This is a genomic window from Microcoleus sp. S36a_B3 (assembly GCF_036700745.1).
Lineage (GTDB): Bacteria > Cyanobacteriota > Cyanobacteriia > Cyanobacteriales > Microcoleaceae > Microcoleus.
The window spans coordinates 115,344-173,014 of sequence record NZ_JAUBPN010000010.1 but is presented as its reverse complement, the minus strand read 5'-3'; the positions used below and the strand labels follow the sequence as shown (position 1 = coordinate 173,014).

General features: G+C 43.1%; 46 protein-coding genes, 1 tRNA gene and 2 pseudogenes (1 of these 49 only partly in view). 28 read left to right on the top strand and 21 right to left on the bottom strand.

Annotated elements, in window-relative coordinates; genetic code table 11:
• Positions 1 to 202, bottom strand: the 5' end (the start) of a protein-coding gene (locus QUA01_RS13705) for a glutamine synthetase III family protein (RefSeq protein ID WP_333089876.1). It extends 1,973 nt beyond the left edge of the window; 202 of the gene's 2,175 nt are visible here — the first part of the coding sequence; its start codon is at positions 200 to 202; its stop codon lies off the left edge, out of view.
• Between the two features lie 523 nt (positions 203 to 725).
• Between QUA01_RS13705 and QUA01_RS13700 the strand changes: the two genes are divergently transcribed.
• Entirely contained in the window at positions 726 to 869 is a 144-nt protein-coding gene (locus QUA01_RS13700; RefSeq protein WP_333089878.1) for a hypothetical protein, read from the top strand.
• Between the two features lie 181 nt (positions 870 to 1,050).
• Here QUA01_RS13700 and QUA01_RS13695 read toward each other — a convergent pair whose 3' ends face one another.
• On the bottom strand, positions 1,051 to 1,653 hold the full coding sequence (locus tag QUA01_RS13695; RefSeq protein ID WP_333089879.1) for a 2OG-Fe(II) oxygenase: 603 nt from the start codon (positions 1,651 to 1,653) through the stop codon (positions 1,051 to 1,053).
• 218 nt (positions 1,654 to 1,871) lie between these two features.
• On the opposite strand from QUA01_RS13695, the gene QUA01_RS13690 reads away from it, so the two are divergent.
• The 7 genes from QUA01_RS13690 to QUA01_RS13660 all read left to right on the top strand — a co-directional run bounded on the left by QUA01_RS13690 (position 1,872) and on the right by QUA01_RS13660 (position 11,987).
• Positions 1,872 to 2,909, top strand: a complete 1,038-nt coding sequence (locus QUA01_RS13690) for an ankyrin repeat domain-containing protein (RefSeq protein WP_333089882.1) — start codon at positions 1,872 to 1,874, stop codon at positions 2,907 to 2,909.
• A gap of 118 nt (positions 2,910 to 3,027) precedes the next feature.
• Positions 3,028 to 3,237, top strand: a complete 210-nt coding sequence (locus QUA01_RS13685; protein WP_333089885.1) for a hypothetical protein — start codon at positions 3,028 to 3,030, stop codon at positions 3,235 to 3,237.
• A gap of 290 nt (positions 3,238 to 3,527) precedes the next feature.
• A complete protein-coding gene (locus QUA01_RS13680; protein WP_333089886.1) occupies positions 3,528 to 5,390 on the top strand; it encodes an RNA-binding domain-containing protein in 1,863 nt (620 codons plus the stop codon).
• A gap of 233 nt (positions 5,391 to 5,623) precedes the next feature.
• Positions 5,624 to 7,963 carry a glycoside hydrolase family 31 protein gene (locus tag QUA01_RS13675; protein ID WP_333089888.1) on the top strand — a complete coding sequence of 780 codons (2,340 nt, stop codon included), beginning with the start codon at positions 5,624 to 5,626 and terminating at the stop codon, positions 7,961 to 7,963.
• Between the two features lie 297 nt (positions 7,964 to 8,260).
• The gene (locus QUA01_RS13670; RefSeq protein ID WP_333089891.1) at positions 8,261 to 9,409 is read left to right on the top strand and encodes an AAA family ATPase; all 1,149 of its coding nucleotides are present in this window, start codon (positions 8,261 to 8,263) and stop codon (positions 9,407 to 9,409) included.
• Positions 9,406 to 10,017: a hypothetical protein gene (locus QUA01_RS13665; protein ID WP_333089893.1), complete on the top strand. Its 612-nt coding sequence runs from the start codon at positions 9,406 to 9,408 to the stop codon at positions 10,015 to 10,017. Before QUA01_RS13670 ends, QUA01_RS13665 begins: the two co-directional genes overlap by 4 nt.
• Before the next feature lie 104 nt (positions 10,018 to 10,121).
• Positions 10,122 to 11,987 carry an ABC transporter ATP-binding protein gene (locus QUA01_RS13660; RefSeq protein ID WP_333089896.1) on the top strand — a complete coding sequence of 622 codons (1,866 nt, stop codon included), beginning with the start codon at positions 10,122 to 10,124 and terminating at the stop codon, positions 11,985 to 11,987.
• A 2-nt stretch (positions 11,988 to 11,989) separates the two neighbouring features.
• Here QUA01_RS13660 and QUA01_RS13655 read toward each other — a convergent pair whose 3' ends face one another.
• Entirely contained in the window at positions 11,990 to 12,190 is a 201-nt protein-coding gene (locus QUA01_RS13655; RefSeq protein ID WP_333089898.1) for a hypothetical protein, read from the bottom strand.
• Positions 12,191 to 12,258: 68 nt separating this feature from the next.
• On the opposite strand from QUA01_RS13655, the gene QUA01_RS13650 reads away from it, so the two are divergent.
• The gene (locus QUA01_RS13650; RefSeq protein WP_333089900.1) at positions 12,259 to 12,855 is read left to right on the top strand and encodes a Uma2 family endonuclease; all 597 of its coding nucleotides are present in this window, start codon (positions 12,259 to 12,261) and stop codon (positions 12,853 to 12,855) included.
• Positions 12,856 to 13,090: 235 nt separating this feature from the next.
• On the opposite strand, the gene QUA01_RS13645 is transcribed toward QUA01_RS13650, so the two are convergent.
• Positions 13,091 to 13,513, bottom strand: coding sequence for a hypothetical protein (locus tag QUA01_RS13645; protein WP_333089901.1), 423 nt, complete (start codon positions 13,511 to 13,513; stop codon positions 13,091 to 13,093).
• Positions 13,514 to 13,801: 288 nt separating this feature from the next.
• Here QUA01_RS13645 and gnd point away from each other — a divergent pair, with 288 nt between their 5' ends.
• The gene (gene gnd / locus QUA01_RS13640; protein WP_333089903.1) at positions 13,802 to 15,256 is read left to right on the top strand and encodes a decarboxylating NADP(+)-dependent phosphogluconate dehydrogenase; all 1,455 of its coding nucleotides are present in this window, start codon (positions 13,802 to 13,804) and stop codon (positions 15,254 to 15,256) included.
• A 101-nt stretch (positions 15,257 to 15,357) separates the two neighbouring features.
• Positions 15,358 to 15,828 (top strand): restriction endonuclease, encoded by a 471-nt coding sequence (locus tag QUA01_RS13635; RefSeq protein WP_333089906.1) that lies wholly within the window; start codon positions 15,358 to 15,360, stop codon positions 15,826 to 15,828.
• Between the two features lie 253 nt (positions 15,829 to 16,081).
• Here the strand turns inward: QUA01_RS13635 and QUA01_RS13630 are convergent, their stop codons facing one another.
• The gene (locus tag QUA01_RS13630; RefSeq protein WP_333089907.1) at positions 16,082 to 17,044 is read right to left on the bottom strand and encodes an NAD-dependent epimerase/dehydratase family protein; all 963 of its coding nucleotides are present in this window, start codon (positions 17,042 to 17,044) and stop codon (positions 16,082 to 16,084) included.
• A gap of 262 nt (positions 17,045 to 17,306) precedes the next feature.
• On the opposite strand from QUA01_RS13630, the gene arfB reads away from it, so the two are divergent.
• Positions 17,307 to 17,720: an alternative ribosome rescue aminoacyl-tRNA hydrolase ArfB gene (arfB, locus tag QUA01_RS13625; RefSeq protein WP_333089908.1), complete on the top strand. Its 414-nt coding sequence runs from the start codon at positions 17,307 to 17,309 to the stop codon at positions 17,718 to 17,720.
• 33 nt (positions 17,721 to 17,753) lie between these two features.
• Here the strand turns inward: arfB and QUA01_RS13620 are convergent, their stop codons facing one another.
• Together QUA01_RS13620 and QUA01_RS13615 are read right to left on the bottom strand one after the other, a co-directional pair.
• The gene (locus QUA01_RS13620) at positions 17,754 to 17,981 is read right to left on the bottom strand and encodes a helix-turn-helix transcriptional regulator (protein WP_333089909.1); all 228 of its coding nucleotides are present in this window, start codon (positions 17,979 to 17,981) and stop codon (positions 17,754 to 17,756) included.
• A 113-nt stretch (positions 17,982 to 18,094) separates the two neighbouring features.
• A complete protein-coding gene (locus QUA01_RS13615) occupies positions 18,095 to 18,376 on the bottom strand; it encodes a helix-turn-helix domain-containing protein (protein WP_194012524.1) in 282 nt (93 codons plus the stop codon).
• Between the two features lie 361 nt (positions 18,377 to 18,737).
• Here QUA01_RS13615 and QUA01_RS13610 point away from each other — a divergent pair, with 361 nt between their 5' ends.
• The 5 genes and pseudogenes from QUA01_RS13610 to QUA01_RS13590 all read left to right on the top strand — a co-directional run bounded on the left by QUA01_RS13610 (position 18,738) and on the right by QUA01_RS13590 (position 33,930).
• Positions 18,738 to 19,736, top strand: coding sequence for a hypothetical protein (locus QUA01_RS13610; protein ID WP_333089914.1), 999 nt, complete (start codon positions 18,738 to 18,740; stop codon positions 19,734 to 19,736).
• Positions 19,678 to 19,905: a hypothetical protein gene (locus QUA01_RS13605; protein WP_333089915.1), complete on the top strand. Its 228-nt coding sequence runs from the start codon at positions 19,678 to 19,680 to the stop codon at positions 19,903 to 19,905. The genes QUA01_RS13610 and QUA01_RS13605 overlap by 59 nt, the downstream gene beginning before the upstream one ends.
• A 338-nt stretch (positions 19,906 to 20,243) precedes the next feature.
• Positions 20,244 to 20,991 (top strand): annotated as a pseudogene (locus tag QUA01_RS13600) (IS1 family transposase).
• A 565-nt stretch (positions 20,992 to 21,556) separates the two neighbouring features.
• Positions 21,557 to 27,010: an ATP-binding sensor histidine kinase gene (locus tag QUA01_RS13595; RefSeq protein ID WP_333089916.1), complete on the top strand. Its 5,454-nt coding sequence runs from the start codon at positions 21,557 to 21,559 to the stop codon at positions 27,008 to 27,010.
• 266 nt (positions 27,011 to 27,276) lie between these two features.
• On the top strand, positions 27,277 to 33,930 hold the full coding sequence (locus tag QUA01_RS13590; protein ID WP_333089918.1) for an amino acid adenylation domain-containing protein: 6,654 nt from the start codon (positions 27,277 to 27,279) through the stop codon (positions 33,928 to 33,930).
• A 262-nt stretch (positions 33,931 to 34,192) separates the two neighbouring features.
• On the opposite strand, the gene QUA01_RS13585 is transcribed toward QUA01_RS13590, so the two are convergent.
• A complete protein-coding gene (locus tag QUA01_RS13585) occupies positions 34,193 to 34,564 on the bottom strand; it encodes a transposase (protein ID WP_333089920.1) in 372 nt (123 codons plus the stop codon).
• A 42-nt stretch (positions 34,565 to 34,606) separates the two neighbouring features.
• Complete coding sequence (locus QUA01_RS27420) at positions 34,607 to 34,765, bottom strand: winged helix-turn-helix domain-containing protein (RefSeq protein WP_442921545.1); 159 nt, start codon at positions 34,763 to 34,765, stop codon at positions 34,607 to 34,609.
• Positions 34,766 to 35,029: 264 nt separating this feature from the next.
• Between QUA01_RS27420 and QUA01_RS13580 the strand changes: the two are divergent.
• From QUA01_RS13580 to QUA01_RS13540, 9 genes and pseudogenes are all read left to right on the top strand, one after another.
• Positions 35,030 to 36,101, top strand: a pseudogene (locus QUA01_RS13580) (IS630 family transposase).
• A 93-nt stretch (positions 36,102 to 36,194) separates the two neighbouring features.
• Complete coding sequence (locus tag QUA01_RS13575) at positions 36,195 to 36,479, top strand: hypothetical protein (protein WP_333089921.1); 285 nt, start codon at positions 36,195 to 36,197, stop codon at positions 36,477 to 36,479.
• 146 nt (positions 36,480 to 36,625) lie between these two features.
• Entirely contained in the window at positions 36,626 to 37,180 is a 555-nt protein-coding gene (locus tag QUA01_RS13570; protein WP_194069665.1) for a bleomycin hydrolase, read from the top strand.
• 84 nt (positions 37,181 to 37,264) lie between these two features.
• The gene (locus tag QUA01_RS13565; RefSeq protein WP_194012005.1) at positions 37,265 to 37,759 is read left to right on the top strand and encodes a bleomycin hydrolase; all 495 of its coding nucleotides are present in this window, start codon (positions 37,265 to 37,267) and stop codon (positions 37,757 to 37,759) included.
• A 411-nt stretch (positions 37,760 to 38,170) separates the two neighbouring features.
• Positions 38,171 to 39,448: a HEAT repeat domain-containing protein gene (locus tag QUA01_RS13560; RefSeq protein WP_333089924.1), complete on the top strand. Its 1,278-nt coding sequence runs from the start codon at positions 38,171 to 38,173 to the stop codon at positions 39,446 to 39,448.
• 117 nt (positions 39,449 to 39,565) lie between these two features.
• The gene (locus tag QUA01_RS13555) at positions 39,566 to 40,177 is read left to right on the top strand and encodes a HEAT repeat domain-containing protein (protein ID WP_333089926.1); all 612 of its coding nucleotides are present in this window, start codon (positions 39,566 to 39,568) and stop codon (positions 40,175 to 40,177) included.
• Between the two features lie 288 nt (positions 40,178 to 40,465).
• Positions 40,466 to 41,338, top strand: coding sequence for an MBL fold metallo-hydrolase (locus tag QUA01_RS13550; RefSeq protein ID WP_333089927.1), 873 nt, complete (start codon positions 40,466 to 40,468; stop codon positions 41,336 to 41,338).
• Between the two features lie 135 nt (positions 41,339 to 41,473).
• Positions 41,474 to 41,698, top strand: coding sequence for a DUF433 domain-containing protein (locus QUA01_RS13545; RefSeq protein WP_333089928.1), 225 nt, complete (start codon positions 41,474 to 41,476; stop codon positions 41,696 to 41,698).
• 44 nt (positions 41,699 to 41,742) lie between these two features.
• Positions 41,743 to 42,033 carry a DUF5615 family PIN-like protein gene (locus QUA01_RS13540; RefSeq protein ID WP_333089929.1) on the top strand — a complete coding sequence of 97 codons (291 nt, stop codon included), beginning with the start codon at positions 41,743 to 41,745 and terminating at the stop codon, positions 42,031 to 42,033.
• Positions 42,034 to 42,077: 44 nt separating this feature from the next.
• Here the strand turns inward: QUA01_RS13540 and QUA01_RS13535 are convergent, their stop codons facing one another.
• From QUA01_RS13535 to gcvH, 5 genes are all read right to left on the bottom strand, one after another.
• Positions 42,078 to 43,766: a glycoside hydrolase family 44 protein gene (locus tag QUA01_RS13535; protein ID WP_333089930.1), complete on the bottom strand. Its 1,689-nt coding sequence runs from the start codon at positions 43,764 to 43,766 to the stop codon at positions 42,078 to 42,080.
• Positions 43,767 to 43,981: 215 nt separating this feature from the next.
• Positions 43,982 to 44,593, bottom strand: coding sequence for an RloB family protein (locus QUA01_RS13530; protein ID WP_333089932.1), 612 nt, complete (start codon positions 44,591 to 44,593; stop codon positions 43,982 to 43,984).
• Between the two features lie 5 nt (positions 44,594 to 44,598).
• On the bottom strand, positions 44,599 to 45,996 hold the full coding sequence (locus QUA01_RS13525; protein ID WP_333089934.1) for an AAA family ATPase: 1,398 nt from the start codon (positions 45,994 to 45,996) through the stop codon (positions 44,599 to 44,601).
• Between the two features lie 170 nt (positions 45,997 to 46,166).
• Positions 46,167 to 49,112: an aminomethyl-transferring glycine dehydrogenase gene (gcvP, locus tag QUA01_RS13520; RefSeq protein WP_333089935.1), complete on the bottom strand. Its 2,946-nt coding sequence runs from the start codon at positions 49,110 to 49,112 to the stop codon at positions 46,167 to 46,169.
• 198 nt (positions 49,113 to 49,310) lie between these two features.
• Positions 49,311 to 49,700, bottom strand: a complete 390-nt coding sequence (gene gcvH, locus QUA01_RS13515) for a glycine cleavage system protein GcvH (protein ID WP_333089936.1) — start codon at positions 49,698 to 49,700, stop codon at positions 49,311 to 49,313.
• A gap of 60 nt (positions 49,701 to 49,760) precedes the next feature.
• Here gcvH and QUA01_RS13510 point away from each other — a divergent pair, with 60 nt between their 5' ends.
• The gene (locus QUA01_RS13510) at positions 49,761 to 50,006 is read left to right on the top strand and encodes a hypothetical protein (protein ID WP_333089938.1); all 246 of its coding nucleotides are present in this window, start codon (positions 49,761 to 49,763) and stop codon (positions 50,004 to 50,006) included.
• Positions 50,007 to 50,175: 169 nt separating this feature from the next.
• Complete coding sequence (locus tag QUA01_RS13505) at positions 50,176 to 50,811, top strand: alpha/beta hydrolase (protein ID WP_333089939.1); 636 nt, start codon at positions 50,176 to 50,178, stop codon at positions 50,809 to 50,811.
• Positions 50,812 to 50,919: 108 nt separating this feature from the next.
• On the opposite strand, the gene gcvT is transcribed toward QUA01_RS13505, so the two are convergent.
• From gcvT to QUA01_RS13470, 7 genes are all read right to left on the bottom strand, one after another.
• The gene (gene gcvT / locus QUA01_RS13500) at positions 50,920 to 52,071 is read right to left on the bottom strand and encodes a glycine cleavage system aminomethyltransferase GcvT (protein ID WP_333089940.1); all 1,152 of its coding nucleotides are present in this window, start codon (positions 52,069 to 52,071) and stop codon (positions 50,920 to 50,922) included.
• 123 nt (positions 52,072 to 52,194) lie between these two features.
• Positions 52,195 to 52,267: transfer RNA gene (locus QUA01_RS13495), tRNA-Ala, on the bottom strand.
• A 147-nt stretch (positions 52,268 to 52,414) separates the two neighbouring features.
• Positions 52,415 to 52,618 carry a hypothetical protein gene (locus tag QUA01_RS13490; RefSeq protein ID WP_194070547.1) on the bottom strand — a complete coding sequence of 68 codons (204 nt, stop codon included), beginning with the start codon at positions 52,616 to 52,618 and terminating at the stop codon, positions 52,415 to 52,417.
• Positions 52,619 to 53,172: 554 nt separating this feature from the next.
• A complete protein-coding gene (locus tag QUA01_RS13485) occupies positions 53,173 to 53,496 on the bottom strand; it encodes a transposase (protein ID WP_333235281.1) in 324 nt (107 codons plus the stop codon).
• Between the two features lie 1,389 nt (positions 53,497 to 54,885).
• Positions 54,886 to 55,371, bottom strand: a complete 486-nt coding sequence (locus QUA01_RS13480; protein ID WP_333089949.1) for a glutathione peroxidase — start codon at positions 55,369 to 55,371, stop codon at positions 54,886 to 54,888.
• 159 nt (positions 55,372 to 55,530) lie between these two features.
• Positions 55,531 to 56,424, bottom strand: coding sequence for a DUF2382 domain-containing protein (locus QUA01_RS13475; RefSeq protein ID WP_333089951.1), 894 nt, complete (start codon positions 56,422 to 56,424; stop codon positions 55,531 to 55,533).
• Positions 56,425 to 56,689: 265 nt separating this feature from the next.
• A complete protein-coding gene (locus QUA01_RS13470) occupies positions 56,690 to 57,538 on the bottom strand; it encodes a DUF2382 domain-containing protein (RefSeq protein WP_333089953.1) in 849 nt (282 codons plus the stop codon).
• Positions 57,539 to 57,671: the final 133 nt, after the last annotated feature.

Sequence of the window (57,671 nt, the reverse complement as noted above, 5' to 3'; positions counted from 1 at the left end):
CGGAAGGATCGAGGGTTTGCCCGGTTTGAATGGTGTTTTTTACTGATTTGAAAATATTTTTGGGCAGTCTTGCTTGCATTTGGCTCAGACTAAAAACGTCTGTTGCCCACATATCTTCTAACCGCTTGGGAGGCTTGGGTGGGGTCAGTTGGCGGTTGACGATTTGAGAAATTGCTTGAACGCGCGATTGGTTTCCACTCATGGTTATTTTTATTGGGATTAGGGGAGCAGTAGTTGTGAAAAATAGTGGTTAGCGCAAGTCTAACCGTTGATGAATCTGTTAGATTTACTAACATTTTTAGTCAAGGCTAACTTTTTGGAGAATGCCTTTTTTGGCAGGATATGAAGAATTGGATGAGCGAGGCGCAATAACTTCGCTTTCTGTGTTGCTGAGAATCCAGTGTTCGATAGATGCGGTGGGATTTTAGTTCTTAGCAATAAAATAGATGACAAGAGGCTGTACTAACTTTAGTTAACATCATAGATGTGGTCGCTGCACAGATTTAGTAGCTCATTTTAACCCTGGTAAGCTCAAAAACTTTGTGCTAGTCAATTCCGATTAATTCTGGTCAAAACTACTTATGGTTTTTAACGGTTCAACGATAAATCGCAGCCCAGCAAACAACGCACTCGTTTATTGTTTTGGGGAATTATGGAGACTACACAACCTACACTTGGAGAGTGTAAGCAATCATTAACTTAATTAATGTAGCACAGGCTACAGAATGTTACTTTTTTTTGCGGAATGGTCGATCGCCCGATCGCGCGTAACCGCAAAAGTTGAGTTTGACAGGAGGCCCGCGACTGAAACGGCAGGCGATCGCAGCAGTTGTAGGGTGCGCCAGCAGTGGGTTATTCGGATTATTTAGAGTTCAAATTTGATAACCGCTATAGCTGATCTGATGTCGGTTGAATTGCGCGCGATCGAACTTTGTCGCGTCGTGCGGGCGGGTTTATAGATATTGTGGGTTTGAGTCATCAATTTTTGGTTAACCAGCCCCTACAATTATTGTGGCTAATTTACGGCAGGTATCAGCGATCGAATAAACCTTACTTACTTTTGGCTTTCGCGGCCCTTGACTCCACCGTAAATCCGGGAATATCTGACAATTCTGTGGCGCTCAAACTGTACTGTTCGCAAACCAAACTTAAACGAGTTCCGCTACTTTTAACGGCGTTGACAGAGTGAGTCAAATCTCCTTGAAAATAGATGAGCGAGTTGGCTTGCGGCTTAATCTGTCCGACTTGCTGTTTGTTGCGCCGCAGTATCAACTCTCCTCCTTGCAAGTTTGGCGGTACTTGTACGTACAAAACGCTGACGGCGGCGGGAGGTTCGACGGTTTTGCAGTACGATCGCAAAGAGCGATCGATATGCGGATCGACGCGGGAACCTTCACCCAGCAACAAAGGGTTGAGGTAAAAAGCGTTGCATTCAGGGTTTAATGCTCTGTCTAGATAGGGTTTGAAGAAGGGGAAGCGGCGCTCTACTTCGGCAATTTCGGAACGCTTAAACACCACGGAAAAGCCTTTTGTGCCAATGAAATCGCGGTTGAGGTTGTTGATTGCCAGATACGGGGATGCTAGAATTGAGCCTCGCAAGTCGTTGAGATAGTCGATCGAGAAAGCGTTAGGATGTTGGCTGTAATATTTCAAGGCGCTTAAAAATCATCAAATTTTAACGGAAACAGCGGATAGGAATGTAGCAATCGTTAATATTTCGGATTGTTTGGTTCCTCGCGCGGGATCTGTGGAAGTTAAAAATTATAGTCTATTCCAGGAGCGACTGTAAGATAATTATGCGTTTTTTTAGTTTTGGCTGTCTTGGTATTTTAGGCTTCTTAATTATCCTCTCGGTTGCGCCCCGAGAAATTATGAAATCGGGTATTCGCAGCGCTAGTTGGAGTCCAAACGGCCAATATGCGATCGCCATTGTCAGACATCCGATGCTGTTTGCTATGCCTGGTGGGGGCAGCGATGCGCCTTGCGATGTATTTTTGTTCGATGCGTCTGGAAGGGAGTTGAAGAGTAAAAGTTTTGAGATGGTGCAACTTGTGTCTGCGGGCTGGCAGGGCGATATCGTTGAGGTTGGGATGTTCGATCGGTGGGAATTGCCCAAAATAGATAATATCAACATTCTGCTGTTTAGTGCGGCTTACACGGGCAATTTGGCGGAAGTCGAAAAGCTGTTGCCAAAAAATGCGGATGTTCATTTCAAGACTTATTTAAACCAAACACTGTTACACGCGGCTGCTTTTGGCGGGAATCAGACTATTGTAAAGTTGTTTCTGCAAAAAGGATTGAATGTAAAGGCGATCGACAAAGCAGGAAAAACTGCCCTGCACATGGCGGCTGCTGGAGGGGGTAGCGGGGTGATAGACTTATTGATCGCCAGCGGTGCAGATATGGAGGCGATCGATCGCAATCAACGCACGGCACTCAACATCGCAGCAGAAAGCGGTAATTTTGCAGCAATGAAAGCCTTGATTAATCGAGGCGCTAATGTGAACGATGACAAAAATTTGTTTACTGTTATTAGCAGGTTTAAACCGGGAAAAAAGAAACTAGAGATGGTTGAATTAATCCTGAAAAATCAAGCCCAAATTCCTAAAGGCTTGCTGTATAGTGCGGTGTCTCGTGGAGATATTGAGACTGTGAAATTATTGATCGATCGCGGTGCTGATGTCAACGCTCCCGATCCTTACGACAATACTACTATATTGATGAGAATTGTTCAACCGAATACGGGTATTTCCCAGGAATTAAAACCTGAATTAGTGAAGTTGTTTCTTTCAAAGGGTGCGGATGTGAACGCTCGCAATAAAAATGGTGCAACGGCTTTAACCATTGCTGAAAAATCATCAACTTCGGAGATTGTTAAGTTACTCAGACAGCACGGCGCTAAAATTTAAGGGAGCGATCGCATAGTTTTTGGCAGTATTTTTCCTAAAATACGAATACTCTACCGCAATTGGCATACAGTTATAAATTGTCAGCGTATCACAAGCTCTGGTTGAATTAGGAGATCGAGTGGAATTTTGGCTCAAAGGCGATCGAGTAAGGGCGATCGTCTTTTTTGGTTCCGGTGAAGTTGTTTTCTTCAATCGCGGAGTTTTGGAAGCACAGATGTCAGATAAAGGGGAAGTTGTAACTGTTTTTACTGCTGGTGAACGCCGACAGTTTGAGGGGCTAGAAAGAAACGGAGTATCAACAAGAATTTTGCCAGTATTTGGGAGATAGCAGGTGAGGGATAAAAAAGCAACAATTTAGACGGGTAAAGCACGATTTCTTAAAGGCACAAGTGCTTGATGCAAGACACTAGGCTTGGCGTTGAGATATACCTCGCAACTATTGCTCTCGTTGTATCCAACCACAATCGCCCCTACTGTTGTGCCAATTTCTGGATACATTTATTAATGTAGGAATTGTGTATTAGCGTTGCGGTAGCCGTAGGTATTGTTGTTTTTCAGTTACATTGTCAATTTGTGTTACACTATAGTAATCATGTCAACCGTACAATAAAGTTAAGTATGTCTGGCGATACTGTTGTTACTGACTTGCTTGCTACTCTTATTGAGCGATTGCAAGGGAGTGAAACCCTAGAATTTGAGGTCAAATCAGCCCAAGGTGGTATACCTAAATGTATCTGGGATACAGTTAGTGCATTCGCCAATACCAATGGTGGGTGGATTTTATTGGGCGTTAAAGAAGATATAAACAAGAGGTTGGAGGTTGAAGGATTATCTAATCCCTCTAAAATGCTGGATGATTTCTACAATCAGTTGCGCAATAATCAAAAAATTAATTACCCCATTTGTAGCGCAAATGATGCACGTATTGAAACTTTAGATGGTAAAAAAATACTCGTGATCCGCGTACCAGAAGCACCACGTCAACAGCGTCCTATCTACATCAATGGCAACCCCTACAATGGCACCTATGTAAGACGTCACACTGGCGATCATCGCTGCATCAAGCCAGAAGTAGACCGGATGATGCGTGAAGCGTCGGATGTCGGTGCTGACTCCGCTATCTTACCCGGATTTAGCTTGGATGATATAGACCAAGATGCGTTGGCACGATATCGGCGATTAGATCAAACCCTTCATCTTAGCGAGCCACGTAATACCTATGATGATCTCCGCTTTCTGACAGCAATAGGTGGTTATGCTCGTGAGAGAGGAACTGGAAATGAGGGCTTGACTGTCGCAGGATTGCTCTTACTGGGAACGGACCAGGCTATTCGGGAGTGGCGATCTCGGCACATTATCGATTACAGAATGACATTAACTGAAGATGACCCCAATAAGCGTTGGGATGATCGCGTTCTGTGGGAAGGACATTTGTTTGGTGCTTTTGAAAATATCTATTCTCGCGTAACAACAGGTCTAGCTACTGCTTTTCAATTGCAGGGAGTAACACGAATTGAAGAAAGCTCTGTTCATGTTGTGATCCGTGAAGCACTTGTGAATCTTCTTGTGCATGCTGATTATTCCATAGCAGAAGCATCCCTTATTTTCCGCACACCTAGCGGTTTTCTCTTTCGGAACCCTGGAAGTTCTCGTATTTCTGAATTTGATCTTATTCATGGCGATCGTTCCGATCCACGTAATCCTGAATTAGTTCGTATGTTTCGTCTGATAGGATTAGCAGAAGAGGCGGGAACAGGCATCCCAAAAATTATCCGGGCATGGCGTGAATTAGGATTAGAAATGCCCAAAATTGATGCTGGAACAGAGCGATACGAATTCACATTAGAGCTTCGTCAGGCCCACTTGCTTTCTAGTAATGATCGTAGCTGGTTAAAGAGCTTGAATTCACACTGGAATGAAGCAGAACAATTAGCGTTAGTTCATGCTAAACACAAAGGCTATGTTGATAATGCCTCACTAACTCGATTAACTGGTCAGCACTCAGCAGACATATCTAAGGTACTAGTCGGTCTCCGTAACAAACAGTTCTTACAAATGATTGGCGGAGGTCGTTATGCTCGTTACGAGTTAGGTTCACTGGCGATATCTGCAACTCGTATGCCTACAAATACTGTTACGTCTCCCAGCAAGCAAGAAACCATTTCTGAAAATCTTTGGAATGAACTGATGCAGATAGGTACAGATATCCGAGCTCATTCTAAAATTAACCGCGTAACACTAGAAAAGATCATAGTACAACTGTGTGCATTAACTCCTCTTGGTGTCAATGACCTGGAAACTATTCTGAAACGTAAAAAGCACTATCTTCTCAGAATAATTCGCAGCTTGATTGTCTCAAATCGGATTAACTACAAATATCCTCATCAACCTAATCATCCACGCCAGAAGTATGTTGCAACCGAGATAGTGGGAGAAGATGTTAGCCCCCAGCAAATCGCTCTGGATTTAAAGTATAATTAAACAGCAATTTCAGCTTATTTACTAGCGTAAATCATCTGCAATACTTTTTAATAACGCAGTGCTGCGGACGCTTGAAAGCAACTGGTGGGGTTGCAAAGGTTACTTGCCGCCGCTAACCTTTGCCGTTACATTGATCGCACTTTCCTCTAAAATCTCCCCTTATTTCTGCCTTTTGCCAGATGACAACTCTTAACTGCTAGCAGCAAAATCGATAATATTTAGAGTCAGAGTGTATGCCACAATACTTCGGAAAACTCCAAACTACCGAACAGCCTTGGTCAATTATTGGCTCAGTAGAATCGATCGACAAAACGGAGCGCACAATTCACTTCAACTGTACCAATTCCGCTCTCAAAATCAGCGTACTCGCGCCGAACTTAATCCGAGTGCGAATGTCCCCGACGGGCGAATTTAAAGAACGATCGCACTACTCAGTAACTCTCCCCGACGAAGAGTGGGAAATTGTACCCTTTGAAGTGCGAGAAACCGACGAAAAAATAGAAATAGAAACAGCACAAATATTAGTTTCTGTCAAGCGATCGCCCGCTGCAATCGAATGTTTCGACAAATCGGGAAAACCCTTTGCTAGCGACTGCGATCGCAATATGGGATGGCGCGCGGGTGCAACCGCAGGCTGGAAGCGCATCGAAGCCGACGAACACTTCTACGGTTTCGGCCAGCGCACCGGCTTTCTCGACAAACTCTCCGAAGTCAAGACAAACTGGACAACCGACGCGCTAGACTACAATTCCCTCACCGACGAAATGTACCAGGCGATCGCATTTTACATCGCCCTGAGTCCCGATCGCGCCTACGGCATCTTTTTCAACACCACATTTTGGAGTCAGTTCGATATCGGCGCCGAAAAACCGGGAGTTTTGCGGATGGAAACCAGAGGCCAGGAACTCGACTACTACATCATTTACGGCCCGGAACCCGCCCAAATTCTCGCTACCTACACCCAGTTAACCGGTCGGATGCCGCTTCCGCCAAAATGGGCGCTCGGATACCACCAGTGCCGCTGGAGCTACGAATCCGAGGACGTTGTGCGGGAGTTGGCGCAGGAATTTCGCGATCGCAGCATTCCCTGCGATGTCATCCACCTCGACATCGACTATATGCGCGGCTACCGCGTTTTTACCTGGAGCCCGAAGCGTTTCCCCGATCCCGCTAAACTGATCGCAGACTTGAAAGCAGCCGGTTTTAAGGTGGTGACGATTGTCGATCCCGGTGTCAAGTACGAACCGGAAGCAGATTATGAAATATTCGATCGCGGTGTAGAAAACGACTATTTCGTCCGCACCGCAGAGGGAAAGCTTTTCCACGGCTACGTTTGGCCCGATAAATCGGTGTTTCCCGATTTCATGCGCCCAGACGTGCGCCAGTGGTGGGGCGAATTGCACAAAACCCTGACAGATATTGGGGTTTCGGGGATTTGGAACGACATGAACGAACCTGCGATCGCAGAACGTCCTTTTGGCGACGGCGGCGAACACATCAGCTTTCCCCTGGATGCGCCGCAGGGCCCCGATGACGATCGCGCTACTCACGCTGAAACGCACAATTTGTATGGGTTGATGATGGCGAAAGCTTGTGCGGAAGGGTTGCAAAAAGTGCGATCTAATGAGCGGTCTTTTGTGCTGACGCGATCGGGATTTGCGGGCGTACAGCGTTACTCTTCCGTGTGGATGGGCGACAATCAATCGCTGTGGGAGCACTTGGAAATGTCGCTACCGATGCTTTGCAATATGGGACTTTCCGGCGTAGCGTTTGTCGGTTGCGACATCGGCGGTTTTGCGGGGAATGCAACCGCCGAAATGTTCGCGCGGTGGATGCAGGTGGGGATGCTGTATCCCTTGATGCGCGGTCATTCGGCGATGAGTACGGCGCAGCACGAACCGTGGGTTTTTGGCGATCGCACTGAGAAGATTTGCCGCGAATACATCAATTTGCGCTATCAGTTGTTGCCTTACATTTACACGTTGTTTTGGGAGGCTGCAACGACGGGCACGCCGATTTTGCGACCGCTACTGTATCACTTTCCGCGCGATCGGGCAACTTATCACCTTTACGATCAAGTATTACTCGGCCCGTCGCTGATGGCTGCACCCGTTTACCGCCCGGGAGTTGAGCATCGCGCCGTGTATTTGCCGGAGGGGACTTGGTACGATTGGTGGACGGGCGAATGCTATCAGGGCCCGATGCACATTTTGGCTGATGCGCCTTTGGAGAGAATGCCGCTTTACGTGCGGGGCGGGGGGATAATTGCGATCGCGCCCGTGCAGCAATTTGTCAGCGAACAACAGCTTGATTCATTGAAAATGCGAATTTGGCCCGGAACTGGTGAATGGACGCTTTATGAGGACGACGGACAGAGTTTTGAACACGAACAAGGTGTCTGGGCTACGACTAATTACCAGGTGTATTTTGAGGGTGAAAAAGTGATAGTTGAAATTGCGGCGCGGGAGGGAGAATTTGCGATTTCGGAACGTGAAGTTACTGTGGAAGTTGTTGGCGTTGGGGAACAGCAATTTAGGGATGATGGTGCGGCGCGGCGTTTGACATTTGGATAATTTTGGCATAAAGCGGTTTATGCTATGGTGGGATTGATTCAGGGCGATCGCTCGATCTGGTAGAGTTTGAGATGGAAAGGGCGATCGTAACTTTAAAATATTACAACCCACATTCCGCACGTCAACTTGTAGTATACCCAATAATACGATAATTCTGAGTTATTTGACGTTTTGTTTGCGTACAAATATTTAGTTTTTTTTGTTTTGGTGTTTGCAAAACTACCAAACAAATGTAATAATTACATATTACATCTTGAAGTGCGGAAGGTGGGTTACAACAATGGAAATTTTGTCAGTATGATTATCTCCCATATAACTCTGAAAAATTGGCGCAATTTTCAGTCAGTGAATGTTGATTTGCGCGATCGCATTTTTATAGTAGGCCCGAATGCTTGCGGTAAATCCAACTTTCTTGATTCATTCCGTTTTTTGCGGGATTTGGCCAAAGCAGGAGGCGGATTGCAAAAAGCTGCGATCGATCGAGGTGGCGTCTCAAAAATTCGCAGTCTTTATGCGCGTCGGTATCCAGATGTAGAAATAGAAATTCACCTTTCAGAATCTAATTCCCAACAGCCATTATGGAGGTATGGGCTGGGAATTAAACAGAAAAAAGGTGGGAAAAATGAGCCAATTGTTGCCTACGAACGAGTTTGGAAGGGTGACAAAAAAATTATCGATCGCCCTACTCCAGAAGATGAAAAAGATGAGCTGCGTCTCACCCAGACTTATCTAGAGCAAATTAATGCCAATGCCGAATTCAGAGAAATTGCTAAATTTTTAGAATCGATTTTATATTTACATTTAATTCCTCAGTTAGTTCGCCATCCCGAAGCTTTTGCTACTCCTGGACTTTCCGAAGATGCTTTTGGGAGAACTTTTTTAGAACGAGTTGCTAAAACTCCCGAAAAAACTCGAAAATCGCGATTAAAAAAAATCGAAGATGCTTTAAAGTTGGCTGTCCCGCAATTAACAAATCTCACGGATACTAAAGATGTGATGGGAGTTCCCCATTTGGAAGCTGTTTACGAACATTGGCGGCCCGGAGCGGGAAAACAACGGGAAGACCAATTTTCGGACGGAACGTTACGGTTAATTGGTTTGCTTTGGTCGCTGTTAGAAACCGATACATTATTGTTACTAGAAGAACCAGAACTCTCTTTAAATTCGGCGATTGTTAGCAATCTACCGTCTCTGATTTATCGCCTTCAGCGTCCGAGAAAGCGACAGGTTATTCTCAGTACCCACAGTGCAGATTTGCTCTCAGACAAAGGTATTGGAGGCGAAGAAGTGCTGCTCATGACACCGACTTCTGAAGGAACTCAGGTAAAACTTGCTTCAAGTAACGAACAAATAAAAATGCTACTAGAAGGAGGTTTAAGTATAGCTGATGCTGCACTTCCTCTCACAGCACCGCCCGCGATCGAACAACTCAGTTTATTCAAATGACGGATATTCCCATCAATCTAGTGTTTGAGGATGTACTGAGTGAAGCCGTTCTCAAACAAATGCTCAAACAGTCTCAACGTCCCTTTTCAGTTGGAAATTGCTTGAATCAGAGAGGATATGGCAAAATTAAAAATAACCTTCCTGCGTACAATAATGCGGCAAAGGGAATGCCATACTTAGTATTAACTGATTTGGATAATGCAGAATGCCCGCTAGTAATTCTTTCGGAGTGGTTAACTCAACCAAAACATCCTAATCTGCTGTTTCGGATTGCGGTTAAAGAAGTCGAAGCGTGGTTGCTAGCACATCGAGAAGCATTTGCTGAATTTCTGGGTATTTCAGTAGACTTGATTCCTGCTGATGTAGATAAAGTTTCCGACCCCAAACAGCTTTTAATCAATCTGGCTAAAAAGTCAAAGAAGCGAGAACTGCGGGAGGGTATCGTCCCCGATCGCAATAGTACCGCAAAAATTGGTAAAGACTACAACGGTCAACTGATCCAGTTTGTCGATCAAAATTGGCAAGTTGCGTCAGCACAGACTAATTCCCCCAGCTTAGAACGAGCTATGAATGCGATCGTAAATTTTCAACCAACCTGGGAAAATTGAGGATAAAGAAAGACAAATTATGCGATCGCCAAATACAATTAATCAAATCATCATCTATAATCTACCGTCCGGGGATGACTAGACCCGACACCTACCCACAAATAATGCAACCCATCCAAATTACCACATTCCAAGCTTTGCGGCGCAGCTTGAGCCTGATAATCAAAGCTGCACCCATTGAACTCCGCAATTTAATATTACTCAATATCATTCGCGGTACAGCCCCATCTGGCGTACTATTTTTAGATAAATTAATCATTGATGAAGTCTCTCGCTTGCTGTCGCAACCCAAAACAGCACAGCCCTTAGCTTTGATACTTTCTCATCCAATATTGCTGTGGAGTATTGCCGGAGTCTTAACTCTCAAATTAGTCAGCGATTCCATCGATACAATGAGTTCCTTTACAGTAACATCTTTGCGCGATCGCCTTCAAGGCGCAGTTGAAGGAAAAGTCCTCGAAAAAGTTGCCAATTTCGACGATATCGCCCTGTTTGAAAACCCAGAACTCTTAAATATTGTAGAACTCGCAAAAACCGGAGTATCCCGAATACAACAACTAGCATTCAGCATCAGCATGACAATCACCGGAATTTTTATTTTTATTCCATCTGTCAGCCTTGCTGCTGCTATAGCGTGGTGGGTACCCGTGCTGATGTTAATCTCATCACTTCCCTCAATTTACATCGAAAGAAAATATACCAGAATCATCTGGAGAGTTCAAAAAAAGCAAGCTAAAATTAGTCGCGAAATGAACTTGTCATCACGAGTATTAACTGGGGAAGAATACGCTAAGGAATTGCGTTTGTTTGGGCTGCAAGAACTTTGGCTTAAACGCTGGCAAAGTCAGTTCGTGCAGTTTTTTAGCGAGATGCAGGGCATCCGAAAAAAAGCATCAATTATTGTACTGTTGTGGTCGATATTTAGTAGAGTAGGAGTAGCTTTGCCCTTTGTTTATGTAGTAATGGGAGCTTTGGGAGGGCGCTATACTTTGGGGGATTTGGCGCTATATTCTGGTTTAATTGTCCAAGTAGAAAACAGTTTAGAATTATTGATTAATAGTTACACTAATTTGTACGATATTGGCCTCGGTGTCAGTCCGATTTTTCAACTGTTGGATCTGAAGCCAGAATTGCAGTCTCCGCTGGTAAATGTAGCATCTCGCTTGCCAAACTTGCCGGATAGCAGCCAAGATGTTGAGGTGAGAAAAGATAAAATTGGCATCGAAATTAAGGATTTATCTTTTGGCTATCCCGGTAGCACTAAAAACACAATTACAGATATCAATTTAACGATTAATCCGGGGGAAATGCTCGTGCTTGTTGGGGAAAATGGCGCGGGTAAAACGACTCTTGGCAAACTCCTCGGCCGCCTGTACGACCCGACAAGTGGTACGATCGCCTGGAACGGTCAAGATTTGCGATCGTACTCTCTAGCATACGTGCGATCGCGCATCGCAGTCGTTATGCAAGATTACGCCCGCTTCCCCTCCACAGTCCGCGAAAACGTCGGTTTCGGCGACTTGCTTTCCCTGTCGGATGACACCGCAATTAATCAAGCAATTTCCGAATCAGGAATCGCAGCTAAAATCAACAGTTTAGACAAAGGTTTAGAAACACCCTTGGGGAAACAATTAGAAGACGGCATCGATTTATCGGGAGGACAGTGGCAAAGAATTGCGATCGCCCGCGCCCTCATGCGGCTTTCTACAGCCGAAGTGCTAATTTTTGACGAACCAACCGCCGCCCTCGACCCCAAGACAGAACACGAAATTTACAGCATATTCCGCCAAATCGCCGTCGGGAAAACAACGATTGTCATCAGCCACAGATTGGGATTGGCCAAAATTGCCGATCGCATCGCCGTGATGGAAAATGGTAAAATAGCCGAAATCGGAACCCACAACGAATTGATCGCAGCAAACGGAATTTACTGCTCAATGTTCACCCGTCAAGCTAGCAGCTATATTTAGAGTCAAACAAACAAAATTTCGGTAGGGGCGGCTTCACCAACTATATCCAACTCCAACAGACAATCTACATAAACCCGCCCCCACCAAGCGACAGAAATACGATCGCACTTCCATCGCTGCGTAGCGAGAAACCGGGTTTCTGCGACAATTTGCAGATGAGTACCAGAGATATCGGCAGAAACCAAGTTTCTGGGGTTAGCCACTTTTTTGAGAAACTTGTCAGAAAGTGCGAGTTATAATAAAACCAACCTAGTTGGCAATAATATCAACGATGGAAACTATAACTCTCAACCTACCTGCAGCCGTCGCTTTAACCGACGAACAATTTTATCAATTGTGCATCGCTAATGAAGAGTGGCGATTAGAACAAACTCCCGAAGGAGAACTAATTATTATGCCTCCAACAGGCGGCGAAAGCGGCATCAGAAATTCCGAGTTGACTACAGACCTAAATTTGTGGAATCGTCAGATTCGATTGGGAAAAGTCTTTGCCTCTTCCACCGTCTTTCAATTACCCAACGGTGCGAAGCGTTCCCCAGATGCTGCTTGGGTACTCCTAGAACGTTGGGAAGCATTATCCGCAGAAAATAAGCGCAAATTTCCTCCCCTGTGCCCGGACTTTGTAATTGAATTGCGTTCTGCAAGTGATTCCCTAGAAACATTGCGGGCTAAAATGCGGTATTATCGAACTAACGGCTGTCGCTTAGGTTGGCTAATTGACCCCCAAACGCCTTTAGTAGAAATCTATCGGTTGTCTGAAGATGCAGCAGAAGTGATTAATTTCTCTTTTGACCAACCGCCAAAACTTTCGGGTGAAGACGTACTTCCCGGATTTGTTCTCGATCTTACACCTATTCTCAATCCTTAAATCTCGATCGCACTTCAATCGCTGCGTAGCGACAAACCGGGTTTCTGCGACAATTTGCAGTTGAGTACCAGAGATATCGGCAGAAACCCGGTTTCTAAGATTAGGAAAAATAGCGACAAACCGGGTTTCTGCAACAATTTGCAGTTGAGTACCAGAGATATAGAAAGAAACCCGGTTTCTGAGATTATTGTGCCTCCGAAAAGTCGTAGCGTAGCGGGGCGTAAGCCATCGCCAATTACCTCCCAGTCAGCGTATCAGCATAAGGATCTGGCAAAGCTTGCTGCACCTCCAAAACCGACAAAGAATTACCAGTCAACGGTTCGCTAATCAACTTTTTTTTTACCCCATCCCCGCGCCTGTCCCGTTCTTGCAACTTCAGCAATTCCTCTTGATACACAGCAACAATTCGCCCCAAACTCACCACCAAATCATCCCAATTCTCATCTCCCACCAACTTCTCAGAAATCCCCTCAAATAACTCTCCAGCTTGCCTTTTTTGAACATACGCTTTCAAAAGCTTTCCCGACTTTTGCAAAACCGCCTGATAAATGTCCCCATCAGACCACCACAGCCCCTGTTGACTCAGCAGCCAAGTTAAAATATACTCGCGAGCGTGTTGCTCCTTCACCCAGGCCGCCAGATACTGCAAATCTTCCATAGTTACAAAAGTCTCCTAAATTTTCCTCAAAATGTGCGCTTGTTTGTATCTATCGTTACTGCGATCGGTACAATAGTGGCCTTAGCATCACCAGTCCTTGTCTTTAATATCCCTTAAATCTTAAAAAAACCCTACTGATTTACCAAACAGCAATTCTTACAATATAAAAATAAACCTAAACCTCCTCGGTCTATTGTCCAATACTTTAGTCCACCGGAAAGCGGTATACCCCGCCTCGCTTTCCTCTATCTCAAATCAAACCTCCAGCGAAACTAGCGGGTTATTAGCATGACAAAGCAAAATTTTGGTTTAATCGGTCTAGCCGTAATGGGCGAAAACCTAGCCCTCAACGTCGAAAGCAGAGGATTCTCGGTAGCTGTATACAACCGCACAACAGCTAAAACCGACGAATTCATGGCCAAACGCGCCCCCGGCAAAAACATTGTAGCCGCCAAGACTCTCACAGAATTCGTCGATGCCCTAGAAACCCCGCGCCGCATCTTAGTCATGGTGCAAGCTGGGAAAGCCGTAGATGCAGTCATCGACCAGCTCAAACCCATGCTGTCACCGGGGGACATGATCATTGACGGCGGAAACTCGCTATACGACGACACCGAACGCCGCACCAAAGATTTAGAAGCAGCCGGACTGGGATTTGTCGGCATGGGCATCAGCGGCGGCGAAGAAGGCGCGCTCAACGGTGCTAGCCTGATGCCCGGTGGCACCCACGCCGCTTACGGCATCCTAGAGCCAATTCTCACAAAAATAGCAGCTCAAGTAGATGACGGCCCCTGCGTCACATTCATCGGCCCCGGCGGTGCCGGTCACTACGTGAAGATGGTGCACAACGGCATTGAGTACGGGGATATGCAGCTCATTGCCGAAGCCTACGATTTGCTCAAAAACGTGGCGGGACTCAACGGTCAGCAGTTGCAAGAAGTATTTGCCGAATGGAATACCACCGACGAACTCAACTCGTTTTTGATTGAAATTACCGCGAATATTTTCAAGTACATTGACCCAGAAACTAAGCAGCCCTTAGTTGAGGTAATTATGGACGCGGCCGGTCAAAAAGGCACGGGCCGCTGGACTGTCATGAGTGCTTTGGAATTGGGCGTGAGCATTCCCACAATTATCGCTGCGGTGAATGCGAGAATTATGTCTTCTTACAAAGAAGAGCGCGTCAATGCTTCCCACGTACTGACGGGGCCTACCACCAAGTACGAAGGCGATACTAAGGAGTTTGTTAACAAAGTTCGAGATGCGCTTTACTGCTCGAAGATTTGTTCCTACGCCCAAGGCATGGCGCTGTTGAGCGCGGCCTCGAAGTCGTACAATTATCACTTGAGTTTGAGCGAAATTTCCCGAATTTGGAAAGGCGGCTGTATCATTCGCGCTGGATTTTTGGACAAGATTAAAACAGCTTTCAATGACGATCCGGCGCTGCCGAATTTGCTGTTAGCGCCGGAGTTTAAACAGACTATTCTCGATCGCCAATCAGCTTGGCGCGAGGTGTTGTCTACCGCTAGCCTGCTGGGGATTGCAGTACCGGCCTTCAGCGCGTCGCTGGACTACTTCGACAGCTACCGGCGCGAAAGATTACCGCAAAACCTGACGCAAGCTCAGCGCGATTATTTTGGGGCTCACACCTACGAGCGCACCGACAAACCGCGCGGTGAATTCTTCCACTCTGAGTGGACGCAGGCTGCTGAAGAGTCGCTGCAAACCGGCACTACGGACTAATTTGGTGTAGGGTGCGTCAGGCGAGGCGATCGGCAAAGTGAGAAAACATTCAGCCCGCTCCGCACCCTACAATCTACTTGCAATATTATAAATCTAATTTTATGAAACCTTTTATAGTAAAAGCCACTGCTGTTATCGGTGAGATGGCAGTAGCAGTATTTGACACACTTAAAGAAGAAAAGTCAAGAAAACGTTTATTAGAAAGTGGTATTGTGGAAGTGGATGAAATGACAGGAAAAGAGTTTGAAGAATTTCTACGTGTTCATTTTATAAACTGTGGCTACAGTGTTAATTTAACTCAAGATAGTCAAGATTATGGGGCTGATTTAATTTTATACAAAGATGGCTCAACAACAGTGGTTCAAGCAAAAAGAAGCAAAAATCCAGTTGGTATTAAAGCCGTTCAAGAAGTAGCAGGAGCCGTCAGACATTACAAAGGAAATAAAGGAAGAGTCATCACCAACAACCGATTCACAGAAAACGCTTACAATCTTGCTAAATCTAACGAAGTAGATTTATGGGATAGAAAAAAACTAATCGAATTCATCTTAATCTCTAAACATTGTAACTAATTTATATACCAGGATCTGCAAGGGCTACATCGGTTGTTTGTATGCCAGCTCATAGGGTGCGTCAGGCGAAACCCTCGGCAAAGTGAACAAACATTTACCACTGACGCACCCTACAATAACTAAAAGTTAGTTAACTGTAAAAAACAGATACTGCGATTGCTTCGTTCCTCGCAATGACACAAAAAAGCGCTAACCGAAGCATTGACATATAGAAGTTCTGCATCGCGAACTAATTGCCTCAAATCAAAACAATTCAACTAGCACTCGCTCCCCAGGTATCAACTGTTTGCTGCAAACCCTCTCGGTAGCTTGCATAGCGCGGACTCCACCCAAACTGCTTGCGGAATGAGTCGCTGTTGACAGTAGTAGAAAGCTTTAACAAATCGACTTGTTGAGGGGTGACAACTAACACCAGTGCTAGCGGTGTCAGCCACATGGGGATGCGCGCGGGGCGTTTTCTGCCCAGGGTGAAGGCGAATCGATCGATAAAATCAGCAAAAGACACCGGCACACCATCGACAACGTTAAAAATTGCACCCTTCGGTTCCGATTCGTCGGCTACCTTTACCAAAGCCGCCGCCGCATCCTCAAAGTGCAGCCAGTTTCCCAGATTGCTCTCGGGCCCGGCAAAATAAGGACGACCCATTTTAAACGATTTTATATACAGTTTGAGGTCTTCCGATTCAGGCCCGTACAGGTATCCCATCCGCAATACACAAGTCGGAATCTGACTGTTTGTCACCTGATTTTCGGTGGCGATCGCCATTTTGAAAATTGCGTCATCTCCTGGTACGCTCAATGGTGTGTTTTCTGTTGCTTCCTTGGTGTTAGCGTACAAAAAAGTGTAGCTAGTGTGAATTAGCAACTTAATATTTGTGTCTTTTACCGCTGTCAGCAGTGCACCAGTTGTTGTAGAAAGCGTTTTATCGAATCCTTTCCAATCTTGCCCGTCGCTGAGCAGGGTATTTGCTTTTTGCGGTGTGAGGTTGACAACCACATCTGGATTGGCGGCGAGAATGGCATCCCTGAGTTCCACACCGCTGGAATGGTCAGTTTCTACCGCAACTCCGCCGGCTGAATGCACGGCTGCTGCACCGTCTTTTTCCTGTGTCAATCCAGTTACTTTGTGTCCCTGCGCTACAAACTGCCGGACTGTTGCTTGTCCGAGTTCGGAGTCGGCGCTGGTAATAACAATGCTCAGCTTTATATCTGCCATCTGCTGGATCACCTATTTTTTCTGTTTCTACATACTTACTATTTTTGCAACCTCAAAAGCGACTATCTCTTGGTAGAAAAAGTAGTGATTAGGATTTATGCAGGAGGGATGAGAAACCGGGTTTTTGGAGAAAATATTTAGTTGTAACCGACAGTTAGGGTAAAAAAACCGGTTTCTGTGGTCTAGATGTGTCAGTCGCGGTTATTCTAAAGATTAAGTTACCAAAATTTTCTCTACAGCTTGCCCGATCGCCCGCCCAATCATGCTAGAAATTTCCAACACAGTATTTATTGCCGATCGCGAAATCGAAATTAGTGCGATTCGCTCCCAAGGCGCGGGCGGGCAAAATGTCAATAAGGTGGCGAGTGCTATTCACTTGCGCTTTGATATCCCAGCTTCCTCATTGCCCGATCGCTACAAGCAGCGTTTGTTGCAAATCAACGACGGGCGCATCACCTCCGAAGGTGTGATTGTCATCAAAGCCCAGGAACACCGCAGCCAGGAACAAAACCGGGAGGAGGCTTTGAGGCGGCTGCAAGAACTGATTAAAAGTGCGATCGTCATCCCCAAAAGGCGCAAACCCAGCAAAGCGACTCGCAGTTCCCAGCGCAAGCGTCTCGACAGCAAAACCAAGCGGGGGCAGATTAAGGCTCTGAGAGGGAAAATTACCGATTGATGGACGAATCGGGCGATCGGGCTTTTTGACTTTTTATTGGTCAGGATTTTGTGGGCCTAAATCGTTGGGTAAATCGTTAAGCGTTTTTCCCAGAGCTTTGCAAAGGGCTTTCATTTGAGCAATAGTCAGTTCGGGTTCGTCTAATCCTCGCTCCCACTTGCTAATGGCTTGCTGACTTAGGGTTTTTGCGCCCGTTTTGTCGGGAATTTGCTTTGCTAAGGCCGATTGCGATAAACCCACAGCCTCCCGCCAGATTTGCATTGCTGGTATATCTTTGGACTCTTGAGTTTGTTTATTTTGGGGCAGATCATAGCAAATTCACAGCCAAAGTTGTTGACAAATCGACGATCGAGATCGTGGTTTAGCTGTGCTTGTTAGTTGTCGTTCGGCGAGGGCTCGCGACTTGGTAAGTCATCGGGAATTTCGGTTACGTCTAATCCTAAAAGCTCAAACATAGTTTTTAGAGAAACCTGGTACAGGTTAGCCATCGCAAGTATGTTTTCAGCATTAGGTAGAGCCTTGCCGAGTTCCCAGTCAGCTTGTCTTCGCTCGGAAATTCCGATTTTTTCTTTGACTTGAGGGCGTGTTAGTCCAGCTTGTTCTCTGAGTCGTCTCAATGGAGACTTCTCCTTTTCTTGTAAATCTTCTTCAATCATAGGACGAAATATTCATGATGCCAACGTCTTGACAAAGAGTTTAATAAGACGTAAACTTCATGTTGGTAGGCAAAACAAAGGCGGCCGAGCGAGCCGAACATTCAAAACGTGCAGGTTTGAATAACCGCCTTATTTGCAGTGTCTGTCAATTGTGCTTGCATACCCAAGCTGATTTTTGGAGGTTGGGCGCATACCTCAAGCCTCTTTTCCTCAGCGCCGAGGATGTGGTGCCCTGCTGTAAGGTCGATCGACCTACAGCACAACCCAACTCAAAATTGTATCAAAGAACCCGACCAAAACTTCCACTTTGCGATCGCACAACTTCCGTGTTATCGTTCCATTTCTCCACCCATTCCCGATCGTGACCACATCTACCGAAAACTTCTACCTAGGCGATATCGCCTCCAACTTTCACTTTGCAGGCCCGCTGCTAGACTTTGAAGAAGAAATCCAAAATCAATCTCCCTTTCACGATTTAGACTACCTGACAGGGGAAATTAAAAGGGGATTTCTAGACTACGTGCGGCAAGGAATCATGCTGGACGCGATCAGAAAACTGCGATTGTACAAACACAAATTCAAAACTTTTAAAAGTTACTGCGAACAAGCATTAGGCAGACAGTATTTTTACTGCACACAAATCATCAAATCTGCTGGCATTTGCCTGCGCTTAATCAAAGCCGGATTTGAGATTTTGCCAAGCTGTGTCGCTCAAGTTGTGCCTTTGTTCAAACACGCAGTTACAGACCAGTACGGTGACTGTGCTTTAGAGGAAAAGTGGCAAGAAGTGGTGGATGTCATCCCCAAAGAAAGGATTACGGCAGTAACTATTGCCGAAACTGTTGACAACAATCCCAACCTCCGGCTCAAGCAAATTCGCATCAAAACCGATACCTACGACCTTTTAACCAAAAAGGCGGCCGCCGCAGGAATGTCAGTTTCGGAATTTTTGGCAAGGTTGGTTGACGAATATAACCCCAGAAACCTAGAGCAGCCGGCGGAACACACTCCCGAACAAGAGGAGATTTTAGACCAGTTGGACGCGGAATTTAAGAAGCCCGCAGCGGAACAGTCTGCAACTGGAGCTAAAGGTAAAGTTAAATCTAAAGGTTTTGGAGGTAAAATTGAGCCGAAAGGTGCTAAAAGGGAAGTTAATGCGAAAAGTTCAGAAAGTGAAATTAAGGCGAAAAGTTCAGAAAGTGAAATTAAGTTGAAAAATCAGAGAACTGAAATTTTAGCAGAGCAACAGTCCACTTTATTTAAGGAGAAAAATAATGAAATCCTCAGCCCAAAATCCTATCATGCGTCAACTGAAGCTGATGGAGGCTCAATTAAGCCAGATTCAGTGCCAACTGATTAAAGCCACTGTGTTGAATTGGTGGCAAATTGTTTTGCCTGACGGACAAAAGATTGCGATCGAGCACGCGGGCGGCGGACACTGGATTTTTCGGGCTAACGGGCTGGAGAAATCGCATCCTGAAGTGCGTAAAGCTGTGTTAATGGCGATCGCCGAAGGTTGCCGCAAGTAATCTACGGATCTCGGGCGCGGCACGGTGCCGTGTCCCCGATCTAGTGGGCGATCGGGATTTGACAGGATGTTGGGTTGATTTGGGGATGTACGGGGGCGATACCTTCGGTCTGCTTCGCTTACGGCATTAGTATCGAGATTGGTTAAAAGTGCGATCGGAATACCCCAACTGTGCGGCGAGATTTAAGATTCCGGCCTTGTGGACTGATGACGGGTGTCAACGATTTATTCTGGGGTTTGAGAAGATGGGTGAGGATCAGAAATCGGCGTTGCTAAATTAGGATATGATGAAGTGGTCGTGCGAATACCAAAAAATAACACTCATTAAAATACAATATTATGCAATGCCCTGAATGTCACTCAACTAATTTTAATAAAAATGCTCATAAAAAAGGCAAACAGAATTATATCTGTGTGAAATGTAAGAGACAATTTATAGATTATCAAGCTCAAAAAGGCTACTCCGAAAAAGTGAAACGTGAATGCTTAAAAATGTATGTTAATGGCATGGGTTTTCGAGCAATTGAAAGAGTCAAGAATGTGCATCATACTACAATTATTAATTGGGTAAAACAAGCAGAAAAATTCTTGCTAGATTTTTATGAACCACAAATAAATCCATAAGTGGGAGAATTAGATGAATTACAAACATTTGTCGGTTCAAAAAAAAACAAGACCTGGATCTGGACAGCAGTAGACCACTTTAAGCCAGGTATTTTAGGATGGACTTTAGGCGACCATAGCGCAAAAACTTTTGAACTACTATGGGATCTTGTTAGTAAATGGAAATGCTATTTTTATGTGACAGATGGCTGGAAAGTTTACCCAAATTTTATTCCAGAGGGAGATCAGATTATTAGCAAAACCTATATGACAAGAGTTGAGGGTGAAAATACAAGACTAAGACACCCGGATAGCTCGCTTAAAAAGAAAAACTCTTTGTTATTCTAATTCTGAACAAATGCTAGGCTATTCAATTAAATTACTAATTCATTATCTAAAATTTGGAGATGTTCCAATTCCCCATCAAAATCCCAGAAATCATTTTCGGCTCCCCTCTCGTACTTGGGCCCGTATCATACCCTGATTCAGCAACGCCTATTTTTTTAAAGATGTGCTATAGATCAAGTCCTAGCCCCCCGATGCCTTGGGGGGGGTAAGATGTAACGCTACTTAATGAAATTGGTATTAGACACCAGCTCAGATAGAGGAATGGTACAAAGCCAGAAAAATCCAGCTTCTTCTGGCTGAGTGTTGGAGAGCAAAGTGGCTCGTTAAGAACTATTATTCAATTGAAGAAGTGCTATATCTTTAGGAAAATGCCAAAAAAGGAAAGATCGGATTTCAAAGTTTTAAAATTTCTCAACCCGAATCCACTACATTTTAACAGTTTTAACTTATTATTAATTCTCCAACATTTGAGATTTGATGCCAGCACAAATGAAGCGAGCGCCCCACTCTCGCAGAACCCGTCAATGAAGCCATCTTCCACCCATCTACTATGTCAATCAAGCGATCGCACTCCATCGAACTCACGTTCAGTTATATTTAAGTTGCAGGATCGAAACCGTAAAATCACTGATGCAAAACTAAGATGAATCAATTACAATTATAAGAATTATAAACTTTCTGCTGACAATTAGGAAAAAGCCATGTTTATTATTGCAGGTTATGAATACTTAGAAAAAATTCACGATAGTTTAATGACCCAGGTTTATAGAGCGCGGAGAATTCGAGATCTTCAACCTGTTATTGTGAAAATTCTAAAAAAGGCATATCCTTCCAGTCAAGACATTTATGTATTTAAACATCAGTATGAATTGCTGAAAAACTTAGATTCAGAAGGCATTGTCAAAGCTTATAGCATAGAAAAATCTAACAATTATATAGCTATAATTTTAGAAGATTTTGGTGGTAATTCACTGAAAAAATTTTTAAATACTGATACAGTTATAGATTTATCTGTATTTTTGCAAATAGCAATTGGATCAACTAAAGCTTTAGAAGAAGTACATAAAATAAATATTATACACAAAGATATCAAGCCCGATAATATCATTATTAACCAGCGAACATTAAAAATAAAGATCGCAGACTTTTCAATTGCATCACTTCTGATGCAAGAAAAATATCTAGCCAGCAATCCCGATCTATTAGAAGGAACTTTGGCCTATATGTCCCCAGAGCAAACTGGTAGGATGAATCGCGCGATTGATTATCGTACTGACTTTTATTCTTTGGGTGTCACATTTTATGAAATGCTGACTAGACAGTTGCCATTTCAAACTACAGATGCGATGGAACTCGTTCACAGTCATATTGCCAAAATACCCGCTTTACCGCATGAACTAGATCCAACTATCCCGAAAGTAGTATCTGATATCGTGATGAAATTATTAGCCAAAACTGTTGAGGATAGATATCAAAGTGCTTATGGAATTAAGGCAGATTTGGAAGCGTGTTTAACTCAACTACAAACTAATGGAAGAATTGAAAATTTCATTCTCGGTCAGCATGATGTTTTTGCTAAATTTCAAATACCCCAAAAGCTTTACGGTCGCGATGGAGAAATTGCTACCCTAAACGCTGCTTTTGAAAGAACCAGTCAAGGTAAGAGTGAGATGATACTTGTTTCCGGTTCCTCAGGAATCGGCAAGACAGCCTTGATTAATGAAATCGATCGACAAATTGTGCGGCGAAAGGGTTATTTTACTTCAGGAAAATGCGATCAATTTAAACGCGGTATTCCTTATGCTGCACTAATTCAAGCTTTTCAGACCTTGATTCGCCAGCTATTAACTGAAAGTGAAAAAAAAATTCAGATCTGGAAAGAAAAATTATTAAAAGCTTTGGGTACAAATGGCAGAGTTATTATTGAAGTCATTCCTGAAGTCGAATTAATTATGGGGTCGCAACCCCCTATTCCTCAATTAGAATCTGGAGAATCACAAAATCGATTTTATTTAGTCTTTCAAAAGTTTTTAGGTGTTTTTACCAGTAAAAAACATCCTTTAGTTCTTTTCATAGACGATTTACAGTGGGTTGATTCTGCCTCATTAAAATTACTCCAGCTACTAATGATGTCATTAGATAGTCAATACTTTTTGTTAATTGGAGCTTACCGAGATAACGAAGTGAATGAAGCTCATTCATTGACGTTGCTTTTGAATGAAATTCAAAAAGCTGGAGTTAAAGTAAATCAGATCGATATACAACCTTTAAATACTGTTCAAGTTAATGAATTAATTGCAGACACGCTTCACTGCGAATTAGAAAAAGCCTTACCTTTAGCAGAAATAGTCTTTAATAAAACGGCTGGCAATCCCTTTTTTGTAACTCAAATACTTAAAACATTCTACCAAGAGAACCTACTCTCATTCGATCCGAATGCTGGTAATTGGCCGTGGGATATTCAGCAAATTAAACAAGTTCAAATTACGGATAATGTTGTTGAATTAATGGTTGACAAAATTGAAGAACTTCCTAGTTTTACGCAAAATGTTTTAAAAGTAGCAGCTTGTATTGGTAATACATTTACATTAAACGATCTAGCAATAGTCAATGAAAAATCTTTATCATCTACAGCAACAGAGCTTTGGCAAGCACTTCAAGAAGATTTAATTTTTCCTTTAAGCGGTGCTTATAAAATTCCTTTAGCTAATGATTTAAATACATCATTAACATTAGTTGATGAGTCAGAAAAACAAAGTAATTTATCTCTAAATATTGAGTATAAATTTTTGCACGATCGCGTTCAACAAGCCGCTTATTCTTTGATTCCAGCAGAGCAAAAAAAAGAAATTCATTTAAAAGTCGGTCAACTACTACTAAAGAATACTCAAACGACAGAAATAGAAGAGAAAGTTTTTGATATTGTCAATCACTTAAATATGGCTATAGAGTTAATTACAAGTGAAAAAACTAAACAAGAGCTAGCTGAGTTAAATCTGTTGTCTGCGCGGAAAGCAAAGGCAGCAGCAGCTTATGAACTCGCGCAGAAATACTTAAATTTCGGGCTAGAATTACTTGCAGAAGATAGTTGGAATAGTAATTATAAATTAACTTTTTTTCTGTATATAGAAACAGTAGAAGTAGAATATTTAAATAACAATTTTGAAAGTTCAAGTTCTCTTGGTGATATTGTTTTAAAAAAAGCTACTTCGCTTTTACAAAAAGTCAAAGTATATGAAATAAAAATCCAATTTTATATTTCTCTCAATCAGATGCAAGCAGCGCTTGACACATCGTTGTTAGTGCTGGAAATGTTAGGAGAACCTTTAGTTGAAAAATTGCCTGAAGAATTAGATATTGATAATTTAAGCAATTTACCAGAAATGACTGACCCTGATAAACTTGCAGCCATGCGAATATTAGTTAAAGCGATAACACCTGCTTATGTAATGAATCCAGCACTTTTAGTACCGATCGTGTTTACGATGGTCAATATTTGCATTAAATATGGAAATTCATCACTATCTACTTTCGCTTATACTTTTTATGGCTTACTCCTTTGTACTTCAATAGACAACATTGAACGTGGATATCAGTTCGGTAAATTAGGAATAAATTTAGTCGATCAATTGAATGCCAAAGAAGTTAAAGCTAAAGTGTATGAACTATTTTATGTTCATATCAAACATTGGGTAAGCCATGTTAGAGAAACCATAGAACCTTTACAAGAAGCTGTTCAATATGGTTTAGAGAGTGGTGATTTAGAGTATGCTGGTTACGCGGCTATTTACACTTCAGTTTATCCTTTTTTTGTAGGCGAGCATCTAAATGAAGTGTGTGCCAAACAAACTATTTACACAAACATATTAGTTAATTTAAAACAAAATTACTTGAGCTTTTCTATTATAATTTGGCGACAGTTAGTTTTGAATTTATTAAATAAAACCGAAAATGAATGTAGAGCAATCGGTAATTTGTTTGATGAAGAAGTAATGCTACCTATTTTTACTGAATCAAACAATGGTGCTTTACTTTTTTCTACGTATCTTTCCAAATCAATATTTTTATATTTACTTCAAAACTACGCAGAAGCAGTTAGTTATGCAAAGCTAGCTGAGCAATATTCTGGTTATTCGGCTGGGTTAGTACATACAAGCGAACAAAATTTTTACTATTCTATGATTCTACTTGCACAATGTTCAATTGTAGGAGAAATTGATAGAGAAATCAACCTGAAACAAGTGGAAGCAAACCAAATTAAATTAAAAAAATGGTCGTTATATGCTCCCATGAATTACGAACACAAATATTATTTAGTAGACGCAGAAAAGGCTAAAATTTTAGGGCATATACTGCCAGCAATGGAATATTACGATCTAGCAATTCAAGGAGCCAAAGAGCAAGGTTATATTCACGAAGAAGCACTAGCGAATGAAAAAGCAGCAGAATTTTATCGTAGTCTTGGAAGAGAAAAGATAGCTCAAACATATTTACTAGAGTCATACTATTGCTATGCTCGTTGGGGAGCCATAGCAAAAATTAAAGATTTGGAATCAAAATACCCGCAATTACTATCTTTAACCTCTAATGAAACTTCTAGTCGAGAACTAACTGTTACGACAAGTTCTTCAAGCTTCGGAACTAAAGCCGATGTTTTAGACTTAGCAACTATAATCAAAGCATCGCAAGCTCTTGCTGGCGAAATTGTACTTGATAAATTTTTGGACAAATTGCTAAAAGTTTTAATGGAAAATGCAGGCGCTCAAACTAGCTGCCTTGTTTTAGAAGCCAATGGTATTTTAACGCTCAAAGCAACTGGTACTGTAGAACAAGAACAAATAACTTTGTGGACATCGATATCTATAGAAAACAGTCCAAATTTACCAGTTTCTTTAATAAATTACGTAGCTAGGACAAAAGAAAATGTTGTTTTAAATAATGCCGCAAAAGAGGGAATATTTGTCAAAGACTCGTATATCATTAAAGCTCAAGTTAAATCCATTTTATGTGCTCCAGTTATCAATCAAAATAAACTAATTGGAATAATTTATTTAGAGAATAATTTAACTGTTGGGGCATTTACACCTGCTCGTTTAGAAATCGTTAAAATCCTTTCGACGCAAATAGTTATTTCCTTAGAAAATGCTTTGCTTTATAAAAATTTAGAAGAATACAGCCGTACGCTAGAAGAAAAGGTGAAAGAACGCACCTTTGAACTAAGCGAAAAAAATGATAAATCAAAAGATCAAGCAATTAAATTACAAAAAGCTTTGGATGACCTAAAGCAAGCTCAAGCACAACTTATCCAAACTGAAAAAATGTCTAGTTTGGGACAATTAGTTGCTGGTGTTGCTCACGAAATAAACAATCCAGTCAACTTTATTTATGGTAATTTAAGCCACGCTAGCGAATATAGCGAACAATTATTACATTTAATTGCTCTCTACCAAGACAGCAATCCTAGTCCTCAACCAGAAATTCAAAATTATATTGAAGAAATTGAGTTGGAATACTTATTGGAAGATTTACCTAAATTGTTTTCTTCAATGCAACTGGGAGCAACCCGTATTCGCGAAATCGTTTTGTCACTCAGAAGTTTTTCTCGTTTAGATGAAGCAGATATCAAATCAGTAGATATCCATGAGGGTATTGAAAGTACGCTGTTAATTTTGCGAAACCGTTTGAATAAAAAGGCAGATAATTCAGCAATTCAGGTAACTAAAAACTATGGTGAACTGCCATTAGTAGAGTGTTACCCAGGGCAATTAAATCAAGTATTTATGAACGTTATTGCTAATGCTATTGATGCGTTAGAGCAGCGCGATCGCCATCGCTCGCAAACACAGATGAAGGAAAATTCTAGCACCATTATTATCGTAACTGAAGTAATAGATTGCGATTGGATAAGAATACGGATTGCTGACAATGGAACTGGCGTAACAGAAGAAGTGCGTACTAAACTATTTGATCCATTCTTCACAACCAAACCCGTTGGTTCTGGAACGGGTTTGGGGTTGTCTATTAGTTATCAAATTGTGGTTGAAAAACATGGCGGACAACTGAACTGCGTTTCAGCACCAGGTCAAGGTGCGGAGTTCATAATTGAGATTCCCGTTAATCAGCAAAATCGCCAAAAGTCAAGCTCCCTAATGTAGATTTTATTTGGTTGATTCTGAAGGTAGTAAATATTTTTGGATCGCTCCTACCTAAATTTGTGATTTTTTTCAATTTGGAGTAATCTATATTTAGTAGCACCGATCCAAAAAATAGCGAACAGAAGAGTAAGCTTTAAACTTAGCTCGAACCTGTCAAGCTTTTCGCTAAACACAAAGGCTTTTAGTTGAGTATTGCTTCAGAGTGAAAGTTCTAGATAATCGCTGACAATCAGTCACTTAGTATAATTAGTTGGAGGAAACATCAAATGTCCGATCATTTGAAAGGTGGAGCTATTCATCAACTGTTTGAATCTCAAGTAGAGCGTACACCGGATGCGGTGGCGGTGGTTTTTGAAGGACAAAAATTAACTTATCGAGAATTGAATGTAAAAGCGAATCAGTTAGCGAATTACCTGCGATCGCTCGGAGTAAAGCCAGAAGTGTTAGTAGGCATCTACGTCGAACGTTCCTTTGATACGATCGTGGGAATCCTGGGCGTACTTAAAGCTGGTGGTGCTTACGTCCCCATAGACCCTGCCTATCCATCTGAGCGCATCGCTTATATGCTAGATGATTCGCAACTACCAGTTCTATTAACTCAGAAACAACTGATTGCCTCGTTATCAGAACATCAAGCACAGGTAGTTTGCTTGGATACTGATTGGGAAGAAATCTCTACCGAAAGTGAACTTCCTCCCACCACGGGCGTAACGCCCGATAACTTGGCTTATGTCATTTACACCTCCGGTTCAACAGGAAAGCCCAAAGGGGTTTTGATTCCCCATTCAGGGCTGTTAAATCTAGTTTTCTGGCACCAACGCGCCTTTGAGGTAACATCATTAGACCGGGCTACTCAGCTAGCTGGAAGTGCATTTGATGCTTCTGTGTGGGAAGTGTGGCCTTATTTAGCATCAGGATCCAGTATTTATTTAATCGATCCTGATATTCTTCTGTCTCCAGAAAAACTGCGCGATTGGCTATTGACCAAAGAGATAACAATTACTTTTGTCCCTACCCTCATAGCAGAAAAGCTGTTGTCGCTACAATGGCCTTTTGATGGAGCTTTGCGAATCATGCTGACGGGTGGAGATCAGCTTCATCAGCATCCATCAGCTTCCATTCCCTTCAAATTAGTCAATAACTACGGGCCGACTGAGAATACTGTAGTCACGACTTCTGGGTTGGTCGAAAGCGATGGTACAAATAATACTTTGCCTCACATCGGTCGTCCGATCGATAATACTCAAATCTATATTCTCGATCGCGATCTCCAACCAGTTTCCATCGGCATTCTTGGAGAACTCCACATTGCTGGTGTGGGACTAGCAAGAGGCTACCTCAACCGTCCCGAAACTACTCAAGAGAAATTTATTCCCAATCCCTTTAGCAATGAAGCTGGTTCGCGCCTATACAAAACTGGTGATTTGGCTCGTTACTTACCAGACGGTAATATTGAATTTATCGGTCGCATCGATCATCAAGTCAAAATTCGCGGATTCCGCATCGAACTGGGAGAAATTGAAGCATCACTGCAACAACATCCTGATGTGCGACAAGCCGTTGCGATCGCGCGGGAAGACGTACCGGGTGACAAGCGTTTAGTCGCCTACATCGTCTCTAATCTCATACCGGAACGGATACCTTATCAAAGTCCTTGCTTGGTTGAATTTGATGGTAATCGTACTATAGAAGTAACCACGGAAGACATTTCAATAGGTGGTATTAGCTTAGTAGGAATGACAGAAGTTTTAGAGCTAGATAGTCGCGTCCGCTTGCACCTACAGCTACCAGAAAATTCTCAACTTTTGTGGGTAGAAGGTAAAGTAGTATGGCAAGAAAAACAGCAAACGGGGATTCAGTTCGAGCTAACGCCAACGCAGCAAATTACCATCCAAGCCAGCTTAGATAATCTCCTGGAAAAACAGAAACTTTTGAGAGTTTTGCAACGCACTGTTAGCCGTAACCTACGCAACTTCTTGAAACAGAAGTTGCCTGAATACATGGTGCCTTCTAACTTTGTCATCCTGAAAGAATTGCCGCTAACTCCTAACGGAAAACTGGATCGTCAAGCGTTACCTTCACCGAAACAAATCAGAAAGAAACTGACAAATAGCAATATTGACTCTGTAACTGATATTGTAGATAACCCAGATGTTTTAGAACGGGAGCGAGAGCTTGAGTTAATGCCTTTCGTTCCTCCTCGCACTCCGGTTGAAGAAGTGATAGCAAGAATTTGGGCGGAAATTTTAGATTTAGAGCAAGTTGGGATTCATGACAACTTTTTGGAATGCGGAGGACACTCGTTACTAGCTACTCAAGTTATCTCTCGCATCCGAAATACGCTTGCAATAGAATTGTCTCTGCGCTCTTTGTTTGAAGCACCCACAATAGCCGAATTAGCCCAGCAAATAGAAACAGAACTTCAAACAAACTCAAGTTTACAACTTTCTCCAATCGAAGTGATTTCTCGCAACCAGAATTTGCCTCTTTCTTTTGGCGAACAACAGATGTGGTTTTTGGCGCAAGTGGAACCGGGTAATCCTTTTTATAACGAACACTTTACAATTTACTTACCTAGTTCCCTCGATCGATTAGCGTTAGAACAAAGTTTCAACGCAATTATCGATCGCCACGAAATTCTGCGAACCAACTTTTCTATCTTTGATGGGCAACCAATTCGGATCGTTCAGCCAAGTTGCTATTTGCCTCTGCCATTAATTAATCTTCAAGAAATAGCGTCAGAAAGCGAGCGCGAAATAGAAGCTTTGCGGTTAGTCACAGAAAAGGCACGGCAACCTTTTAATCTCACCTCTGATTTGTTGCTAAGAGCTACTCTAATTCAACTCAGCGAGACGGATTACAGACTATACATAACCGTACATCACATTATTTTAGATGCGGTTTCTATATACAGCGTGCTATTTCCCGAACTGGTAGCACTCTACGAAGCTATTTGCGATCGCAAACCCTCCTCCCTACCAGAACTAACCGTTCAGTATGCCGACTTTGCCTACTGGCAGCGGCAACAATTACAAGTAGAATTACTGAAGTCACAGCTAGCTTACTGGAAACAGCAATTAGCAGATTTGCCCCCGCTACATTTGCCCACCGATCGTCCAAGACCGCCAGTTCAAAAGTTTCGGGGCGCAATGCAAACTCTGGCACTTTCCAAGAGTTTAACTGAAGCTCTGAAAGCTTTATCTCGTCAGGAAAATGTCACTTTATTCATGACATTAATGGCGGTATTCAAAATTTTGCTCTACCGCTATTCGGGACAAGAAGATATTCCCGTCGCCACCGTTACTGCTGGGCGCAACCGACCGGAAATTGAAAGATTAATTGGGTATTTCCTCAATACGCTGATCCTACGTACTGACCTTTCTGGTTTTCCCAGTTTCAGACAGTTACTTTCCAGAGAAAAAGAAGTAGCTTTAGAAGCTTATGCTCACCAAGAATTGCCATTCGAGAAGGTAGTGGAAGAACTTCAACCAGAAAGAAAGCTGGGTCAGAATCCATTATTTCAAGTGTTGTTTATTTTGGAACCACCAATTGCAACCTTGGATTCTAAGGATTGGCAAATCAACCAGATGGACATTCATATCGGTACGTCAAAATGCGATTTGTTTCTTCAATTAGAAGAAACACCGGAAGGAATTCTGGGTCGTTTTGAGTACGATACGGACTTATTTGAGGCTGCTAGTATTTCCCGGATGGTTGGACATTTTATCACTTTGTTGGAAAGTATTGTTGCCAACCCAGATCAGTCTATCTTGAAGTTGTCTTTGTTGACAATTGACGAACAAAAGCAGTTAATAAATTGGAATGCTACTGGAGTCAATTATTCGCATAATAAGTGCGTTCACCAGTTATTTGAAACTCAAGTAGAACGAACTCCCGATGCGGTAGCAGTTATCTTTGAGGGGGAGCAACTCACTTATCGGGAGTTGAATCAACGGGCGAATCAATTAGCGCATCATTTACGATCGCTAGGAGTTGTACCAGATACGGTAGTTGGTATCTGCTTAGAACGATCGCTGGAAATGGCGATCGGACTTTTGGGCATCCTAAAAGCAGGTGCAGCTTACTTACCTCTCGACCCAGCTTATCCGCAAGAACGGATAGCTTATATGCTGGAAAATGCCGGAGTTCCAGTAGTGCTAACTCAGGCAAGTTTATTGCCGCCACTGTTAGAGTATGGGATACCAGCGATCTGTTTAGATCGGGGCTGGAAATCGATCGCCCAACGCCCGCAAGATAACCCCACGACAGCCGTATTACCCGACCATTTAGCTTACGTTATCTATACATCAGGTTCTACAGGCAAACCTAAAGGGGTGGCAATGAGTCACCGTCCCCTGGTGAATCTGATCGATTGGCAATTACAAAATTTCGCTTTCCCTGCTACTAAAACCCTCCAATTTGCCCCCATCAGTTTCGATGTTTCTTTTCAGGAGTGTTTTTCCAGTTGGTGTTCTGGCGGCACTTTAGTGTTAATTTCAGACATGATTCGGAAAGATGCAGTAGCTTTATTGCAACTTCTCCAAGATGAAGCGATCGAACGTTTATTTCTTCCTTTTATTGCCCTTCAACATCTAGCTGAGGTTGCTGAGGAACGAGGAACCGTACCTCATAGTTTGCGAGAAATTATGACGGCTGGTGAACAGTTACAAATTAGTCGAGCGATCGTCAATTGGTTTAGTCAGCTAAAAGATTGCACTTTGCACAATCAATATGGCCCTTCTGAAAGTCATGTTGTAACGGTATTTACTCTCACTGGTTTACCTGAAAACTGGCCTAAATTGCCTTCTATCGGTCGTCCTATTGCCAATGCTCAAATCCACATCCTCGATTCACAATTACAACCAGTACCTATTGGTATTCTAGGAGAAATTTACATAGGTGGTGTTAGTTTGGCCAATGGTTATATCAACCGACCAGATTTAACACCCCAACGGTTTATTGCCAGTCCATCATTAAATAGTAATGAGTTATTAGTTTTGAACTCTGAATTAGAAGAAAACTCAAAATTCAAAATTCAAAATTCAAAGCTGTACAAAACTGGCGATCTAGCCCGCTATTTACCAGATGGTAACATCGAGTATATGGGTCGAATGGACGACCAAGTAAAGATTCGCGGTTTTCGGATTGAGTTAGGAGAGATTGAGACTGCATTGGGGCAACATCCAAATGTATTGGGAGTTGTTGTTATTGTTAGGGAAGATATACCGGGCGACAAGCGTTTAGTTGCTTATATAGTTGTCTCCAAAGAGTTAGCATATTCTGCCAACGAACTGCGGCACTTTTTGCAAGAAAAGTTACCTGAATACATGATTCCTAATGCTTTTGTATTTTTAGAAGCACTGCCTTTAACTCCTTCTGGAAAAGTAAATCGACGAATCTTACCAGCGCCAGAAGGAAATCGAGAAGAACTAGAAACAGCATTCATTGCGCCTCGTACTCCTGTGGAAGAAAAGTTAGCTGAAATCTGGAAAAAGATTCTCGGTATCGATCGAGTTGGCGTTTACGATCGCTTTTTCGATTTGGGCGGCCATTCTTTAAAAGTTACTCAGCTAATGTTTAAAGTGAAAGATGCTTTTCAGGTAGAAGTATCGCTAAGACAATTCTTTGAAGTACCGACTATTGCTGGAATTGCGGATGCGATCGCTCTCGCTAGTCGCCCAGATTTCAATTCTACATCACCACAAAAAGAAATTATCAATCTAAACGGGGAAGCAATTCTAGATCCTACCATCTCTCCTGAAAATATTAATTTTGAATGGGGTAAAGAACCATCCCATATCTTATTAACAGGAGCAACCGGATTTCTCGGTACTCACTTACTTAATGACTTACTAAACAAAACGCAGGCAAATATTTATTGCCTGGTAAGAGCATCCAACCTCGAACAAGGCATCGAAAGAATCCAAAAAAGTCGAGAACGCTACTTACTTGATAACCAACCTATCAGCAACCGCATCATTCCAATTTTAGGAGATTTATCTCAACCCTTCTTAGGGCTTACATCAAATCAATTTTACGCATTGGCAAGCGAAATCGATGTAATTTACCATAATGGTGCATCAACAAATCTGATTTATCCATACTCTGCATTGAAAGCGGTAAACGTTCTCAGTACGCAGGAAGTTTTGAGATTAGCCTGCATTATAAAAGTAAAACCCGTGCATTTCGTTTCTACCATTGGCGTATTTTGCTCGGATACTTACGAGGGATATACAGTAGTTCGAGAACAAGACGAACTACCTGATAGTGAAACTCTTTCTGAAGGTTACGATCGAAGTAAATGGGTAGCTGAAAAATTAGTTATGATTGCCCATTCTAGAGGGCTACCCGTTTATATTTATAGACCGGGATTCATCTCAGGAGACAGCCAAACGGGTATTTGCAATACTGCCGATCTGCTCCGCAGAATACTTATAGGTTGCATTCAAATGGGAAAAACACCTGATTTAGACATGATGGTAGACATGACTCCTGTGGATTATGTTAGCCAAGCGATCGTTCATTTATCCAAACAAAAAGAATTGGTCGGGAAAGCTTTCCATTTAGTTAACCCTCACCCCATTGTTTGGAATCAGCTTTGCGATTCAATTCGCTCTCTTGGCTGCTCACTCGAACGCATTCCTTATAAACAGTGGAAATTTGAGTTATTAAAATTGGTTGAAAATTCACCAGAAAATGCTTTGCATCCAGTGGTCAGCCTTTTCTCTAATGAAACCGTAATTTTACAGACAATCACAAGTCTTTACTTTGATTCTCAAAACGCGATCGATGGTTTAGTTGGTAGCTGCATTAGCTGTCCACCTATAGATGAAAAATTGTTAAATACTTACTTATCGTACTTACTGAAGTTTAGACTAACCGCGCCTTATACCAATTCTCTAAATGCCGACTACAGATAACACCTCCAATATATATGTTCTTCCAAGAATTATAGATATTGTCTACTTATTTTGACGAACAGTAGAAACTAAAACGGTAGTAATAAATATGTAGTGATATCATGTCCGGTAGCATAACCATAATTAAGCCACCACTTGGGGCCACCAATGGAAATTTGTCAAACCTCGAACTAAGTCTTGCTGTTGGAGTAATTGTTGGCAACGATTAAATAAAATTTCCTCTAATTCATCAAGATTTTTAAATGTTCGATTAGCAAGAGGCTCATTTGTAAGTGGCTAAAGTCTTTCTGCGCCTTTGTAGTTCTGGAGAGTGAGAGGGCATTTCTATAATATGAATGCCCTGCGGTACATCAAGTTTTTTAGCGGTATGCGATCCAGCTCGATCTAAAGTCAATACGACTTGTTTATTTTCCCCGACTTCAAAATGTTGGGCGAAATCGGCTAAAACTTGATTAAAAATTTCGGTATTCACAAAAGGTAGAATCCACGCCTTTGTTTCTTCAGATTGTGGGTGAACGAAGCCATACAACCACAACCATTTAAATCGCCAATTTACCGATGCTACGGGTACTGTCGATTCATCTACCCAAATACGTCTAATTATTGGTTTCAGCCCAACTCTATGTTCATCCATTGTCCAAACTTCTACATCGGCATTTGGGTACTCTTCTTGAACTTAATTCACCGTTTTTGCTAATTTTTTTTTCCATTGTTCCTGTTCCGTAAAGTCTGCTTCCTGATGAGAGGGTCGAGGTACTCTCAAACGTAGTCTCATTGCCTTCAAATACTCCCAACCTCGTTGTCTACTAACTGAACGTCCTAATAATTCACTCATCCAATTTGCAACTTTCTGTCCGTTCCAAAGCCCACCCACAGTTGGAGGTGATTGTAGCGCTTGCCATAGTTGTGCTTGTTGTACATCATTCAAAAGTGTATGGGCATCTGGATGTTCATGCCTTTTATCTCCAAGTGATTTTGGACCAATGCGGTTAAGCTGATACGCAGCTATACCGTATAATTTAAATATAAATTAAGGGATAATTAGTTGTAATATATGCTAGCTAAAAACCATCTATCTCAAAATAAAAAATAGAGACTTATTAAACTACTAAAAGAGTCTGATGATAATTACATGAGGGAAAAAGCTCTAATTTTATTGCTAATAAATGACGAAAAAACTTATCGAGAAATTAGTGAATTTATGGAAATTGCTTACACAACAGTGGCTTATTGGTCAGTTCATGGCGATCCGGATAATTTGGATAGTTTTTTAGATAAAAGAAGCCCAGGAAATTTTCGCAAAGTCACTCCAGAGTATGAACAAATATTGATAGATACAATCGATAAAGCTCCGGAAGAATATGGATATGAATTTGGGAGATGGACGGCAGCCAGATTAGCAACATATTTAGAAAAAGTCACAGGAATTAAATTGAGTGGTTCCCAAATATCCCGGATACTACAAAAAAAAATACGTTTAGATTTGGGCGAAATATAGCTTAGAATCCAAACAAAATCCCCTTGAAAGAGAAGTGTTTAAACAGAAATTATCGGAGTATTTAAGAATAACTAAACAAACGCCAGAGCTTTTACAGGTATGGTAAAAGGCGTGAGAGTGGATTCAGTTTACGAGTGATAAAAAAAAATGGGGTAAAAAATGTAGTCGAAAAAAAATTACATATCAAAGGGAAAGAGGCAGAGTAAATATCATGGCTGGGTTGAGATATCATGACAAAAAAAGGTTAAATTTTGTGATAAAAAGAGGAGACTTGAATACATTTTATGAGCAAATTAATGCTTTAAATGATTCGATAGTTCAAGAGTGGAGAGAACTGGGCAATCAAACTGAAAACTTTGCCTAATCTGGAATGAAGATTGTAATCATTTTAGACAATGCTAGTTTTAATAAAAAGAAAGATATTTTGAGCTAAATATTAGCCGAAATGCCTCAGATTATTTTAGAATTTTTGCCACCTTACAGCCCTGATTATAATTTGATTGAATTGGTTTGGCATTCAGCGAAAGAATATATAGCACATCGACTGTTTAAGTCAGTAGAAGAATTGTCTGATTTGCTACATAAATTATTAAATGAAGGAGAAATGGTTATTAAATGGGATCGAAAAATCAAAAATAAAGGCAATGCTATTTTATCCGGTTTAGCTGCGTAGCAGCTTATTGGCGGAATCGGTGGCGGGCAGCGATCGCCCTCCACGGTACTCAAGACTCCCAAGCTAAAGAATTACTCTCGGAACTGCAGCGGGATGAGCATTACAGGGTGGTTGCTGTGGCTTTGGAAGGCACTGTGGCAGAAAACTGAGAAAACTCATCCGCGAGGGCGATCGACTCACGGGCGAGATCGAGGAGCTCGACCAGACATACATAATTTGTTACCCGTGAGCCGAGGATCGGCAACTGTCTCGCAGCTTCCCCCAGAAATTCTCCCAAGCAGTCTGGCTGGACGCAGGCGGACTCAAAAACCCGCTTTGGGCCTCAAGCATCTCTCGGAGAAACCGCGTTTTTGCCTAAATCCTCCCCTGGTAGGATGATCCATGCCCTGTGTCCCCTATAGCAAAATGTTACAGATTATTACTTTGTTTCTAATAAATGAGACTGAGAGGCCCGTTGTCTTTTATGTTCTAAATCGACTTGTTAAATAACAAGATTTTTACCTTTTATTCAGAAGGAGAGCTCAATGCTAGACGCATTTTCCAGAGCCGTAATCACGGCAGATGCCAAAACCGGTACTATTGGTGGCGCTGAACTTACTTCACTAAGAAGCTTTATTGCTGAAGGCAACAAGCGCTTGGATGCAGTAAACGCGATCGCTAGCAACGCTAGCTGCATAGTTTCTGATGCCATCGCCGGCATGGTCTGCGAAAACCAAGGTTTGATTCAAGCCGGTGGCAATTGCTACCCGAACCGCCGCATGGCTGCTTGCTTGCGCGACGGCGAAATCATCCTGCGTTACATCAGCTACGCTTTGTTGGCTGGTGATGCTTCCGTTTTGGACGATCGTTGCTTGAATGGTTTGAAAGAAACCTACATCGCTCTGGGCGTGCCTTCTGGCTCCGCAGTTCGTGCAGTTCAAATCATGAAAGCTAGCTCTGTTGCTCACATCAATAGCACCAACACAGAAGCTCAAGCTGGTAATCGCTTCCGCAAAATGGAAACCATCGATGGCGACTGCTCCTCTTTGGCATCTGAAGCTGCTAGCTACTTCGATCGCGTTGCTTCTGCTCTGAGCTAATTCAAGCAGACCAATAGTTACTGGCTCTGCGGCCAGTTGAATTGAAACAAACTGTCAAAAATCTATTTCTGGAGATCTCAGAACATGAAATCAGTAATCACCACAGTAGTTACGGCTGCTGATGCGGCGGGGCGTTTCCCCTCCTCTTCTGACTTGGAATCGGTTCAAGGAAGCATTCAACGCGCTGCTGCTCGTTTAGAAGCTGCTGAAAAGCTGGCTGCTGGAATCGACGCAGTTGCTAAAGAAGGCTACGATGCTTGCATCAAAAAATATCCTTACTTGAACAACGCTGGCGAAGCCAACGAAACTCAAGTCAAAAAAGACAAGTGTATGCGCGACATCAAGCACTACCTGCGCTTGATCAACTACTGCTTGGTAGTTGGCGGCACCGGCCCTCTTGATGAATGGGGTATTGCTGGTCAACGCGAAGTTTACCGCGCCTTGAACTTGCCTACAGCTCCTTACGTTGCTGCTTTGGTGTACACTCGCGATCGCGCTTGCGCTCCTCGCGATATGTCTCCTCAAGCCTTGGTAGAGTTCCGCGCTCTCCTCGACTACACGATCAACTCTCTTTCCTAGAAAGCTCGATCGCTTAATTCACGGCTAGGTTGGACATAAGTTCGATCGGTTGTGGGGGACTCTTGGGACGCTGCAAAAGCCTAAATCGGGTTTAGTGTCGTGCTAAGAGTCCCTTAACATTTGTTAGTTGTCAGTTGTCAGTTGTCAGTTATTAGTTATTGGTTATTAGTTATTGGTTATTAGTTGTTAGTTATGAGTTATTGGTTATGAGTTATTGGTTATGAGTTATTGGTTATGAGTTATTGGTTATTAGTTATTAGTTATTAGTTATTGGTTATTAGTTATTGGTTATTAGTTATTGGTTATTAGTTATTGGTTATTGGTTATTAGTGATAAAAAGGGATTAAAAGAAATAATTTGTGTATCGGTGTTTTTGGTGGTATCGTACTGTTAGTTGTTGGTAATTGGTAAGTGGATAAGCGTTTTTTTAATTTATTTAATCTGACAGAAGAACAGGCGATCGCCATTTTGGAAACGCCGGCCCAAAAACTAGATGACCCTTACGATCGCTACATTGCAGCTTCTCATTTAGTAAATTTTTCCACAGAAAAGTCGATCGCCGCCCTGATTGTAGCCGTGGAAAATACCGACGATGGTCTTGACAATCGCTCAGTTCGCCGCAAAGCAGCAGAAACCTTGGGGCGCTTGCAGGCAAAATCTGCACTCACATCTCTCCATGCTTGCTTGGGCGATGATGACTGTTACGTGGTAGAAAATGCAGTTTGGGCGATCGGCGAAATCGGCACAGAAAATCCCGATATCTTAGAAGATATTGCCAAATTGCTCGACAAACCAACTCAAAGCTATCGGGTAATCATCCACGCTTTGGCAAAATTAAATTACACAGCAGCACTCTCGCGCCTCAACAAATTTGTAGAGGATAAAGATGGGATGATTCAAGGTGCGGCCATCACCACAATCTGCCGCTTTTCGGGAGATTACTCGCAAATGTCGCGCGTGGTAGAGTTGCTGCAAAGCAGCAATGTTAACGATCGCCGCAGCAGCATTCAAGATTTAATAGACGCCAAATATTACAAAGCAATTCCCGAAATTTCGCGCTGTCCCGTGTCTTTGGTGTTTCGCCTGCGGGCCGTGCGGATGCTAGCGAGTGCGGGGATTCCCGCTGGAGAGATTGCTTTTGCCGAAATTGAACCGATTCTCGATCGCATAATTGGCGATCGGCCCGACGACCTCGATTTAGTACACGAATACGACCAACTACCAAGCCTCGAATTTGCAATTAATGAACTCTACGAAACCGATTTCGGACGCTGTTATCTGGCAACCAAAACCATCCTAGAATCCTACAGAAATGAAGCACCGGATGCCTTACTCGCAACTTATGCAAAATCAGCATACAACGATTACGGCGCGCACTATCATGTCATGAAACTGCTGGGTTGGCTCAAGTACGCCCCTGCCTTCGATTTACTCATAGAAGCCCTGCACAATCGAGAACCGCAGTTTCAAAAATCCCGCGCCGCCGCAGCCTTCGCCCTCGGCGAAATCGGCGACAAGCGCGCTATTGCTGAACTAAAAGTTTGTCTGGAAACTAGAATTTGGGATTTGAAATATGCTAGTTTGATGGCATTGAAAAAATTAGGAGACAAAAGCGGCTGTGAGATTTTGGCTGCCGATGAGGATTTGCTGCTGCGGGCAAAAGCGGCGAGTTTAATCTCTAGAGTATAATAATTTAAGGTTGTTGACTGTTAACTGTTAACTGTTGACTGTTAACTGTTAACTGCCAACTAACAACTGCCAACTGCCAACTAACAACTGCCAACTGCCAACTGACTACTGACTAAAATGCCGAAAGAAGAACTTTTCCAACAGCTAAAGCATCCAAATCCGCACCTGCGGAAACGCGCAATCAGCGAAATAGCTGAAACTCGCGATGAAACGACTATTGGGCAGTTGATGGGAATTTTGGACGAGGAAGATGTTGTTTATCGCCGATCGGCAGTGCAAGTTTTGGGGATAATCGGTAACGATGCTGTGCCGTTGCTGGTAGATTCTCTGCTCAATAGCAAGAATGCCACGATTCAGGCGAGTTGTGCAAAAGCATTAACGGCGATCGCTGTCAACTATCCCGATATAACTTTTCCAGAATTAGGATTGCAAGGGCTGCAAAAAGCACTAAGCGATCCGAATCCGGTGGTTTATATCTCCTCGGTAATGGCGCTGGGACAAATTGGTACAGCCGCGTTGGATATCTTGATTGAGACGATCGAGAATACTGACAATATTGCCTTGGCTGTGGCGATAACTGGTTCCTTGGCGACAATCGGAGGTACAAAAGCCCAGGAGGTTTTGGAGGTGGCGGCGGTCAATCCTGATGCCGATCCTTATATTCGTGAGTCTGCTGAAAGTGCTTTGTCTCGAATGAATCAGGTGACTCAGTGGAATTCCGGCGGTTAGTTGGATTGAATGGGCGATCGACCATTTAGATCAAATTCGCTTAGATCCAAATAATACCGCAGTGCTGTCTGCAGCGGACAGAACTGCACTCTCAGAAAATTATGATTCCGATACAAACGGAAAGAATATCAGAGCCCGTCCGATCGATTACCATAACAAAACGGTTAATTCGCGCGTGCGGACTTGCATACGCTTGCTTGGTTGCGCCCCAAGTCCCCACTAAGAAATGTAAAATGGTAGAAGATGTTAGCGTGAACTAACATTTTCAATTTTTCAAGAGGTAAAAAAATGGCTAATATAAATTTGCGCCGCCCCGAAAATATCAGCGGTAACTTTTATGTAGACAGTACCTGTATAAACTGCGATACTTGTCGCTGGATGGCACCGGAAGTATTTACTGAAGCCGGAGAAAAGTCGGCGGTTTACCAGCAACCGACAAACGAAATAGCATCCATGCGAAGTCTCGCGGCTCTTTTATCTTGTCCCACAAGTTCGATCGGCACTGTTGACAAACCGAAAAACATTAAAGAAGTTCAGCAAAATTTGCCTGCACTCGTAACAGAAAATATTTACCACTGCGGCTACCATTCCGAGAAGTCCTACGGGGCTGCTAGTTATTTAATTGTTCGTCCAGAGGGCAATATTTTAGTCGATTCTCCCCGTTTTGCGCCGCCGCTAGTTAAAAATATCGAAGCAATGGGCGGCATTCGCTATATGTACTTGACTCACCGCGACGATGTAGCAGACCATCAAAAATACCACGATCATTTTGGGTGCGATCGCATTCTCCATGCTGACGAAATTAACGCGGATACTCGCAGTGTAGAAATTCACTTATCAGGCAGCGAACCGTATCAATTAGCCGATGATTTGTTGATTATACCTGTTCCCGGCCACACGAAAGGTCACACAGTTTTGCTTTACAATAACAAGTTTTTGTTCACCGGCGATCATCTTGCTTGGTCGGATAATTTGCAGCAGCTAATGGCCTTTCGCGAAGTCTGTTGGTATTCTTGGCCGGAACAAATCAAATCTATGCAAAACTTGGCTAATTACTCGTTTGAATGGGTGTTGCCGGGACACGGCCGCCGATATAATGCCGATCGAGAAACGATGAGCAATCAAATGCAAAAGTGTATTGCTTGGATGGTCGATGCTTAATCTGATATACTGAATACAGCCTTTCGAGATATCATATGAGGTACTATCCGGCATAGGGCATAGGGCTTTGCGGGCCTAGGGCATACCTCACTTTTTTGAGAACCGCTATATAAGTTTTTACCATCATTAACTTGAATGTTGGAACTACTTGCAAGAATCACAATTAATCCCAGACAGTGTAGCGGTCGTCCCTGTATTCGCGGCATGAGAATTCGGGTATCAGATGTACTAGACTTATTTGCGGCTGGTTTGAGTGCGGAACAAATTCTCGAAGAAATGCCCGATCTGGAAATAGACGACCTCAAAGCATCTCTTTTGTACGCCTCACATAAACTTAATCATCCAGTATTGGTTGCATGACGATCTGGGTAGATGCACATCTGTCACCAGCGATCGCAACCTCGATGACTAATACACTAGGAGTAGCAGCGGTAGCCTTGCGCGACATTGGACTCAGAGATGCTGAAGATCCTGAGATTTTCGAGGCAGCCAAAGCGCAGGGAGTTATTTTGATGACTAAAGACAGTGATTTTGTTGATTTAGTCGATCGTCTTGATTCCCCCCCACAAATTATTTGGTTGACGTGTGGCAATACATCAAACGATCGGTTGCGAGAGATTCTCAGTGCAACGTTGTTAGATGCGCTGGAACTTTTGAGAACAGGTGAAAGGTTGGTGGAGATTAGCGGGGATTAGTCGCCACAGTAAAAATTTACAATACTAGGGAATTTGACAACTGACTAAGCTTTTTCCTTGGGAATAGCAACCAAAGTGATAGAATTAGCGGGGTAAGTTGCCTTAAATCCAGTACCGCTGACAGCTAAATCGCTCTGACGGACGATCGCCTGCAAATTTGCCTCGCTGTAAGTGTAAACTTGAGCTTTACCCGCCGATTTAAATCCTTTCAAACTCAAGTTGCTAGTCAATTTTTTACTGGTTTTGTTAATGATTACCAGCGTCAAAGCACCGTCGTTAGTGCGTTGCGATCCGTAGATTGACAAAAGTTCTTGGTCTGTGCTGTGCGATCGCACCCAAGTATCGCCGTACTTGCTGCCCTTCCCGTCATAATTCAGGTACGTGCGGAAGGCATAGGAACCCGGTTCAGAAGACTTCGGAGGCCCCCACAGCGTCGCTAAATCGAGTTGTTCTCGCCCAAAAATCCCCAGGATATCGGCTTGAGTTAACGCGCCGTTCATCGACTCCAAACCGCCCCAATTGTATTCAGTAATTGCAAGTTTTGTACCTGGATAATCCTGCTTTATCCAGTCTCTAAACCGGGGAATAATTGTTAGCGGCGGATTCGATTTACCAATCCAACTTTCATCAGTATAAGTGCTGTCCCACAGAGAACGAGTCGATCGCAACCGCGCGGATTGCGTCTTAGCATCGCCGGCGGGACAATTCGCCAAACAGAGGTCATCGACGACAGGATAGTAGTGTTCGTCAAAATAGTCGAGAATCCGAACACCTTTTTGCTGTTCGTAGGCGCGCATTTGCTGCAAGTACCACCGCGCAAACCAGACGCCACCGTGTTTCTGGCGATCGCCCTTTACTCCCGAATCCACATAAACAGGCCAGCCAAAATCCGACGGGCCCAGTACCTTAGCGGTGGGATCTGTGGCTTTTACCATTGACGCATATTGGTAAGTGCGATCGCGCAATTCATCATAACTTGTCGCTTCTGGATGAACATCGCGGTGAGTGTTTCCCCAGCCGCTTGGTTCGTTGTCCATTTGATAAATTTGCACGCCGCCCGATTCAGCAGTACCGTGGGTTTTAACTAAGTGTTGAACCCAAGCTTTCTGGAAAGCGGCATCGCTAACAATACTAACATCAAGGCGATTATTATCAGTTATCAAACTGCCATCTGGACGCTTTCCGTTACCGCACTTGTCGCCTTCTGGAAAAATGTAAGGATTGGTTTTTTCTTGGGCGCCGTATTTGGCTACTCGAAAGCCGCAATTCCAGATGCTCAATTTATTTACATAGCCAATCATCGGGATAGTAACGATGCTTTTGCTGCCGTTTTTGCGGTTGGTGTTGACAATTTTGTCGATCGAATCGCCGGGAATCGGGTTTTTGTTGTCGCCGCCGCCCACGAAGAAGAAGTCATCGCCGCTGTTGGAAGAATCGACTAACCAGTTGTAGCGGCTGGTGTGATTTGCGCCCCAGCGTTCGACTGGAATTCGCAACTCTTTGGCGATGGCGGGATCTAGGGCATAATCGTTCATACCGTAGATGTCGGGGCTGATGGAATGGCGATCGGCTGTAACGTCTACAGATAAGGTGAGATTTGCTGTTTGGGCGATCGCGCTTTTGAAGTAAACTGCGGTGGCGATCGTTGCCAAAGCAGCCAAAACGCCTAATAATAGTAGGATAATCCAACCTAGTTTGTTGGAGGGCGATCGCCACAAAAATCGTTTATTCATTTTGATACTGCTTTCAAACTGGTTGTGCCTGCGAAAAATGTTAATTAAATTATATTAATCTCTTATTCACATTGTAGCAAATGTTGAAATCATAATCATGTCCGTTCGATTGACTGCAATAAGTAAAGTTCGTAGTGCGGACTTGTATCCTCCGCCCAAGAACAAACTTTCGGGCGCACTACGAACCATTTTCGAGTAATTGACCGGACATGATATTAGAAGTCACTACCCAAGCTTTCCAGCACAATCTCCACAAGTCTATAAACATGGGTTCCTAGTGTTGGGGGCAAACTTTGTTGAGAATTTTGATGTAGATTTTTCGCTCTATTTACTGCATTTTCAATATTGTCTCTGTAAGCACAAATATCTAAATTGCTACCATTGTAACTTCCTAAAATAGTTCTCAGTCTTGCCTTGAAATTATCGCAAGTCCTATCCTGGGAATTAAGATCTTCAAAATGTAGAGTCAACCATACTTCAAAACAAGGATTACTAATTGCTAAATTATAACCTTTTTGCCTAGCTTGACTGCAGACAGAACTCAACTTCCTTGCACCCCAACGATCCACATCAGAAACCAGCCAAAGCATATCATCCTCATTGAGATCGTATCGTTCTTTGAAGATATCTAAACGCTCTAAGACATATTCAGGTGAAGATTTGCCATCTTCTGTAGTTGCTAATATCTCTAATTTAATTCTCGTGCTCTTAAACATCCTAAAATATTGTTTTTCAGTTTCCTTACCTTCCGTAGCAACTATAAAAAGTTTGGCATCTCTGCGATCCTGTTGGCGATCTAATAATTTTGTACGCTTAATTTTTCCCATTGCTATTAGTTTATTTGCACAGATAAATCGGTTTCGCAATTAAGCCAGCCTAAACTTTGTGGATTTCCAAAGAATGGAATAGCCCCAAAACGTCCGTTCAAATAACCTTTCTCAATCTTAAGATCGGGCTTCATTTTAAATTCGGCTAAAGAGTAAAGATTAGACACACCTTTTTCGCACTTTTCCACAAACCAAATTTCATCTCGTCTGAGTAAATCTAAGTCTAACAAATTGGTATCATGGGTTGTAAAAATAAGTTGATTATTTGTGTCTTTACAGTTAATTGCTACTTCTACAAAAATCCGAGAAAGCAGAGGATGCAAACGTCTATCAAGTTCATCCAGAAAAATAACTTTTTCTTCTTCTTGTTTTAAAATAAAAAGAGCGGGAATCAAATTAATGAGACGTTGAGTTCCTTCTGATTCCTCTTCTATTGAAAAGTCAAAAAAATCTCCATCTTCACTGCGATGACGAGTTCTGAGTTGAATCAAGCTTACTTGATTTTCATCATCCTTAAACAACAGAAATCTTCCACCTCCTAAGTTTTCAATCATTGCGATGGAATTTTTTTCTGCTTCATTCAGTTCTTGAATAATATTATCTCTTAAAACTTTAGGCATAGTTGGAAAGTGTCGATCGAAATCTAACTCTACTTCGTCTGTGATTATGGAATCAATTCCTGTTCCTGCAAACTTCAGAAACTCACTCAGAAAGTCTGTAAATGATTCATCACTGAGTACACCAATTTCTAAGCCAGTATAATCTGCTTCTGCTGGAATAATAGTCAATACTTTTCTAAACCAATCAAAAATAGGTTTTAAAATAACAACATTTCGTTCAAGACTTTCTGTCAAAAATAGTTGATTGGGGCGAGTACCTTGGGCAATAAAATCAAGAAACTGTTGGCGCTTCTTACTTCGACCTTTAAGTTTTGAACCAAAGTCAACTTTAGTTTGTTTTTGTGATGACGTGACTCGCTCAAAGTACATTACTTCCTGCTTTTTACCATTAGGAATTCCATAAAGCCATTCTTCAAAAATTTGCTCTCTATTTAATTTAAATCCGTAGGAGTATTGCTCGCCTTGGTGCGTAAAAATAAACTCAAATTTGCTTGGTTGCTTACTATAATCACCCATTTTAAATGAAGAAACAGGGATAGTTTGGCTGCTGCGAGTTCCCTGTACCACTAAGTTTTTTGCAAAACTTATAGCTTCGATTAGATTAGATTTGCCGGCTGCATTTGCTCCGTAGATTGCTGCAATTGGCAATATCGATCGCCCTTTTCCTGCTGCATCTTCAGCAAGGTGATCTATATGTTGTCTATCACTATTAACTCCCACCATACTAAAAGTGACTTCATCCCTGAAGGATAAAAAATTTTGTATAGTAAGTTGAATTAACATTGTTTTCACCCATTAGGAGGCATTAGATTATACTACTTTCAGCCACTATGGTAGCCTAAAACTGGTATTTAGGAGAAAAAATCTCCTAAACTACCTAGTTTTATGCAAATTTTCTCTCTATAGACAGAGATGTGGAGATACTACGGGCTCTAGACTCGTGGATTGCAATCTTAAGTGTAAGCCTCCATTGGCAAACAAGAACAGACAAAATTACGATCGCCAAAAGCATTATCTATCCGGCCCACCGCCGGCCAAAACTTATATTCGCGAGTCCCAGCAGTCGGATAAGCAGCTTGCGCGCGAGTATAAGGACGGTTCCACTCATCAACCATCAGAGATTCTGCAGTATGCGGCGCATTTTTCAACAGATTATTTTGCGAATCCACATTACCTTTTTCAATCTCCGCAATTTCGCCTCGAATCGCAATCATCGCATGGCAGAAAGAATCTAATTCCTGTTTTGATTCGCTTTCCGTCGGTTCCACCATTACCGTACCTGCAACAGGCCAAGAAACAGTCGGCGCGTGATAGCCGTAATCCATCAACCGTTTGGCGATATCATCAACTTCAATAGCAGCAGATTTTTTGAGAAGCCGCAAATCCAAAATACACTCATGCGCCACTAAACCCGATTTGCCTTTATACAAAACCGGATAATAAGATTCTAAGCGTTTTGCCATGTAATTAGCATTAAGAATTGCAACTTTTGTCGCCTCAGTTAAACCCACTCCTCCCATCATCCGAATGTACATCCAAGAAATAGTCAAAATGCTGGCACTTCCCCAAGGTGCGGCAGAAACAGCGCCAACTGATGTTTGTTGACTGTTCACTGTTGACTGTTCGCTGTTAAGAATAGAATGACTGGGCAAAAATTCTACCAAATGAGGCATAACTCCAATCGGCCCCATCCCCGGGCCGCCGCCGCCGTGAGGAATGCAGAAAGTTTTGTGCAAATTTAAGTGACAAACATCAGCACCAAAATCACCGGGGCGGCACAAACCAACTTGAGCATTCATATTTGCGCCGTCCATATAAACTTGTCCGCCGCAGTTGTGGACAATCTCGCAAATCTCTTTGATTTCTGACTCAAACACGCCGTGGGTAGATGGATAGGTCACCATCAAAGCAGCCAGTTCATTTTTGTGTTTCTCGGCTTTTTTCTGCAAGTCGGCGACATCAATATTACCCTGGGAATCGCACTCGACAGCCACTACCTTCATCCCCGCCATCACCGCGCTAGCCGGATTTGTACCGTGGGCTGACTGGGGAATTAAACAGATATTGCGGTGAGATTCGCCTCGGTGTTCGTGGTATTGGCGAAGGACTAACAATCCCGCGTATTCTCCCTGGGAACCGGCGTTTGGCTGCAAAGAAATTCCCGCAAAACCGGTGATTTCTGCCAGCCACTGTTCGAGTTGCACGAACATCATTTGATAGCCGCGAGTTTGATTGCGGGGTGCAAAGGGATGTATCTTCCCAAATTCGGCCCAAGTTACCGGCAGCATCTCGGCTGTTGCGTTCAATTTCATCGTGCAGGAACCCAAGGGAATCATCGATGTGTTTAGCGATAAATCCTTGGTTTCTAAACGGTGCAAGTACCGCAAAAGTTCGGTTTCGGAATGGTAGCTGTTGAAAACTGGATGGGTGAGATAGCTGGTTGTGCGATCGCAAAAATCTGGTAAAGTCAAATAGGAATTTAATGCGTCTGCATCCAGCGGAATATTGAGAGCGTTCTGCCCCTCGACCCTGATATAATCCTTATGCTGTCCGAAAATTTCCCATAAATCTTGCACGTCTTCAACAGTAACAGTTTCATCTAAAGTTATTCCGACTGTCGCCTCATCAAAAACTCGAAGATTAATGTTGCGAAGTTGGGCAGTTGCTAGAAGTTCTGACAGCGGTTTGTCTCCCAATTCTACTCGCAGAGTATCGAAAAAAGGTTGAGAACCAATTTTGTATCCGAAACTTCTTAAACCGGATGCCAAAAGTGCAGTTAAACTCTGTACTTTTTCTGCAATGTCTCTGAGTCCAGACGGGCCGTGATAAACAGCATACATACTCGCCATCACTGCCAGCAAAACTTGAGCAGTACAAATATTGCTAGTTGCTTTTTCGCGGCGGATGTGCTGTTCGCGAGTTTGCAAAGCCAAGCGTAACGCAGACTTGCCGTTGGCATCTTTGGAAACGCCGACAATTCGCCCCGGAACTTGCCGTTTAAACTCTTCTTTTGTGGCGAAATAGGCTGCGTGGGGCCCTCCGAATCCCATCGGCACTCCGAAGCGCTGGGTGCTTCCTACGGCTATGTCAGCGCCGAATTCGCCGGGGGGCGTAAGCAGGCAAAGGCTCAAAATGTCGGCGGCGACTGTGACTAATGCGCCGACTTCGTGTGCCGATCGAATAAAATCTCTATAGTCGTAAATTGTGCCGTCTGTTGCTGGGTATTGCAGGAGCGCGCCGAAAATTGTACGATCGAACTCAAAGCTTTGATGGTCGCCCACAATCACCTCAATTCCCAGCGGTTTAGCGCGAGTTTGCACAACTTCGACGGTTTGAGGGTGACAATCTCGGGAAACAAAAAATGCTTTCGCCCCCTTTTTGCTAGCGCCGTAACTTACCGCCATCGCTTCCGCCGCCGCAGTCCCCTCATCCAGCAAAGAAGCGTTAGCAATTTCCAAACCCGTGAGCTCGATTATCATGGTTTGGAAGTTCAGCAAAGCTTCCAATCGTCCTTGGGCAATTTCGGCTTGGTAGGGAGTGTAAGCTGTATACCAGCCGGGATTTTCCAGGATATTCCGCTGGATGACCGGGGGTGTGATGCAGTCGTGATATCCTGTCCCGATGTACGATCGAAATATCTGATTTTTTGCAGCAATTTCTTTCAATTCTGCCAAAGCAGCGTACTCGCTTTGCGCTGCGGGAAGTTGCAGGGGTTGATTCATGCGAATCGCCGCTGGAACAGTTTTGTCAATCAACTCATCAAGGCTGGAAATACCCAAAACATCTAGCATTTGCTGGATTTCGCTTGCTGTCGGGCCAATGTGCCGCCCCGCAAAACCACCGATGGGGGAAAGGTTTTGCTGCTGGCTGGGTTCAACTTTCGGGCTGTAGAGTACCAAGGCTGATTCTCCTGAGTTAACTTTTGCTTCTTTGTTTGTAACATTTAGTCACAAAAGAAGGAAGAAGGAAGAGGGAAGAAGGAAGAGGGAAGAAGGAAGAGGGAAGAAGGAAGATGGAAGAGAAACGATTTCCCCCTCTCCCCCCTCTCCCACTCTCCCCTCTCCCCCTCTCCCACTCTCCCACTCTCCCCCTCTCCCCTATTCCCCTTCCACCATTTTGCGGTACTCTTCGACAGACAAAGCATCACTGGCGTCGCTGAGATTGTCAACGCGCACTTTCAGCAGCCAGCCAGCCCCATAGGGGTCTTCCGCCAAGTTTTCGGGAGACTCTATAATGTCATCGTTGCGTTCTACGACTGTACCCGTAACAGGCGCTTTCAAATCTTCAACTGCTTTCACAGACTCGACTGTACCGAAAGCTTCGCCCTTTTCGAGCCCTGCGCCGATTTCTGGCAAATCTAGAAACACGATATCGCCGAGTTGGTCAACAGCAAAAGCGCTAATCCCGATGGTGGCGATTTCCCCTTCGAGTCGGATGTATTCGTGGGTGTCTAAATATTTCAGGTCATCAGGGTATGTTAGTGCCATGTCTTTTCTCGCAATAAACAAAGTATTCAGTAAATCTTAGTGAACTCTGGGCATTTATTGATGAATAAGTGGAACAAAAAAAATATTAAACGCTGGCTTTTTGGAGAATTTTCTGTCAAAAGACTGATGCAATCTATAATTTTTATTTACGCATTTCTGTGTTTTTATGGTTTCTTTTTTTCAGAACGGCTAATTTTTCAACCTCCCCCATCTAGCCAGAGTGATAGCAGGGAATTTATCAAAGTTAGCTCAGCTAATGGCATGAAAATTTCTGCTGTTCATTTTCCTAACCCGCAAGCTAAATAGGGCTTGCTGAATAGAACTAGAAGTTATGACTGCCAAGGGTTGCAAGATTTTTAAACACAAAAAAGTGCTCTCGTTATGACGTTTGTCGGCTCAAAATCCTTGGATTTCGGTGGAAAATTGTGGAGTAAATTTGGGAACCGATCTCCGAATCTCCCATTTTTCAAGCTGTTTGACACTTAGATTCGATTTGTGGACTTTTTCAGCAAGCCCTAAATATACTATACTTTACAGTCACGGGAATGCGGAAGACTTGGACGGCATTTTGTGGCTGCTCGGAGAAATTCGAGATAGTGGGTTTGCGGTGTTTGCCTATGATTATCAAGGTTACGGTACGAGTCAGGGAAATCCTTCTGAGGATAATACTTATCGTGACATTGATGCTGTTTACAATTATTTAACCCAAGAGTTGGGAGTACCTGCAAACCAAGTTATTCTTTATGGGCGTTCTGTAGGCGGTGGGCCGGCTGTTGATTTGGCATCGCGGCAAAAAGTTGGTGGTTTGGTGGTTGAAAGTTCCTTTGTTTCGGTTTTTCGGGTGTTGACGCGGATTCCGATTTTACCCTTTGACAAGTTTGTGAATATTGATAAGATTGGCAAAGTTCGATCGCCTGTTTTGGTGATTCATGGTAAGGCTGATGAGGTGGTACATTTTTGGCATGGAGAGCAGCTTTTTGCGGCCGCTAAGCAGCCTAAATTCAATTTTTGGGTCGATCGCGCCGGTCATAATGATTTGATGGATGTGGCGGGCGATCGCTATGCTGCAACTTTGCGACAATTTGCTAAGCTAGTAGATGAGTCTTCTTGACTAAGATGAGCAACGGGCTAGAAGTCCGTTCCACAACAATACATAAACTTCACTTTTTTTCGGTAGTTGCTCTTAGTTTTCCCCTGAATTAAGACTTACCTACTTAATTTAATTTGGGCGGTTGGGAGAGCGATAAAATGGTTTTTTAACCACCGTCGCCGGGTAATTTTTCCCGCGAATCTCGACTTCTAACCGCTGGCCGATTTTCGCTAATTTTACCGGAAGCATCGCGAGGGCGACGGCCCGATTCAAGGTAGGCGACAATGTACCGCTAGTAACTTCTCCTACTGTTTCGCTTTCAAATATTATCGGATAGCCGTGGCGCGCAATGTGCCGCCCTTCCATTTCTAACCCTACCAACCGCTTCGATACTCCATTGGCTTTCTGCTGTTCCAAAACCTCGCGCCCAATAAAATCGCCTTTGCTGTCGAGGTGAACTACCCAACCCAATCCAGCTTCAAAAGGTGTGGTACTGTCGTCGATATCTTGGCCGTAAAGTGCCATTGCTGCTTCTAAACGCAAGGTATCTCTGGCCCCCAATCCGCAGGGAACAACGCCAGCATTGAGGAATTTTTGCCAGAGTTTTTTGCCTGTTTCTATATCCACCATGATTTCAAATCCATCTTCGCCGGTGTAACCAGTTCGGGCGATAAAACTCGGCTGTCCTAACAGTTTTGTTTCTAAGTGTCCGAAGGCTTTAATTTGTGCTAGGTTGTCTTCCACAAAAGGCTGGAGATGGTTGACAGCTTCCGGGCCTTGAATCGCGATTAAAACTTGGTTTTTGGAGATGTCGGTAAAACTAATTTCGCTAGAGGCTAAGTGGGCTTCTATCCAGGCTTTGTCTGTGATGCGAGTGGCGGCGTTGACAATGATTGCTGCACGTTCTTCGCCAGTGATAGCATCTGGTTCTTGGCAGTAAAAAATAATATCGTCTATGATGCAGCCTTGGTTATTTAATAAGACTGTATATTGAGCTTGACCTGGTTGCAAGCGGCTTAAGTCTGAGGGTACTAGGGGTTGAAATTTTTCGATTAGTTGTTTCCCTTTCAAGCAGAATTTTCCCATGTGGGAAATGTCGAACATTCCTGCTTGTTGGCGTACTGCTTGGTGTTCGCTGCTGATGCCTGCGTACTGCACTGCCATCTCCCACCCGGAAAATGGTACCATCCGACCTTTGAGCTGTAATGATAGGTCGTACAGAGGCGATCGCGCAAGCTGGCTCGGCCTCTCTGGATTTTTGGGTTCAGTTGACTTTGCCACGGGATAATTGCTTTTTTTGCGGGTAGATTGTTTTAATTTTACGGGAAAGTGCGATCGAATTTAAGAAGACGCTGGCACTTTCAACCGCCGTCCGATCTAATTTTGTTGCTCTAACCTTGTTTATGGAGAATAGCGGGCTCGAACCGCTGACCCCTACAATGCCATTGTAGTGCTCTACCAACTGAGCTAATTCCCCTTTCTTTTCGCGCTCTCAATCATGCCTTAATGGAGTAATGTTTGTCAAGCCTTTTTGAAAAAATAGTTTGGAGCCTTGAACTGGCAAGGCTTTGGACTTTTTTAAAATCTCCTGGCTGCTTTTCAATGAACGAATCCCTAGGATTATTTAATAAGTGTGTTGGGATATTGCGGTTAAATGGCTCAAGCAAGAGCCCATGAGGAAGTAGACGACGATCAGGGCTGCGGCTGAGACCGCGACTAGGATGCCGGCTAGGATTAGTGAAAATTCCCGTTGCGCGATCGCCTCTTGCATTAGGTGCAAGGACCAAGCGACTAGGGCCACGTCAATTATTAAAATAGAAATCAGCATAAGTTACGTTTTGTAACAGCGTACCCATTGTAACAAAACTTTTGACTGCTTGCAGATTAGCTTATACGCATTTAATTATTGGTGTAAAACCCCGAGGGAGCAACAAAAAGGCACTGAGAAAAAAGATAGCTCTGCCTAATCATTACGATATGCAAAGTAAATGAGAGCTGGCTCAGCTATTGAGGGGCGGCGGGTGCGATCGCGGCGGGTGCGATCGCTTTTTTTGAGGGTAGGTGCGTTAGGGAAGCGCGCACCTGCGGGAGGCAGATCAACGAAGAGGATCGCCCGTTTTGAGTGTAGCTGGATGGGAGAATGGCAAAACCTAAGAGTGCGATCTACTTTTTTGGTGATAAATAGGTTGATCAAGAATTCGTCAAGAGCGATGGGGTTAAAAGTTGCACTCCAGTTTAACTAAAAAGAGTTACGCACTCCGCCAAAGAAACCGGGTTTTTGACCTAATCTGTCGGTAAGAACCAAAGATTTTTGGAAAAAACCCGGTTTCTGACCATCTGTGAATCAGCCATATTTATGACCTACAGCACTTCGGGATGTTATTAGATACAGTAGCAGCAATTAGTAAACCAGTTTGTGAGATGTTTCGGATCAATTAAGTCAATAGCCACAGCAATTATCGTTTCAACCATTTTAGTGCTGGTTGGTGAAAACTGTCGCAATAAAGATTTGAGTTGCGACCACCATAATTCAATTGGATTAAAATCAGGAGAGTATGGAGACAAACACAAGATAGAAGCATCCACCGCTTCAATCATAGGCTTAATTGAATCTACTTTATGCGCTGGTAAGTTATCCATATAGGCTCGCTTTGCCTCATTGGAAGCATGAGTTCTGGTTAAACAAGTGTAATACTCCAGTTTCATCTAAAAATACTAGATTTTTTGTGTCGATATGCTTGACTTTCCCCCATACTCTAACCTTAATTTCATGACTCTTTCAGTGCCGGCTTGGCTACTTCTTACTATTTTTTTTACGATTTAATGCCAACTTTTGTAAGGCGTTACACATGGCTGTTATACCACCAATTTTTCGGTCTTTTGGGGGAATAACTCACACAATTCTACCAAGGTTGTATCGGGATGTGCTGTCACTATTTATCTCAACTCTTTTGACGCATTATTCAAATGACTGAATCTGGGTTTATCCCTAGGTTGAGGCTGTAAATTTTCTCGATTTTTTGTTGCTTGACAAGTTTTTGAACTAAGGAATTAAAATTTAATAACTTAAGCGATTACTCGTTACCAGGAAGAGCCTGGTAATGCAGATCTGGAGGCTCTGCCTCCTTTGATCTGGCAACTTACAGGAGAGAGGCTGTAGGAGGTAAGTTTTCGATCCTAAGCTTTTACTGCAGGCAAATATTTCTGCTGTTTTTCTGATCTACAGCTTCTGCTGTAGATGGGCTGATACTATGAAAGGCTCGCAAATCTACTGAGTATGATTTCATTAGTATATTATTTTGAGTCGATTCTATTGTACCTCATGACATCTGGAAGTGCTGTATGATACAAGTGACTAAAAAAAAGGAAATATCCGCCCTCAGTCATTAGTTAATAGTCATTGGTCATTAGTCATCAGGAAGAAGAAAGAAACCATCCAATCAAAGCTTTCAGCAATTAAGAACTTCCTTTTTTTTTTGACGGTTACTATAAAAATGAATGCTTTTAAATTTATTCAAATTTTGATGGTTCGGACTTCACTTTTTATAGAAATTGGACGACTGAAGTCCTCACTACGAACCAATTTGATTGGAGTCGCAGTCAGGATATAATCTCAATTATTGTTATTTTTCTTTAGGGAATGATGCCATACCTACAAACAGCATGGCCAGCCCGCCTCCCAGAATCGCGAAGGCTAGTAAACCTACGGCTAAATCTAATCCCGATGTATTTTCCATTAAATTAAACGATTCTCCAATTAAATAATTCAATCATCCGTATTTATTAATTGCTGATTACTTCTCAACAATGGGGAAGAGAAGCAAAAACAAGCTAACTAATCGTAGTAGGGTGCGTCTCGGGGAAAATTGTTAGTCTGTCTGCAAAACATTCAGCCATGATATCGTTTCCGGTTGCCTCTGAATAATAAAATCGAGTCAACAGTTAATACTCAACCATTCAGTTCTTCGACCCACCAGTCAACAGTCAACAGTCAATAATCACCTGACGGTGCAACCGGAATTGATATGACGCACCCTACAATCACTAAACATCCATCTGTTATATCGGCGGTTTAAAAACTCTTTACCGAACAGCTTATTTTGCCAATTCTTTTTCAATGGCGGCGATCAATTCGGGGGAATCTGGGGCCACGCTGCTGGGGAATCTGGCAACCACTTCACCTTGTTTGTTAACTAAGAATTTCTCAAAATTCCACGAAACATCACCCTTGGGGTCGGCTTCACTCGTAAGTTTAGCGTACAGCGGATGCTGCTGACTGCCTTTGGCGCGTACTTTGTCAAACAATTCAAAGCTGACTCCGTATTTGGTCGTACAGAAATTGACGATTTCTGCGTTACTTCCAGGTTCTTGTGCTCCGAAGTCGTTGCAGGGAAATCCTAAAACCCTGAGTCCCCCAGCGCTGTATTTCTGGCTCAATTCTTCGAGTCCTTTGTATTGAGGTGTATAGCCGCATTGAGAAGCTACGTTAACTATCAAGAGTACCTTACCAGCGTACTCTCCTAGCTGCTTGTCTGCGCCTGAGATCGTTTTTACTTTAATGTCGGAGATGGTGCTGGGCATTTTCAAATACTTGTAAATTTGACCACCACGATTTTACCGCAATTTGGTAAGATTTGGTCGGTATGCCGATCGCTCAAAATTTATAGGTGTTGCTAGCAAGGAATGCAAGTCCTCATAAAAATCAGAGGACTTGCATTCCTTGCTATAAACTAATTTTATTTAACTGTCTGAGTGGCTTTCCGTTATCCATTTTTGGTAAGTTTCCTCTAGTTGCGGGTTCTCCAGAACGAGTTCGAGGCGGACTTTTACGCAACCGTGGCGGGGTTGAGAGGCGATCGAATTTAAGATTTTGCTGGCTTTCTGCACCGAGGTAAACTCAGCCTTAACTGTCGGTTCATCGCGATCGTGCTTAATTCCCGCCAAATCTATACCCGTGATGCTTCCCTCGCCCAAATCTATTTCGGCCAACACCTTCGGATCGTCGCCGACTTGTTCGACAATTAGCTTTTCCCACTGGATGGGCACTTGTACCATCCGAGTTTCAATTTCTTTGCGGACAATCACTTCGCCGACTTTGCGCTTGCTGCGATTGATCACCAATCGTTCTTCTAGCAGGCGAATTACTTCTCGATCGACAATATCAAAGTCTTCATCCTCTTCACTCGTCTCCAAATTCTCATTTTGGCGATCGGAATCTGTTAGATTTGACATAACTTTTGAGGGTTGGGTTGACTCGCTATTGGTTAATTCATTCAGCGCTCCTGAGGAATTTTCTACAGACTGAGCCTCGCTATTTGCCGAAATTCCCGGCAGCCGATCGACTTCATCTGAATTAACACTTACAAACAAAGCTTTTTGGTGATAATCTACTTTTTTTAGCAGCTTAATACTAACTAAAAATATCCGAGCTTTTTCGCTGCCTAGCCCTGCTACCACAAAGTTTAGTTGACCGCTTTCATCAAAATATACATCTTTTATTTTACCTACCAAGTGACCTTGATTGTCTTTTACTGTAAAACTTTTTAGCTTAGTTCTGACTTTTTCCGGCACCCGGTTGAGACGAGTAATTGATTTTGCCACTGCTATTTTTTCGGCTGATACTTGACCGTTCATTTTTAAATTTTCCTGCTAAAAAGACGGGGCGCTAGAAACCAGGTTTATACTTGCCTTTCACCCGACAGTAGCGGGGTGAAGAACGGGCGGTTAAAATTACGTTATTTTCTTGGGCCCGTTTGGCACGGACGAAAGTTTTTGTAAACCTGGTTTCTACCGCCGTCTGCATCTAGGAATTGCGCGACTATCGCACAATTTCAACCAGCGATGTGACAGAATTATGTGATTAATCCGCAATTCCTATTCAATACCTGCTGCAGTTGGTTTAGATATTTTTATTATCTACAACCGGAGTGCCATCCGTGTCAATGTCCAATTCTTCACGGCGCAAGGTTTCTTCGCCATCAACCGTGCTGCGGACAACTTCTTTTCTGATGTTGACTTCTTCGCGCACGTAGGCTTCCTTGTGAATGTCGGCCGTTTCTTCGTACACTTCCATGCGTGCAACTTCCCCTGATTGGAAGTTAGCTTCGCCGACTGAAACTACTCTACCCGCTTCTACGGGCGTTACTCGCTCGATTACGACTCGTTCCTTCTCGATGGGTACTGAAGCTCGCGCTGTTTCAGTTTCCACGCGCTTGCCCACTGCTACTTCGCCTGTTTTGGCCCGGGTTTTGTTGGCAATCAAGCGTTCTTCATAAAGCTTGAGATTTTGGTGTTGTTGTTCGTTGGTGTCGTAGAGGGGGCGATCGAGATCGTAGCTGTAGTTACTGCGATCGTAGCTGGCAGGAGTGGCAGTTGCGGCTGTGCCTTGATTGCGGTAAACGCCTCTTACCTGTTCTTCGCGATCGTAATCTAGTGGTTCTAATTCATTGTAAGCAGGCAATCTTTCTGCTTGATCTTTGCTGCGAAGGCCTGTAGCGTAGACGCGGCGTGCTCCATAGTCGAAGCGGGCAGAGCCGATCGGTAGCAATACTTTTTTGCCAAAAATCCAAATCCCGGTATCAATTACCAGATAGCGGAAACGACCCGTTTCATCAACCAAAGCATCATAAACGGTTCCTACTTTTTCATCAGAGTCGCCTGCATAAACATCAAATCCTTTGATGTCGTCTCCAGCAAAAATTTCTTCTTGATAGTTAGGATAAAATTCTTCTAATCTTTGAAGTGTCATGTGTTTTTTCCTCGCTTGTTTAATTAAATTTATAGTAAAAATTAATTGGGTTGACTTACATCTCCCTAAAGTCTGAAGTGTACAATTTAGGGCGTTTAATACTATAGGAATAGTGCCTGGTGCGGTGACGAGC

Excerpts from the sequence above, each read along its gene's own strand:
- QUA01_RS13700 (WP_333089878.1), top strand. The coding sequence starts at position 726 with ATGTTACTTTTTTTTGCGGAATGGTCGATCGCCCGATCGCGCGTAACC.
- QUA01_RS13690 (WP_333089882.1), top strand. The coding sequence starts at position 1,872 with ATGAAATCGGGTATTCGCAGCGCTAGTTGGAGTCCAAACGGCCAATAT.
- QUA01_RS13680 (WP_333089886.1), top strand. The coding sequence starts at position 3,528 with ATGTCTGGCGATACTGTTGTTACTGACTTGCTTGCTACTCTTATTGAG.
- QUA01_RS13675 (WP_333089888.1), top strand. The coding sequence starts at position 5,624 with ATGCCACAATACTTCGGAAAACTCCAAACTACCGAACAGCCTTGGTCA.
- QUA01_RS13670 (WP_333089891.1), top strand. The coding sequence starts at position 8,261 with ATGATTATCTCCCATATAACTCTGAAAAATTGGCGCAATTTTCAGTCA.
- QUA01_RS13665 (WP_333089893.1), top strand. The coding sequence starts at position 9,406 with ATGACGGATATTCCCATCAATCTAGTGTTTGAGGATGTACTGAGTGAA.
- QUA01_RS13660 (WP_333089896.1), top strand. The coding sequence starts at position 10,122 with ATGCAACCCATCCAAATTACCACATTCCAAGCTTTGCGGCGCAGCTTG.
- QUA01_RS13650 (WP_333089900.1), top strand. The coding sequence starts at position 12,259 with ATGGAAACTATAACTCTCAACCTACCTGCAGCCGTCGCTTTAACCGAC.
- QUA01_RS13645 (WP_333089901.1), bottom strand. The coding sequence starts at position 13,513 with ATGGAAGATTTGCAGTATCTGGCGGCCTGGGTGAAGGAGCAACACGCT.
- gnd (WP_333089903.1), top strand. The coding sequence starts at position 13,802 with ATGACAAAGCAAAATTTTGGTTTAATCGGTCTAGCCGTAATGGGCGAA.
- QUA01_RS13635 (WP_333089906.1), top strand. The coding sequence starts at position 15,358 with ATGAAACCTTTTATAGTAAAAGCCACTGCTGTTATCGGTGAGATGGCA.
- QUA01_RS13630 (WP_333089907.1), bottom strand. The coding sequence starts at position 17,044 with ATGGCAGATATAAAGCTGAGCATTGTTATTACCAGCGCCGACTCCGAA.
- arfB (WP_333089908.1), top strand. The coding sequence starts at position 17,307 with ATGCTAGAAATTTCCAACACAGTATTTATTGCCGATCGCGAAATCGAA.
- QUA01_RS13620 (WP_333089909.1), bottom strand. The coding sequence starts at position 17,981 with ATGCAAATCTGGCGGGAGGCTGTGGGTTTATCGCAATCGGCCTTAGCA.
- QUA01_RS13615 (WP_194012524.1), bottom strand. The coding sequence starts at position 18,376 with ATGATTGAAGAAGATTTACAAGAAAAGGAGAAGTCTCCATTGAGACGA.
- QUA01_RS13605 (WP_333089915.1), top strand. The coding sequence starts at position 19,678 with ATGCGTCAACTGAAGCTGATGGAGGCTCAATTAAGCCAGATTCAGTGC.
- QUA01_RS13595 (WP_333089916.1), top strand. The coding sequence starts at position 21,557 with ATGTTTATTATTGCAGGTTATGAATACTTAGAAAAAATTCACGATAGT.
- QUA01_RS13590 (WP_333089918.1), top strand. The coding sequence starts at position 27,277 with ATGTCCGATCATTTGAAAGGTGGAGCTATTCATCAACTGTTTGAATCT.
- QUA01_RS13585 (WP_333089920.1), bottom strand. The coding sequence starts at position 34,564 with ATGGATGAACATAGAGTTGGGCTGAAACCAATAATTAGACGTATTTGG.
- QUA01_RS27420 (WP_442921545.1), bottom strand. The coding sequence starts at position 34,765 with ATGAGTGAATTATTAGGACGTTCAGTTAGTAGACAACGAGGTTGGGAG.
- QUA01_RS13575 (WP_333089921.1), top strand. The coding sequence starts at position 36,195 with ATGAGCATTACAGGGTGGTTGCTGTGGCTTTGGAAGGCACTGTGGCAG.
- QUA01_RS13570 (WP_194069665.1), top strand. The coding sequence starts at position 36,626 with ATGCTAGACGCATTTTCCAGAGCCGTAATCACGGCAGATGCCAAAACC.
- QUA01_RS13565 (WP_194012005.1), top strand. The coding sequence starts at position 37,265 with ATGAAATCAGTAATCACCACAGTAGTTACGGCTGCTGATGCGGCGGGG.
- QUA01_RS13555 (WP_333089926.1), top strand. The coding sequence starts at position 39,566 with ATGCCGAAAGAAGAACTTTTCCAACAGCTAAAGCATCCAAATCCGCAC.
- QUA01_RS13550 (WP_333089927.1), top strand. The coding sequence starts at position 40,466 with ATGGCTAATATAAATTTGCGCCGCCCCGAAAATATCAGCGGTAACTTT.
- QUA01_RS13545 (WP_333089928.1), top strand. The coding sequence starts at position 41,474 with ATGTTGGAACTACTTGCAAGAATCACAATTAATCCCAGACAGTGTAGC.
- QUA01_RS13540 (WP_333089929.1), top strand. The coding sequence starts at position 41,743 with ATGACTAATACACTAGGAGTAGCAGCGGTAGCCTTGCGCGACATTGGA.
- QUA01_RS13535 (WP_333089930.1), bottom strand. The coding sequence starts at position 43,766 with ATGAATAAACGATTTTTGTGGCGATCGCCCTCCAACAAACTAGGTTGG.
- QUA01_RS13530 (WP_333089932.1), bottom strand. The coding sequence starts at position 44,593 with ATGGGAAAAATTAAGCGTACAAAATTATTAGATCGCCAACAGGATCGC.
- QUA01_RS13525 (WP_333089934.1), bottom strand. The coding sequence starts at position 45,996 with ATGTTAATTCAACTTACTATACAAAATTTTTTATCCTTCAGGGATGAA.
- gcvH (WP_333089936.1), bottom strand. The coding sequence starts at position 49,700 with ATGGCACTAACATACCCTGATGACCTGAAATATTTAGACACCCACGAA.
- QUA01_RS13510 (WP_333089938.1), top strand. The coding sequence starts at position 49,761 with ATGAATAAGTGGAACAAAAAAAATATTAAACGCTGGCTTTTTGGAGAA.
- QUA01_RS13490 (WP_194070547.1), bottom strand. The coding sequence starts at position 52,618 with ATGCTGATTTCTATTTTAATAATTGACGTGGCCCTAGTCGCTTGGTCC.
- QUA01_RS13485 (WP_333235281.1), bottom strand. The coding sequence starts at position 53,496 with ATGAAACTGGAGTATTACACTTGTTTAACCAGAACTCATGCTTCCAAT.
- QUA01_RS13480 (WP_333089949.1), bottom strand. The coding sequence starts at position 55,371 with ATGCCCAGCACCATCTCCGACATTAAAGTAAAAACGATCTCAGGCGCA.
- QUA01_RS13475 (WP_333089951.1), bottom strand. The coding sequence starts at position 56,424 with ATGAACGGTCAAGTATCAGCCGAAAAAATAGCAGTGGCAAAATCAATT.
- QUA01_RS13470 (WP_333089953.1), bottom strand. The coding sequence starts at position 57,538 with ATGACACTTCAAAGATTAGAAGAATTTTATCCTAACTATCAAGAAGAA.